General features: G+C 67.5%; 32 protein-coding genes, 2 pseudogenes and 1 riboswitch. Of the genes and pseudogenes, 23 read left to right on the forward strand and 11 right to left on the reverse strand.

Translation table 11 applies throughout. The features are described from left to right. Positions 1 to 420: 420 nt before the first annotated feature. The 7 genes and pseudogenes from ACFC1X_RS39010 to ACFC1X_RS39040 all read left to right on the forward strand — a co-directional run bounded on the left by ACFC1X_RS39010 (position 421) and on the right by ACFC1X_RS39040 (position 8,773). Positions 421 to 3,270, forward strand: a complete 2,850-nt coding sequence (locus ACFC1X_RS39010) for a glycosyl hydrolase (RefSeq protein WP_376363922.1) — start codon at positions 421 to 423, stop codon at positions 3,268 to 3,270. Positions 3,271 to 3,522: 252 nt separating this feature from the next. Further along, entirely contained in the window at positions 3,523 to 4,140 is a 618-nt protein-coding gene (locus ACFC1X_RS39015) for a TetR/AcrR family transcriptional regulator (RefSeq protein WP_376363924.1), read from the forward strand. Between the two features lie 114 nt (positions 4,141 to 4,254). Next, positions 4,255 to 5,484, forward strand: coding sequence for a cytochrome P450 (locus ACFC1X_RS39020; protein ID WP_376363927.1), 1,230 nt, complete (start codon positions 4,255 to 4,257; stop codon positions 5,482 to 5,484). 44 nt (positions 5,485 to 5,528) lie between these two features. Beyond that, entirely contained in the window at positions 5,529 to 5,723 is a 195-nt protein-coding gene (locus ACFC1X_RS39025; protein WP_376363930.1) for a ferredoxin, read from the forward strand. 11 nt (positions 5,724 to 5,734) lie between these two features. Next, positions 5,735 to 6,958, forward strand: coding sequence for an NAD(P)/FAD-dependent oxidoreductase (locus tag ACFC1X_RS39030; protein WP_376364009.1), 1,224 nt, complete (start codon positions 5,735 to 5,737; stop codon positions 6,956 to 6,958). Next, positions 6,933 to 7,357 (forward strand): annotated as a pseudogene (locus tag ACFC1X_RS39035) (transposase); the annotation flags it as partial. The gene ACFC1X_RS39030 and the pseudogene ACFC1X_RS39035, both read left to right, overlap by 26 nt. 189 nt (positions 7,358 to 7,546) lie before the next feature. Then, positions 7,547 to 8,773 (forward strand): cytochrome P450, encoded by a 1,227-nt coding sequence (locus tag ACFC1X_RS39040; protein ID WP_376363933.1) that lies wholly within the window; start codon positions 7,547 to 7,549, stop codon positions 8,771 to 8,773. A gap of 52 nt (positions 8,774 to 8,825) precedes the next feature. Here the strand turns inward: ACFC1X_RS39040 and ACFC1X_RS39045 are convergent, their stop codons facing one another. The 5 genes from ACFC1X_RS39045 to ACFC1X_RS39065 all read right to left on the reverse strand — a co-directional run bounded on the left by ACFC1X_RS39045 (position 8,826) and on the right by ACFC1X_RS39065 (position 13,288). Continuing rightward, entirely contained in the window at positions 8,826 to 10,088 is a 1,263-nt protein-coding gene (locus ACFC1X_RS39045) for a cytochrome P450 (protein WP_376363936.1), read from the reverse strand. Continuing rightward, positions 10,085 to 10,702, reverse strand: coding sequence for an ATP/GTP-binding protein (locus ACFC1X_RS39050; protein WP_376363939.1), 618 nt, complete (start codon positions 10,700 to 10,702; stop codon positions 10,085 to 10,087). Before ACFC1X_RS39050 ends, ACFC1X_RS39045 begins: the two co-directional genes overlap by 4 nt. After that, entirely contained in the window at positions 10,683 to 11,039 is a 357-nt protein-coding gene (locus tag ACFC1X_RS39055; RefSeq protein WP_376304566.1) for a DUF742 domain-containing protein, read from the reverse strand. The genes ACFC1X_RS39050 and ACFC1X_RS39055 overlap by 20 nt, the downstream gene beginning before the upstream one ends. Next, complete coding sequence (locus tag ACFC1X_RS39060) at positions 11,036 to 11,500, reverse strand: roadblock/LC7 domain-containing protein (RefSeq protein WP_376363942.1); 465 nt, start codon at positions 11,498 to 11,500, stop codon at positions 11,036 to 11,038. The genes ACFC1X_RS39055 and ACFC1X_RS39060 overlap by 4 nt, the downstream gene beginning before the upstream one ends. A 78-nt stretch (positions 11,501 to 11,578) precedes the next feature. After that, entirely contained in the window at positions 11,579 to 13,288 is a 1,710-nt protein-coding gene (locus ACFC1X_RS39065) for a sensor histidine kinase (protein WP_376363945.1), read from the reverse strand. Between the two features lie 534 nt (positions 13,289 to 13,822). Between ACFC1X_RS39065 and ACFC1X_RS39070 the strand changes: the two genes are divergently transcribed. The 3 genes from ACFC1X_RS39070 (at position 13,823) to ACFC1X_RS39080 (ending at position 15,882) form a co-directional block, all read left to right on the forward strand. After that, positions 13,823 to 14,764 carry an NADP-dependent oxidoreductase gene (locus ACFC1X_RS39070; protein WP_376363948.1) on the forward strand — a complete coding sequence of 314 codons (942 nt, stop codon included), beginning with the start codon at positions 13,823 to 13,825 and terminating at the stop codon, positions 14,762 to 14,764. 338 nt (positions 14,765 to 15,102) lie between these two features. After that, a complete protein-coding gene (locus ACFC1X_RS39075; protein ID WP_376363951.1) occupies positions 15,103 to 15,483 on the forward strand; it encodes a VOC family protein in 381 nt (126 codons plus the stop codon). A gap of 45 nt (positions 15,484 to 15,528) precedes the next feature. Continuing rightward, the gene (locus tag ACFC1X_RS39080; RefSeq protein WP_376363954.1) at positions 15,529 to 15,882 is read left to right on the forward strand and encodes a VOC family protein; all 354 of its coding nucleotides are present in this window, start codon (positions 15,529 to 15,531) and stop codon (positions 15,880 to 15,882) included. On the opposite strand, the gene ACFC1X_RS39085 is transcribed toward ACFC1X_RS39080, so the two are convergent. Both ACFC1X_RS39085 and ACFC1X_RS39090 read right to left on the reverse strand, forming a co-directional pair. Next, positions 15,858 to 16,061, reverse strand: a complete 204-nt coding sequence (locus ACFC1X_RS39085) for a DUF2316 family protein (protein ID WP_376363957.1) — start codon at positions 16,059 to 16,061, stop codon at positions 15,858 to 15,860. The two genes, ACFC1X_RS39080 and ACFC1X_RS39085, sit on opposite strands and share 25 nt — an antisense overlap. Positions 16,062 to 16,103: 42 nt before the next feature. Then, complete coding sequence (locus tag ACFC1X_RS39090) at positions 16,104 to 17,045, reverse strand: aldo/keto reductase (protein WP_376363960.1); 942 nt, start codon at positions 17,043 to 17,045, stop codon at positions 16,104 to 16,106. A gap of 84 nt (positions 17,046 to 17,129) precedes the next feature. Between ACFC1X_RS39090 and ACFC1X_RS39095 the strand changes: the two genes are divergently transcribed. Further along, entirely contained in the window at positions 17,130 to 17,738 is a 609-nt protein-coding gene (locus ACFC1X_RS39095; RefSeq protein ID WP_376363963.1) for a TetR/AcrR family transcriptional regulator, read from the forward strand. Between the two features lie 995 nt (positions 17,739 to 18,733). Then, a riboswitch (cobalamin riboswitch) is annotated at positions 18,734 to 18,942 on the reverse strand. 230 nt (positions 18,943 to 19,172) lie between these two features. Here ACFC1X_RS39095 and ACFC1X_RS39100 read toward each other — a convergent pair. Both ACFC1X_RS39100 and ACFC1X_RS39105 read right to left on the reverse strand, forming a co-directional pair. After that, positions 19,173 to 20,315, reverse strand: a complete 1,143-nt coding sequence (locus tag ACFC1X_RS39100) for a glycoside hydrolase family 76 protein (RefSeq protein WP_376363966.1) — start codon at positions 20,313 to 20,315, stop codon at positions 19,173 to 19,175. A 39-nt stretch (positions 20,316 to 20,354) separates the two neighbouring features. Further along, entirely contained in the window at positions 20,355 to 24,935 is a 4,581-nt protein-coding gene (locus ACFC1X_RS39105; protein ID WP_376363969.1) for a glycoside hydrolase family 2 TIM barrel-domain containing protein, read from the reverse strand. Between the two features lie 306 nt (positions 24,936 to 25,241). Here ACFC1X_RS39105 and ACFC1X_RS39110 point away from each other — a divergent pair, with 306 nt between their 5' ends. Together ACFC1X_RS39110 and ACFC1X_RS39115 are read left to right on the forward strand one after the other, a co-directional pair. After that, on the forward strand, positions 25,242 to 26,348 hold the full coding sequence (locus ACFC1X_RS39110) for a ricin-type beta-trefoil lectin domain protein (protein WP_376363972.1): 1,107 nt from the start codon (positions 25,242 to 25,244) through the stop codon (positions 26,346 to 26,348). A gap of 311 nt (positions 26,349 to 26,659) precedes the next feature. Then, positions 26,660 to 29,341: a glycoside hydrolase family 97 catalytic domain-containing protein gene (locus tag ACFC1X_RS39115; RefSeq protein WP_376363974.1), complete on the forward strand. Its 2,682-nt coding sequence runs from the start codon at positions 26,660 to 26,662 to the stop codon at positions 29,339 to 29,341. Positions 29,342 to 29,566: 225 nt separating this feature from the next. Here ACFC1X_RS39115 and ACFC1X_RS39120 read toward each other — a convergent pair whose 3' ends face one another. Next, positions 29,567 to 30,022, reverse strand: a complete 456-nt coding sequence (locus ACFC1X_RS39120; protein WP_376363977.1) for a MarR family winged helix-turn-helix transcriptional regulator — start codon at positions 30,020 to 30,022, stop codon at positions 29,567 to 29,569. 161 nt (positions 30,023 to 30,183) lie between these two features. On the opposite strand from ACFC1X_RS39120, the gene ACFC1X_RS39125 reads away from it, so the two are divergent. The 8 genes and pseudogenes from ACFC1X_RS39125 to ACFC1X_RS39160 all read left to right on the forward strand — a co-directional run bounded on the left by ACFC1X_RS39125 (position 30,184) and on the right by ACFC1X_RS39160 (position 38,120). Continuing rightward, positions 30,184 to 31,800: an FAD-dependent oxidoreductase gene (locus ACFC1X_RS39125; protein ID WP_376363980.1), complete on the forward strand. Its 1,617-nt coding sequence runs from the start codon at positions 30,184 to 30,186 to the stop codon at positions 31,798 to 31,800. Beyond that, on the forward strand, positions 31,797 to 32,702 hold the full coding sequence (locus tag ACFC1X_RS39130; RefSeq protein WP_376363983.1) for a cyclase family protein: 906 nt from the start codon (positions 31,797 to 31,799) through the stop codon (positions 32,700 to 32,702). Before ACFC1X_RS39125 ends, ACFC1X_RS39130 begins: the two co-directional genes overlap by 4 nt. A 67-nt stretch (positions 32,703 to 32,769) precedes the next feature. Continuing rightward, the gene (locus tag ACFC1X_RS39135; RefSeq protein ID WP_376363985.1) at positions 32,770 to 32,922 is read left to right on the forward strand and encodes a hypothetical protein; all 153 of its coding nucleotides are present in this window, start codon (positions 32,770 to 32,772) and stop codon (positions 32,920 to 32,922) included. A 179-nt stretch (positions 32,923 to 33,101) separates the two neighbouring features. Then, positions 33,102 to 33,326, forward strand: coding sequence for a hypothetical protein (locus tag ACFC1X_RS39140; RefSeq protein WP_376363988.1), 225 nt, complete (start codon positions 33,102 to 33,104; stop codon positions 33,324 to 33,326). Then, positions 33,323 to 34,214 (forward strand): annotated as a pseudogene (locus ACFC1X_RS39145) (IS5 family transposase). The gene ACFC1X_RS39140 and the pseudogene ACFC1X_RS39145 overlap by 4 nt, the downstream one beginning before the upstream one ends. A gap of 164 nt (positions 34,215 to 34,378) precedes the next feature. Further along, positions 34,379 to 34,831 carry an iron chaperone gene (locus ACFC1X_RS39150; RefSeq protein ID WP_376363991.1) on the forward strand — a complete coding sequence of 151 codons (453 nt, stop codon included), beginning with the start codon at positions 34,379 to 34,381 and terminating at the stop codon, positions 34,829 to 34,831. 839 nt (positions 34,832 to 35,670) lie between these two features. After that, the gene (locus tag ACFC1X_RS39155) at positions 35,671 to 36,132 is read left to right on the forward strand and encodes a YncE family protein (RefSeq protein ID WP_376363994.1); all 462 of its coding nucleotides are present in this window, start codon (positions 35,671 to 35,673) and stop codon (positions 36,130 to 36,132) included. 392 nt (positions 36,133 to 36,524) lie between these two features. Next, a complete protein-coding gene (locus ACFC1X_RS39160) occupies positions 36,525 to 38,120 on the forward strand; it encodes an FAD-dependent monooxygenase (protein WP_376363997.1) in 1,596 nt (531 codons plus the stop codon). A gap of 625 nt (positions 38,121 to 38,745) precedes the next feature. Here ACFC1X_RS39160 and ACFC1X_RS39165 read toward each other — a convergent pair. Next, complete coding sequence (locus tag ACFC1X_RS39165) at positions 38,746 to 39,846, reverse strand: hypothetical protein (RefSeq protein WP_376364000.1); 1,101 nt, start codon at positions 39,844 to 39,846, stop codon at positions 38,746 to 38,748. Between the two features lie 277 nt (positions 39,847 to 40,123). Here ACFC1X_RS39165 and ACFC1X_RS39170 point away from each other — a divergent pair, with 277 nt between their 5' ends. Both ACFC1X_RS39170 and ACFC1X_RS39175 read left to right on the forward strand, forming a co-directional pair. Further along, positions 40,124 to 40,720 carry a TetR/AcrR family transcriptional regulator gene (locus tag ACFC1X_RS39170; protein ID WP_376364003.1) on the forward strand — a complete coding sequence of 199 codons (597 nt, stop codon included), beginning with the start codon at positions 40,124 to 40,126 and terminating at the stop codon, positions 40,718 to 40,720. A gap of 87 nt (positions 40,721 to 40,807) precedes the next feature. Beyond that, positions 40,808 to 41,692, forward strand: coding sequence for an IS701 family transposase (locus tag ACFC1X_RS39175; RefSeq protein WP_376364006.1), 885 nt, complete (start codon positions 40,808 to 40,810; stop codon positions 41,690 to 41,692). The last annotated feature ends 39 nt before the right edge of the window (positions 41,693 to 41,731 follow it).

Below are 41,731 nucleotides of genomic sequence, written 5' to 3' on the forward strand. Positions count from 1 at the left end.
GGACCTCGACAATCCTCATTCTTGCTGGTCAGAGGCACTTTCTGCTTTCCTGCCCGTCTGCCGGACAGCCCGCTTGATGAAAGCGCGAGGCTAGCTCCTCTGTCTACCCAAGATGTAACTCGTGGGGGTCTTGGACTATTCAATGTCAGCAGATTTAGCGTGTCAGTCAAGGTATAAATTAAGGCTGTCCTAAAACTGATCACCACGTCGTGTTTCGTAAGGGAATTTCTCACCACAGTTAACGCAATGAGTTGGATCGATCCTGGTTGTCCGGTCCAGGGTGGTAGTTGGGTGTTGCGTCCGATGTGGGCATTTCGCGGGGCAGCGACAGCCGCCGCTGAAAGCGATCATGGCGGCGCTCTGATGTCACTCGTGCAACAGCTATTGACGCTTGTTTGTGAGAGTTTTACTTTCCTTCACATGAGAGCGCTCTCACGTCGTCGCTTACGTCAAGACTTTGACGTTTCCTCCTCGCCCGACTCCCGCTCACGATCCGCCCCCCACAGCAGGCCGGCTGCCGCCTTGGTGCTGGTCACCGCCTTGGCCGCCGTCAGTCTCGGTCCCGCCGCGACTCCGGCGGCGGCAGCCACCGTGCCGGTGGGTGCGGGCAGTTACTCCGACACCCGTCCCGCCGGTACCTCCGGGCCAACCACCAACACGGGCGCTCCGGTGACCCCCAAGGTCACTCCGGGCGCCAAGGGCAAACCGGTCCCGACCAACGACTGGTGGTCGTCCCTGGCCTTCCAGAGGTACGGCGACAATCCCTACTCCACCCCGATGTACGGGCATCCGCTCACCTACCAGGCAACCGCCGGCGGGCTGGAGATCGGCTACCCCACCACCCCCGCGGTGGTCGGTGAGGGGCGCCAGTACGAGTACGCGCACAAGCGCGATCTCACCCTCGGCCTGACCGGCCTGAACTCCCCGGACACGAAGGCCGACGCCTGGTCCGACTGGACCGTCACGCCCTACTGGTCCGACGGTACCCGCACCCTGCGCACCACTATCGGCCACGGTCTTCCCTTCGTGTACGCCAAGGGCGCCGGCGGCAACGCCCAGATCACCACCGCCTCCACGCCGAGCGTCTTCGCCGACCAGGGCAACGTCCTTGGCATCACGGTCGGCGGCCACCACTACGCCCTCTTCGCCCCCAGCGGCAGCGACTGGAATCTCTCGGGTTCCACGGTCACGGCAGCTCTTGGCGCCAAGGACTATTTCTCGCTGGCCGTCCTGCCGTCGGCCGACGCGCTGGCCACGTACAAGAAGTACGCGTACAGCTTCGTCACCGGCTCCAAGGCGAGCTGGTCCTACTCGGCCGGCTCGGTGAAGACGGGCTACAGCCTCACCACCCAGGCGCAGGAGGGGAGTGAGACCGGCACCATCCAGGCGCTCTACCGTCACCAGTGGCTGCACACGACGGATCCCCTGACCCCCTACACGTATGTGTCGTCGCGCGGCAGCATGAAGGTGCGCGAAGGGGCGACGTTCACGACCACTCAGAAGTCGGCGCCCGTCCTGCCTGTCCTCCCGAAGTCCTCGGGCGTCGACCGTGCGCGCCTGAAGACCCACCTCGACGAAGTGGCGAACGCGGCCGACCCGTTCTCCGGGGCGACCGACACGTACTGGACGGGCAAGGCGCTCGGCAGACTCGCCCAGCTCGTTCCCGTCGCCGACCAGATCGGGGAGACCGCCACTCGCGACAAGCTCCTCGGCCTGCTCAAGGGCCGGCTTCAGGAGTGGTTCACCGCCGGTGGTGCGAGCGAGTTCTCCTACGACAGGGACTGGAAGACCCTGACCGGCTATCCGGCGTCGTACGGCAGCGACACGGAACTCAACGACCACCACTTCCACTACAGCTACTACGTCTACGCGGCCGCGATCATCGCCCAGTACGATCGGGCCTGGGCAGCCGACGCGGCGTGGGGCGGCATGGTGAAGACCCTCATCAAGGACGCGGCCAATCCCGCCCGCGACGACACGGCCTTCCCGTTCCTCCGCGGTTTCGACGTCTACGCGGGCCACAGCTGGGCCTCCGGCCACCAGGGCTTCGCCGCGGGCAACAACCAGGAATCATCGTCCGAGTCGACGAACCTCAGCGCAGCCCTGGTGCTCTGGGGATCGGCCACGGAGAACACCGAACTTCGCGACTTGGGCGCCTACTTGCTCACCACCGAATCGGAGGCGATCGCCCAGTACTGGTTCGACGCAGATGAACAGGTGTTCCCCTCCGGTTTCGGTCATGACACCGCCGGGATGGTGTGGGGGAGCGGAGCGGCGTACGCGACGTGGTGGACGGCGAACCCCGAGGAGATCCACGGCATCAACGTCCTTCCTGTCACCGGGGGCTCACTCCACCTGTCCGGCCACAAGGCCGCCATCCGGCGCAACCTCGCCGAACTGGTGCGGGAGAACGGAGGCCCAGCCGTCGAGTGGCGCGACATCCTCTGGGAATTCGAGTCGCTCGCCGACCCGGCTGCGGCCAAGGCCAAGTGGGATGCGGGCCAAGCCGGTTATACCCCTGAGCAGGGGGAGTCCAAGGCGCACACCTATCACTGGATCGGCACCCTGGACACGCTCGGCGCCCCCGACACCACGGTGACGGGCGACATCCCCACATCGGCGGTCTTCAGCAAGGGGACGGTACACACCTACGCGGCGCACAACTTCGGCGCTTCCCCGCGCACCGTCACGTTCTCCGACGGCGCGACCCTCACGGTCCCGGCCCGTTCCACGGCGACCGGCACCGGAACGGGCGGCGGTCCGGATCCTGATCCCGATCCGGATCCGCCCACGGGGAACGTCTTCCAGCTACGCACCGGCGGCGCACTCACCACGGCGACCGGGGCGACGCCCGGCAGCGACACCCTCGCGTCGGCGGGCGGCACGAACCGCGACGGCACGCCGTACCAGCCGCTGGTCTACGAGGCGAAGAAGATCAACGGTACTCTCGCGCCGGGCTCGTCCACGGCCTTCCGCATCCAGGTGGACGCGGGGACCGCGGTCGGCCTGGGCCAGCAGGCGAGGGTCAGCTACGACCTCACGGGTGACGGCACCTTCGAAAGGACCGAGACCTATCGGTACTTCGCCACTGATCCCGTGACCGGTTGGGAGACGTACAGCGAGAGCAGCGGCCTCAAGTCGGAGACGGGCTCACTGGGGAACCTGAAGGGTGGGACGGTCCGCCTGGAGGTCTGGCCGGCGATCGGCAACGCCCCGGCAAAGCTCCGGACCGGGACGGCCGATTCGACACTGACGATCCCGTTCGGCTAGTACCCGGCACATGACGTCGGCGGGCCGTCCACACGCGAACGACGGACCGGTACCCCGCCGGCGGTGAGGACATGGACGCACCGCTTGGGCGTTTGACCCTCCACCTGACTGACGCTCCGGCTGTCATCGGGTTGAGTCGTCGACCGCCTGAGCGGTGTTGCCGTGCCCGGCGACGACCGATGGGTAGCGGGGCGCGGCGTAAATCCGGCCATCTCCGATAATGCACGAGGGGAGACCGGAAGGAGTCGGAAAGTGGCCGATACGTTCAAGCGCCGTACGCCGAGCCAGTGGGGTGAGGGGCACGCCCTCAAGGAGGAGATCCTGGCGGCTGCCGCGCGGATGCTGGCGGAGGCGGGCCGCGAGGAAGGGTTGTCGCTTCGGTCCGTCGCCCGAGAGGTCGGAATCTCGGCGCCCAGCATCTACCTGCACTTCGAGGACCGCTCGTCCCTGGTGGCTGCCGTGACGCAGCGGGAGTACGAAGGGATGGTCGACGACTTGCGCCGAGCCTGGGCCGAGGCGGAGGGCGAGGGTCCGCGAGAGGCACTGCGTGCGATGGCTCAGCGCTACTGCTCCTTCGCGTTGGAAAATGCCCGCCGGTACCGGCTGATGTTCGCCGTCGAGTGGGCCGCCGTACCTCGAGGAGAGGCGCCGAGGCATCCGGTGACGCTCGTGCTCCGGGCTTGGCAGGACGCCCTCGCATCATGCCGCGAAGCGGGATACGCGCAGGTCGATGACGAAGAGGACGCGATCCTGCTCTGGTCCTCGCTGCACGGGATGGCGGCCCTCGCCATGGCGCTGCCCTTCGAACGTGAGGCCGACGGCCTCACCGCCAGGGTGGACACTCTGGTCGACCGCATCGTGACCGAATAGCACCGTCGGGACGGCCCTACTGATTGACGTGTCGATCACTCCGCTTACCATGGCAACGCAATCAACTAACGGTGTTAGGTGATTCGCGGAAGCTCACATTCCCAGGAGGCAGCCATGACGGACACCAGCACGCGAACGCCGACGGACCTGCCCGAGTACCCGATGTCGCGGGCGTCGGCCTGCCCCTTCGACCCGCCTCCCGCCCTGCAGACCCAGCAAGCCGACAGGCCCGTCTCGCGGGTGCGCATCTGGGACGGCAGCAACCCGTGGCTGATCACCCGGCACGACCATGTAAGGGCCCTGCTCGGCGACCCGCGCATCAGCGCCGACCCCCAAAACGCCGGTTATCCGCACGGCAACGAGGGCCGCAAGCGCGCTTCCAGGACGCGTCAGGGGTTCCCCACGATGGACGGCCCCGAGCACGCCCGGATGCGCCGGATGGTGACCGCGCCCTTCGCCGTCAAGAAGGTCGAGGCGATGCGGCCGGCGGTACAGAAGATCGTCGACGCTCGCATCGACGGCATGCTCGCCGGGCCCAAGCCGGCAGACCTGGTGGGGGAGTTCGCGCTGCCGGTGACCAGCCTGGTCATCTGCGAACTGCTGGGTGTGCCCTATGACGATCACGGCTTCTTCCAGCGCCACAGCAATACCATCGTGCGCCGGACTTCGACGCCGGAAGAACTGCAGGCCTCGACCAGCGCGCTCAGCGACTATCTCGAGAAACTGGTGAAGGCCAAGCTCGCCGAGCCGAAGGACGACCTGCTCTCCACCCTCGCGACCGAGCGGGTCAGCACAGGCGAGATGACTGAGCATGATGCCGCGATGACGGGTGTGCTGTTGCTGATCGCGGGCCACGAGACCAGCGCGAACATGATTGCGCTGGGCACTCTGGCACTGCTGCACCACCCTGACCAGCTTGCCCTTCTGCGGGAAACCGAGGACCCCAAGGTCGTGGCGAGCGCGGTGGAGGAAATGCTGCGCTACCTGAGCATCGTGCATACCGGGCGACGTCGCGCCGCTGTGGCGGACATCGAGATCGACGGCCAGGTCATCCGTGCCGGCGACGGTGTCATCATCGCCACGGATATCGCCAACCGGGACCCGGACGTCTTCCCCGACTCCGGTCGGCTCGACGTCACCCGAGACGCCCGCCGCCACGTGGCCTTCGGCTTCGGCGTGCACCAATGCCTGGGACAGCCCCTGGCCCGCGTCGAACTCCAGACCGTCTACAGCACGCTGTACTCCCGCATCCCCACCCTGGCGCTGGCCTGCGGCATCGACGAGCTGGAGTTCAAGCACGACAGCTTCATCTACGGGGTCTACGAACTGCCCGTCACCTGGTGACCTCCTCATCCCTCTCCTTTCCGCACACAGAAGTGAGTCCCCCCATGCGCGTAGAAGTCGACCAGCCCAAATGTGTCGCCTCCGGCCAGTGCGTCCTGCTGGCGCCGGACGTCTTCGATCAGGATGACGACGGCATCGTCGAACTGCTCAATGCCGAACCCCGCGACGAACTCCACTCAGACGTGAGGGAGTCGGCCGCCATCTGCCCGGCCGCGGCCATCCGTGTGGTGGAGAGGTGACCACCCCGGCAATGCGCCGCGTCGCCATCGTGGGCGCCTCGGTGGCAGGTCTGACGGCTGCCGAGACACTGCGCCGGGAAGGGTTCGACGGCTCGATCGCTCTCGTAGGCCAGGAATCGCACCTGCCCTACGACCGGCCGCCGTTGTCCAAGCAGGTCCTGGCGGGGGAGTGGCCCACCGAGCGGCTGACGTTGCGTCCGATCGCAGTCCTCGAGAGGCTTGACCTCGACCTGCGCCTGGGTGTCGCCGCGGCAGCTCTGTCCCTTACTGATCGCACGGTCACCCTGGCCAACGGTGACCGCATCGGATACGACGGGCTGATCATCGCCACCGGCGTACGACCTCGGCGACTGCCCCAGTGCGGTACTCCCGGCGTGCACGTCCTGCGCGACCTGGAGGACACCCTCAACCTGCGCGACCGGCTCACGCCCGGCAGCCGTCTGGTGGTGATCGGAGCCGGCTTCCTGGGCGCGGAAACAGCCTCCTCCGCCCGGGCTCTCGGCCTCTCGGTGACCCTCGTCGAACCGGCTCCCGTCCCACTGGCTCACGCCGTCGGCCAGCACGTCGGCAACCATCTGGCCCAGCTGCACCGCGACCACGGGGTGGACCTGCGCCTGCGCAGTGCCGTCGTCGGCATCGACACGGCCGCCGGACGAGCCACCGGAGTCCACCTGACAGACGGTACACGGATCCCCGCCGACGAAATCCTTGTCGCCGTCGGCTCCGAACCCAACACCGAATGGCTCGCAGGCAGCGGACTACGCCTGAATGACGGCGTGGTGTGCGACGCCTACACGGCCGCAGCGCCGTGCGTGTACGCGGCCGGCGACGTGGCCCGATGGCACAACCCCCTCTTCGGCACGTCGATGCGCATCGAGCACCGCACCAACGCCGCCGAGCAGGCCATGGCCGCGGCCCGCAACCTGCTGCGCCCCGAACAGGCCCGGCCCTTCGCCCCTGTTCCCTATTTCTGGTCCGACCAGCACGGGATGAAGATCCAGGCCTTTGGTCACCTCCGCGGCCACGAAGAGGCACGGGTGGTTGAGGGAGACCCGGCACACGGCTCCTTCCTGGTCGCCTATCGCACAGGCCGGAAGATCGTGGGCGCGCTGTCCGTGGGGCTGCCGTCCAAGACCCTACGGCCCTGGCGCGCCGCCATCGCAGCCCGCGCCGGCTGGGAATGTGAGACGTTGGGTTCAGCTCCCGATCATGGAAGATGCGTCGACGCCCAGTGAGAACGTGCCCGAGTCCGAGACGCCGAGCGCGAGAAGGCTGCGTCGGGGGTCTGCGACCGGTGAGGGCGGGCTGCTGCATCGGCCCGCCCTGGAGGGCGAGATCACCGAACATCGCGGCTATGACCCGTGCGACCCGGCGGGCAGGAACGGCGGCAACTCGCGGAACGGCACACCCTCCAAGACGGTGTGACGGACGTCGGTCCAGTCTGAGATGACCGTGCCCCGCGATCGCGGCGGCTCCTTCGAGCCGAAGATCGTCCAGAAGCGGTCGGCGAGGTGCAGAGACGCCCGCTCGACGCCGTCCATCCAGTGGTCCTCATCGACGCCATCGACGTGAAGACCCGCGGCGGTGCGGTCGCCGACCGGTCGGTCTGTGTGGCCATGGCCGTCACTACCCAGTGCGTCGGGTGGTCACGCGCGGTCACCTCCGCATCGCACCTGTGCCGAACGTCGCCCAGGCCGGTGAGCACTGATTTTCGGACAAGGGCGGCATCGTGAGCGATTGAGTCACCAGCAGACTGTCACATCCGTGCTGCGATCAACTAAATTTTGGTCTTGACCAGTTGGAACGCACGAGGAGTGATCCGCATGTCCACCGCCCAGCAGGTGCCCGACATCCTCTCACCCGAGTTCGCGGTTGACCCCTATCCGGCGTACCAGGTGATGCGTGAGGACGCACCCCTGATCTGGCACGAGGCGACGCAGAGCTACATCGTCTCCCGGTATGAGGACGTTGAGTACGTCTTCAAGGACAGGGCCGGCGAGTTCACCACCGACAACTACGACTGGCAGCTGGAGCCGGTGCACGGGAAGACGATCCTCCAGCTGAGTGGCAGGGAACACGCGGTGCGGCGCGCCCTGGTGGCGCCGGCCTTCCGCGGCAGCGACCTTCAGGAGAAGTTCCTGCCCGTCATCGAACGCAACTCACGTGAACTGATCGACACCTTCCGGCACTCGGGCTACGCCGACCTGGTGGCCGACTACGCCACGCACTTCCCGGTCAACGTGATCGCGGACATGCTCGGCCTCGACAAGGCCGATCATGCCCGCTTCCACGGCTGGTACACGAGCGTCATAGCCTTTCTGGGCAACCTCTCGGGCGACGCCGACGTGACGGCCGCGGGGGAGCGGACTCGGGTCGAGTTCGCCGAGTACATGCTGCCGATCATCCGTGAACGCCGCGAGCATCCGGGGGACGACCTTTTGTCCGCGCTGTGCGCGGCCGAGGTCGACGGAGTCCGGATGAGTGACGAGGACGTGAAGGCGTTCTGCAGCCTGCTGCTCGCCGCGGGTGGTGAGACCACCGACAAGGCAATAGCCAGCATCTTCGCCAACCTGCTGCGCCACCCCGAGCAGCTTGCCGCTGTCCGCGCGGACCGAGCCCTGATCCCGCGGGCCTTCGCCGAGACCCTGCGCTTCACCCCGCCGGTCCACATGATCATGCGGCAATCCGCCACCGAGGTGACGCTCAGCGGCGGCACCGTGCCGCCCGGGGCCACCGTCACCTGCCTTATTGGGGCCGCGAACCGTGATGGGAGCCGCTATCGCCATCCCGACCGTTTCGACATCCTGCGCGACGATCTGACGACCACGACCGCCTTCTCGGCCGCCGCCGATCATCTCGCCTTCGCCCTCGGCCGCCACTTCTGCGTCGGCGCGCTGCTGGCCAAGGCCGAGGTCGAGATTGGCGTCAGTCAGCTCCTCGACGCCATGCCCGATATGCGTCTCGACGACGGCTTCGACACGGCCGAGCAGGGCGTCTTCACCCGCGGGCCGCAAGCCCTCCCGGTGCGCTTCACCCCCGTGACCGCGTAACTCGTGCTGTGATCGCCCTGACGGGCCCCGCCTGGGGCCCATCACATTCGCTCTACATCACCACCGGAGTGAACTGCACCGGCAGCGACGTCAAACCTCGCATCCAGAGCGACGGACGCCAGACCAGTTCCTCCGGCTCCACCGAGAGGACCAGATCCGGCAAGCGCTCCAGCAGGGTCTCGACGGCGGTGCGCGCCATCACGTCCGCCAGCAGCGGTGCGGGATAGGGGCACCGGTGCTCGCCGTTGCTGAAGGACAGGTGCGCGGAGTTTCCCGAACCGACGTGGTCGTATGGCCAGATCTGCGGATCCGTGTTGGCCGCCGCAAACCCGAGTACCAGGCAGTCACCGGCCCGGATCAGCCGACCACCGAGCTGAGTGTCCCGCACCGCCCAGCGCCCGATGAAGTTCTGCGTGGGAGTGTCCAGCCACAGCACCTCGTTGAGCGCGTCGCCCACACTGAGCCGGCCTCCCGACACGTTCACGGCGAACCGCTCGTCCGTCAGCAGCAGGCGCAGGGTGTTGCAGATCCAGTTGGACGTCGGCTGCTGCGCCGCCGCGATCACTGAGATGAGGTCCTGGACGATCTCCTCGTCCGTCAGGTCCGCGGAGTTCAGTAGCATGCGCGACGTGACGTCCGGGCCCGGCCGCTGCCGCTTGTCCGCCACCAGCTGCCGCAGCCGCTCACCCACGCGCGTGTACGCCGCCACCGGGTCGTCGCCCTCCGCCGCGTCCAGCGACATGCGGAGATCATCGACAAGCTGCTGGGTGTCGGAGCCCGACGTGGGCATCCCGCAGATCTGAACCACCGCTCGCATCGCGAGTGCGTGTGCGTAGTCCCTGACCAGCTCCGCCTGGCCGCTGCCGGCGAACGACGAGATCAACTGATCGGCGATGTGCTGGCACTCCTGGGACAGCTCGAACTGGTCGACACCCTCCAGTGCGTCTGTGATCACCCCGGCTCGACGGCGGTGCTCGTCGCCCTCGGTGAACAGCACCGAAGGCTGGTATCCGACGAACGGCAGCAAGGGCCAGTCCGCTGGAATGGCCCCCCACTGATTCCAGCGCCGGGAGTCCCGGGCGAACAACTCGTCGTGACTGGTCACGTAGCTGACTTCGGCATAGCCGAGGATCAGCCAGGCCGGGATGTCCCCGTCGAGCAGTACGGGCGCGACCGGGCCGCGTTCACGGCGCAACTCCCGGTACAGCTGCGACGGAGTCTGCTGGTACTCGAGTCCCGACAGGCTCACGGCGTCGTGCTGAACGGGGCAGCCCGGGGCAGTCGGGTGGGTGGGGGAAGAACCGATGTCGGTCACGGGTTGGCCTCCTGGGCCATGGCCAGTTGGTAGACATGATTGACGAGCGTGATCAGTACGTCTTTGCCCGACTGCCGTACTCGGGCGTCGCAGTCCACCATCGGCACGTGTGCGGGCAGTGCGAGTGCCATACGTATCTCATCCAACGAATGCCGGGCGGTGTCGTCGTCGAATCGGTTCACGGCCACCACGAAAGGTGTGCGGTGGTGTTCGAGGCGGTCGATGGCGTACCAGGAATCGTCCATGCGGCGGGTGTCCACGAGCACCACCGCCCCGAGCGTTCCCGAGAAGAGCCGATCCCACAGGAACCAGAATCTCTGCTGGCCCGGCGCCCCGAACAGGTACAGCACCATGCGCTCGGACAGGCTGATCCGCCCGAAGTCGAAGGCGACCGTGGTGGTGGTCTTCGCCGACCCCCCTTCGAGCTGGTCGACGCCGGCGCCGGCCTGTGTCATCACTTCCTCGGTGTTCAGCGGCCGGATCTCGCTCACCGAGCGCACCAAGGTCGTCTTGCCGACACCGAAGCCGCCCACCACGACGATCTTCAAGCCAGTGTCGGCCGCGTCAGCCAGAGGCGTGCGGTGGGCAGGCAGCTCAGAGGTTGCGGAGTCCATGGAGCACCTCCTGAAGTAGGGCGGTATCGGGGAGAGCGGCACGCGAACGCGTCGGGCGCGGATGGCGAGCGGTGATCCGGCCAGTGTCGAGCAGGTCACCGAGCAGAATCCGTACCACGGTGATCGGCAGCCTCAGTTCCGAAGCGATCTCGACCACGGCAGTGGGGTGCCGGCACAGATCCAGGATCCTGGCGTGCTCCGACTGCATCCCCGCCGTCGACTGGGACTCGCTGACGATGAGCGTCACCAGGTCGAAGGTGTCGTCGGCGGTGCTGCGTCCCCGCGTGACGGTGAAGAGCCGGTCGGGGTCACCGATGTCCACCGGCTTGCGGCTCACGGCGCGCCCGTACCCGTAACCTGTGCGGACTCTCGGGGCGCGGCGCGCAGATGCTCCCCGATCTGCTCGACCATCTCCGTCATCTGGTGACCCACGACGCCTGGATCGGCTTCCTCCGCGGCGAGCACGGCCAGGTGCGCCCCCTCCCCGGCCTCCACGATGAACAGCAGGCCGCCGTGGAATTCGGTCATGGAGTGCCGTACGCCACCGGATCCGTCGCCGAACTCCACCGATGCGCCCTGGGCGAGTGCCTGGATGCCTGAGCAGATCGCCGCAAGCTGATCGGCCTGGTCGAGTGTCAGGTGCTCGGTCCAGCACAGTTTCAGGCCGTCCCGGGACAGGACCAGGGCGTGGCGGGTTCCGGGGGTGCGCTCCAGAAGGTTCTGCAGGAGCCAGACGAGGCTGTTGTCTGTGGTCTGCATCATGGGTGATGGGACGTTGGTGCCGGACTGGCCGGTCACCTGCCCCTTCCTCCAATCTCGCTAAGTCGGGCGGAAGATGGCCGCAAGGGCCTGCGCCGCTGAGGAATGACGTGGTGGCTACGGTCCGACAGAAGGATCGGATTCGGGATTGGACTCGGGCTCGGGCCCGGCTCCCGTGTTCTCGGCGCCGGTTCGGCGGCCACGGTGGAAGGCGCCGAACCGGGAACCCGCGTCTCGCCTCGGACGGTTCTCGTTCGCACCGTCGGTGACTGCTTCGGACCGGCGTTGATCGCGCTCCCGCTCCGCCTCCGCCATCGTGCGGCCGGGGGCCCGGACGGGAAGGCCGTTCGGAGTCGAAGTCGAAGTGGTCACGCTGGGACGCCGTTCCGGCTCCGGTGACTCGGTGCGCGTCGAGCGCTGCGTGGGCAGAGTTGGCTGGCGCGGGGCCGGGGCCGGCGGGCTGCGGTAGGCCTGGTGCGGTGCAGGATCGCGCTGCTGGGCAAGTATCTGTGGAGGCAGCAGAACGACGACACCGGTGCCACCGCGCGACGAGGGACGGTAGTTGACGCTGATGCCGTACTTCTGCGCGAGACCACCGACGACGGCGAGGCCGAGTCGGGTGCCCTGCAGCGAAGCGAGGTCGCTCAACTGGCCGGATACCGCTTCCTCTGCCCGGCGCATCGCCGCGTCCGCCATACGCAGACCGCTGTCCTCGATCGTGACGACGATGCCGGCGCTGCGCTCCTCCACGTAGACCTGTACCTCGTCGATGGGCGGCGAGAAGTTCGCGGCGTTGTCCATCAGTTCGGCGAGCAGGTGCATGACGCCCTCGGCTGCGAAACCTGAAACCGCGGCCGTGGTGGAGGAGTTCAGGCGAACTCGTTGATATGCGGCGATCCGGCCCACGGCGCCACGCAGGATGCTCTCCATGATGATGGGCTTGTTCCAGGCACGGCTGGACCGGCCACCCATGAGCAACGCCAGCCTGTCGGTCATCAGCCCCAGTTGTGAGGTGCTGTGGTCGAGCTTCAGCAGGTCACCGAAGACCTCCTCGCCGTGTCGGTCCTGCATCTCGCGCAGATCGGCGAGCATGCTGACGGCCTTGGCCTGGACGCGGCTGAGTGCCTTGGCGGACGCGGCCTGTGCGGCGGACGCCCGCCGCTCGCTGCGGGCGAGTTCCCGGACGAAGGACTCGGCCGGCAGGCGAACGACGGGAAGCCGCGGGAGCTCGATCTCCGCGAACACCGTGTCTGCGGAACGGCCCTCCCGAAGGCGTGCGATCGCGTGGGGCAGTGTCTCCTGGGTGAGCTGTTCCAGCTCGATCACCACCCGCTCGAGCTCATGGGCGACGTGAGCGCGCTCGTCGTTGAGCCTCGCTGCGTGCTTGACGCCTTCCTCGATCGAGGCGGCGAAGGTGTCGACGAGACGCCGCAGTTGTGGGTCGGCCGGTGGTGGCGAACTGGTCAGCGCGTCGGCGACGGTTGTGCCGTCCCACAACAGCTTGGCCACCGTGGGCAGCGTCACGTTGAGGGCATGAGCGGTCTCCGCGGACTGCTGCGCCGCCTGCGTCCTGACGCGTCCGGCCTCGGCCTCGTGTTGGGCGGTCGCACTGCGGGCTTGCCGTACCAGTCTGTTGCTGACGAGGAAGGCTACCGCCACACACGCCCAGGCGGAGACCGTCACCGTCAGGGTCCAGGCCTGAGCGTTGGCCGGTCCCAGGGCAGCTGCGGCGCCGGCGGCGACTGCGCTGACCGACAGCACGGCCAATGACATGGCCAACGGCGCTTTGGCGGGGCGCTGCTGGCTGGGAGGTGCAGGCACGGACATTCTGCGGTCCCTCGGTCCATGAGAGTGGAAGAAACAGGCGACCGATGACGGCCGCGGGCCAGGATCGGGGCCACAAGAGGAGGGTGATCTTCCGACCCGGCACGGGCTCATCCTAGTCACATAGTTGAGGGAAGTGATCTGACAAACTGACGAGTAGCCAGATGCCCCGCATTCGCCGCAATGCCATCACTCGAACGCATGTACGTGATAAGGGCGGGTGTGTGGGCGAGGGGCGCCCACGACGTGCGGCGATGCGTCGGCTTGACGAGCCGGAGGTTGCGTTGGATTGAGGGAGATCGCTTCTTCGGCACTTGTCCACTCATCCGAGTGAGCGATTTTCAGACAGGCGATCGGGTTCGACGACCGCCACGGTCGTCCGGCGCCCTCGCAGGGGCTGGTCAGCGTCCGCCGCCCGCCTGGGTGGCGGGTCACGCGTTCCGCCGCGACGAGAAGGTTGAGCACGCCGCAAACGGGCCGAGCACGACCCGCCGGTGGCAAGGGTCATGTGGATGAGGTGAGATGTCCTGAAAAGCGATGCTCGTCGAGAAGGGCGCAGAGATGAAGGCAGTGCAATTCGATCAGTACGGGGATGAGGACGTGCTGGAGGTCAGGGAGATAGATGCCCCGGTCGCGGCCCCGGGTCAGATCGTCGTACGGGTGAAGGCGGCGTCGATCAATCCGGGGGAGGCCGCGATTCGACAAGGTGTGATGGACTCGGTCTGGCCCGCAATGTTCCCCTCCGGACAGGGCAGCGATTTTGCGGGCACGGTGACGGCGACCGGCACCGGCGCGGACTGGCTCACTCCTGGAGAGCCCGTGCTGGGGTGGACGGACGAACGTGCCAGCCACGCCGAGCTAGTGTGCGTGCCCGCCGAGCAGGTCATTCGCAAGCCGCCTTCGCTCAGCTGGGAGGTGGCCGGATCGATGTTCGTGGCGCCGGTGGCGGGATACGCAAGTGTCATTGCCGTCAATCCCATGCCAGGTGAGACCGTCGTGGTCTCGGCGGCGGCCGGCGGTGTCGGGAGCGTGGCGGTGCAACTCGCACAGAGGGCTGGGGCCACTGTCATCGGTCTGGCGGGTGAGGGCAACCATGCCTGGCTACGTGAGCACGACATCGTCCCAGTTGCATATGGTGAAGGCCAGGAGGATCGCATCCGGGCAGCGGCACCCCAGGGTGTAGACGCTCTGATCGACACTTACGGCGGCGGATACCTCGATCTGGGTGTCGGGCTCGGCGTCGAGCCCCGACGTATGAACTCCGTCATCGACTTTGCGGCCGCTGAACGCCTGGGCGCCCAGACGGTCGGATCCAGCCAGGTCGTCAACGCGGAGGTGCTGGCTCACCTCGCAGAACTAGCTGCTTCCGAGGAGCTCGACATCCCCATCGCGGCTACCTTCCCTCTCGCCGAAGTACGCGCGGCCTACCGGCAGCTCGCCGATCGCCACACCCGAGGCAAGATCGTCCTCCTTCCGTAGCCGTTCTGGCTCGGCCTCAGGGTAGGAGCGCGACAGCGGCCGGCCGGCACCCAGCGAGTAGGCAAAGCAGTGCTGCCAGAAATAGCGTGAGTTGTGAATTGGGTCCGTCACCAACGCACAGTCCACCTCTAGCCTCTCGGTCGTGGGTCTGGCGTGCAAGGGGCTCGTACTCTGCGCAATCCGTGGCTGGTCAACGGATTCATCTGCGCCGAAGTGTGTCCTTGACAGGCGGCAGGACCCGGGACTACGTTCTCTTACCACCCTAAATATACGGGTATTTACACTGGCGGTGGCACCGAGTCCGAATCTGATGCTGGGGCAGAAGAGAAAGGCTGGCAGTGAGCGCGCTGGTAAAGCAACTGATGCATGTGTGCATCACCGTTCCGAACCTCGACCAGGCACTCAACTTCTATCGGGACGTCCTGGGGTTTGAGTCTGTTTTTGAGACTCGGAACGACAAGGCAGACGGTCGGCTTCTGGGATTCGACACGGACGAAGTAAGTATCAGCGTTCACCATGTCCTGGCTGTCGGCGCAGACGCACAAACAGCTACAGCGATCAACCTGGTCGAGCACACTCAACCCGAGACTGTGGTCAATGGCGGCCCATACGTGCAAATGAACCACGTGGGCATCACGCGGCTGGCACTGCTGGTGGACAATGTCGATGAAGCGTTCGCAAGAGCTTTACGGATCCATTCGGAGTGTTCGTCACGATGACCGAACCACTCCCAGACCAGCGCTGAGGAATGGAGAAGAGACTTCGTGGATCGGTACATCAACCGCATTTTTCACGTGTGCATCGTGGTTCCGGACATCGAGAAAGCGCTCGCGTCCTATGAGGGAGTGCTGGGCCTTGAATCCATTGGGAGCCTCCGGAACGAGAAGTCGGAAGGTGCGGTGCTTGGGTTTCCAGGGCAAGAGGTCGAAATCCACGCCAACCACCTGCGTGGCAGGCTCAGTGAAAATGCCACCGTTATCGACCTCATCGAGTTCGTCCACCCAGAGACTTCTGTCGGTGATGGCCCCTATCGACAGATGAATCAAGTGGGTATCACTCGGATGGCCTTGGAAGTCGACGATGCCGATGCCATTTACGAGCGGCTTCGGGGGCGGTAGTAGCGCAGCTGCCACACGTCGACAGGATCACTGGTGGGGTCGACGCTCAGCGCCGAGCGGAGTCGCTGGGGTGTGAAGTGCAGGTCGGCCGCCACTTCGTGGGTGCTCAAGCCGGCCCGGTCGAGGTTGCGTCCGAGTTCGTCATGGGTCCGGTGACGTTCGGTGTCGTTGAGCGTCATGTGCCCTCGCTGAGTTCGGGTTGCTGTGCGGAGGCAGGAGGATCAGCTCAGAGAGATGTCGTCGGCGCGGGAGGGGATTGCGTCGAGTGTGGCGAGAATGGTTTCGTCGAGCCTGAGCGCGCCTGCCGCGACGTTCGCCTTGAGGTGGTCGGCGGTGGCGGTACCGGGGATGAGGAGCACGTTGGGGGCGTGGTGCAGCAGCCAGGCCAGCCCGACCTGGGAGGGGGTGGCGTCCAGGGTGCGTGCCGCCTCCTGCACGGCCGGTTCGTCGCTGACCTTGGGCATGCCGGGAAACGCGCTGCCGAGCGGGAAGTAGGGCACCCAGGCGATGCCCTCGGCGGTGCAGAGCTGGAGCAGGTCCTCGTCGCCGCGTGCCACGAGACTGTAGGCGTTCTGCACACAGGCGATGCCCGCCGGGATCGCCTGGCGCAGCCCCGCCAGGGTCACACTGCTCAGCCCGATCGCGCCGATCTTGCCCTCGTCGCGCAGCGCGGTCATCTCGGCGAGCTGGTCATCGAAGTCGACCGTCGGGTCCGTGTCAAAGGGGATCCTTGGCGCGGCGTCCATGCGACGCAGGTTCACCAGGGGGATCCGGTCCATGCCGAGGCCGGTGAGGTTGGCTTCGACGCTTGCCCGGAGTTCCTTCGGTCGCTGTGCGAGACGCATCGGGAGCGGCCCGCCCGGGTTCGGGTCGGCGCCGACCTTGGTGGCGACCAGGACGTCGTCTTCCGGGCGGAGCGCCTCGCGCAGGAGCCCGTTGACGAAGCCGTTGCCGTAGAACTGCGCGGTGTCGATGTGGTCGATGCCGAGTTCGACCGCCCGGCGCAGGACGGCAAGGGCGGCAGCACGGTCGTCGTGCAAACGCCTCAGCTGCATCGCGCCGTACCCGATCCGGGAGACGGTTCGGCCGGCAAGCAGCCCGGGACCCGCGGGGCGCAGGGCGCCGGTGGCTGTCTTGTCATGGCGGGGAGTGCTGGAAGGCATGGATGTCCCGTCCTCATGCGATGATGGGGAAAGCGGAGGAGCCTCCGCCATATCGACGGTAGCACTACCGGAGGGTCCTCCGCTTTGAGCTCGCCAGACCCGAACGCTTCCCCCGGGGCCGCCGACCGCCCGGTCCGCGCCCACGCCCGGCGAAATCGCGAGAGGCTCGTCGCCGTCGCCCGGGCGGCTTTCGCCGCGTCCACCGACACCGTCCCGCTGGAGGGCATAGCCCGAGAAGCCGGCGTCGGCATCGGCACGCTCTACCGTCACTTCCCCACCCGTGAGGCCCTTGTCGAAGCCGTCTACGGCGCCGAACTCGACGACATCGCCACCAGTGCCACCGATCTGCTCGCTCAGCTCCCGCCGGACGTCGCGCTGCGTGCCTGGATGGACCGCTATGCGGCATTCGTTGCAACCAAACGCGGCATGGTCGACACCCTCCGCGCTGGCTGGGCCTCGGGAAGGATCGCCACACCGGCCACCCGGGAGCGCATCACCGCCGCGATCGCGGCGATCCTCACCAAGGGAGCGGACGCGGGTTCCCTGCGGGCGGACATTGATCCCGAAGACGTTACGGCCATGCTTCTCGGCGTCTTCCTTTCGACCTCGGCCAGCAACATGCCCGAGCGGACCAGTCGACTGCTCGACCTCGTCGTCGACGCACTGCGCCCGAAAAGCGAAGCGGTTCAGTGAGGTCAGGTCAGACCGTGAGCGGCTGGATCGAGCTCTAATGTCGGCACGCACGGACGTATTCGGGAAGTCCTATGACGTCCTGGACGGCTCGTGAGCCGCGTCGCGGCGGGCGTCAGGAACCCCCTCGACGATCAACGGCATCCGCACAGTGGGCAGGTTGGGCGGGTTGAACAGATCCGGGCCGCTGCGCACCGGCAGGGAAGTGCTTCGGATAGCGGTCAACCGCTGTGCTCGAAACATTGCCTGTGCGGTCCAGGGGGTCGGGAGCAAGGCCGAGGAAGTGGTCGTGGAGTGTGTCCCACGCGTTGAGCCGGGTGAGGTCGGGGGGCGTTGAGGATCTCCTGGCGGTCGGTGAGAAGCGGGTTGGGCACCAGGAGGGTCATCATCTGCTCATCGCGGCCGAGTTCGGGGCCGGAGGCGGTGCACAGGTGGAAGTGCCACGCGCCGAAGTCAACATTGGCGTAGCCGTCGTTCACGGTGATCGCGGTGGGGGCGCCCCGGGCGCCGACCTCCCAGGCGGCGCCTTCGATGGTGTGTCTGAAGTGGATGTGCTGCCGGTGGTCGGTGAAGACGGTGGTGATCAGGTAGGGGAAGCTGGTTCGGCGCCTCCGCCCCCGGGGTGAAGTGCACCCGGGAATGACGGTCCACCGGAAAGGACACCACGGCGATGTCCGGGTCGGACTCCGCCCGCAGCGGGCCCCTGTACAGCTCGCTCGCCCAGAATGGCGTGGCAGACGCCGGACGCGGTGCGGTCCTGGTGCTGCCGCGTCTCGCCCGCCTCCCTGGCGGGCGTCAACACCGTCCCGTCCGGTCCGTCGAGGAGCAGGCCGACCGGCATCCGGCACGGATGACGGGAGCTCGCTTGGGCACGGACATTTCCTCCTCCTGGTCCCGAGCCCCGAATGAGGACCGGGAAGGAGGCGGGGCGCCGTGTACGCCGTACAGCCGTCCGTACCGCCAACCCAGTCCTCGAGGTCACCGTGCACACCGCGCACGCCAGGTGCGGGCGCAGTGGCAGGTCTTCGGACTCGTGGGCAAGCTCACCGGAGATCCGGCGGGCACCTACTCGCAGTCGCTTCCCTGGACCCACCAGACAAGGTCCTAGAGTGCTGTTGGGGGCATTCGTTCCCACTCGCCGCTGCGGGACAGTCCCGGATGCCCATCGGGTTCCCTCTTGCGCCGCGCCGCCCGATGTCCGGTCGGACAGGAGGCACGAACCGACTGCACTTAAGCGTAGGGCGGCTCGCGCCCCTGCGGCAGGGGACACATCGCCAGTTGTCCGAATGTGATGGGTCACGGGCGCGCACGGCGTTGTGGCTGCCACAACGCCCCGCCACGGTCCCATGGTTGCTGGCTACGCAAACTCGCTGACCGTGATGCCGAGTTACCACGTCGTGGGGCGGGATTGCCCAGGATCCCGCCCCACGAACGCCGTCACGGCCGCGTGGCCGGCGTGACTGCCTGCATGATCACAGCGCCGATGGCTTCGACCGCCCGGGTGTCGTCGCGCGGTGTCTGTGCGTCCCAGCGGTTCCAGGTCAGGTTCAGGTCGGTGCGCCGGGCGTTCCACGCCGTATCCGCGTTCCGCTTCATGAAGTCGTAGTACTGACTCCACAGATTGTTCTCGCGAACGAATTCGCCCATTCCCCGGGCGAACTCGGACTGCCACGTCCCCTCCCGTTGTCCGTTCGTCATGATCCCGCTGACGGTGCGGTCCCGGATGACCCAGTCGACGGTCCGCTTGGCGTCGTTGAACATGGTCTGCAAGCGGGTGTTGCGGTACAGGGCTTGGGCCGCGCTGACGAAGGCGCCGGCCGAGTACACCGTCTGGCCGCTCGCGACACTTCCGTCGGCCCGCATGTTCTCGTGCACGCCGCCGGTCGAGCGGTCCAGCAGCTTCGCCCACACCCAGTCGTAGACCGCCCGTGCCTTGTCCAGATATCCACGGTCGCCGTTCGACTCGTAGATCAGGCAGCCGAGGATGGTCGCCGGGCTGTTGCTGAGCGCGCTCTTCTCGCGCTTCTCGATACTCCACCAGATGCCGCCACCGAGGGCGCTGTCCCACCCCCGGTCGTAGACCCGGTTGAAGGCGTACTGCGCCTGGTCGAGGTAGGTGCGGTTGCCGGTGATGCGGTAGCCGCGCACGAAGGCCAGTCCGGCCCACAGTAAGTCGTCGTTGTACTCGTTCCAGTTCCAGTCATACAGCCCGCCCGAGCCCTGGTTCTGCTCGAGGAACGTGTCGAGCAGGCGGCCGGTCAGGTCACGGGTTTCCGCGCGTGGGACGCTGTCGTGCACGTCCTGCACCGCCTGGATGTCCAGCGCCTGACGCCAGAAGTAGTCCTTCCACGTCTTGTTGAGGGACTCCTTGTAGTACCGCTGGTTTCCGTTGGAGATGAGGAAGGCGCTGTTCAGCGCGGCGAAAGCCGCGTCCATATTGGCGGTCCCCGCTGCCATGGAGGCGGGTGCCTGTCCCGGAGAAGGCTTCCTTGTCACCGCGGAACTCTGCGTGGCCGTCCCGCCGACCGCGGCGACCGCGCCCACGGCCGCCGCGGTGAGAAGCGTCCTACGATTGATCATGTTCGTCTCTCCTTTGTGGGGGTGCGGCTGCTCACCGCATCACGTGCGGCAGTGCACGGTCGCCTCGGCCCAGTCCGCGTGGTCGAGGGAGTTGCCGTCGCCGGCGTCCGTGACCCGAAGGGTCAGCCGTTCGGCGCCGCTGACGTCCGCGTCCACGGCGACGGCGTCGAGATCGTTGGTGATCTTCGGGCTCGTGTACAGGGTCTTTCCGTCGGCGAGGACCTGGAAGAGGACGCTGCCGCTCGTTCCGGTCTCGTCGTCCAGGCCGACGTCGGCAGTGAACCGTGTGCACTTACCGCCCAGGTAGGCCTCGACGGTGGAGTCCGCGTGGACCCCCAGGCCCTTCGGGTAGATGACACCGCCGATGGTGAGGGGGCCGCCGTCACCGGTCCCCGCCTCGCCGTTGCTGAGGTTCCGCTCGACGGGACCCCAGCCGTTGTCGGCGGTGATCAGCTCCAGTGCGGACAACTGGGTGGTGCCGGTGGGCGCCGGCGGGGTGCCCAGCAGTTCGAGAACGGCGCGGCCGTCGGCCCGCGCACCGCCCGTGGAAGTGGCGGTCACCGTGGCAACGGTCCGGTGCCGGCCGTTCGGGCTCTCCTTGCCGCGCGTCAGCTCGATCCCCATCGTCTTCTCCCCGTCGGCGGGCAGGTCGCCGATGCGCGAGGTGGCCGGATCGGCACTCCAGCCGGTGACCGGATCGACGTTCACCACGGCGTCCTTCAGCGGACGGTCGCAGGGATTGCGGACCTTCAGGGTCGCCTCGGTCGTCTCCTCCGGTGCCACCGAGGTGTCGGTGGCCGCAAGCTTCGCTTCGGGAGCGCAGACGACGGGCCCCCGGGGCGTGCCGTCACGCGCCTCCGTCCGGGTGAGCGGGCGCAGCCGCAGCCGGTGGACGTACTCCTGCGCCGGACGGACCTGGTACTCGGGCAGCACCGTGTGGAACGTCTCGCTCACGCCGCTCACCGCGTGGTCCAGATGTAGCGTGTTGCCCTTCGCGGCGCGCTGGAGTGCGAACGGGTAGGCGGCGCGGTCGATGTCCGGGTACGGGGTCACCCCGGCGGAGAACATCGAGGAGTCCCCCGAGACCAGCAGCCCGCCGCTGCCGTCGGTCAGCGACGCCCATCGGACCTCCTCGTGGTTGCCGTAGTCCTGCGGGCGCGTGTAGCCGGAGAACTGCTTGCCCACATCGGTGGAGTAGACCCCCGCCGGGGCGCCGTCCTCACGGTCGTTGTAGTTCTCCTCGGGGCCTCGCCCGTACCAGCTGAAGCGGTCGTAGCGGTCCGGGACCTGGAGTGAGAGGCCGATCCGGGGCAGGTAGGGCACCGTGCGAGCCCTGCCCCGAGCCTCCACGCGGTGGTCGATGGTCAGTTCGCCGCTTCCGGTGACCGTGTAGCGCAGCCGCTGGACGAAGGAGGAGTCCTTCACGCCCGGAGCCGCCACGGTGCTGTCCACGGTGAGCACCACCGCGCCGTCCTTCTCGGCGACGTCCACCTTCCCGGGTTCGGTCCGCAGCCGGTCGAATCCCGCCTCCCGCCACGGTCGGTCCTCCGAGTTGTACTCATTGCTCAGCGGAGCCCGCCAGGCGTCCAGTTCGGGTCCGCGGCTCAGCAGGTCACGGCCGTCCGACTTCATGGAGAGCAGATCGCCGCTGCGCCGGGCGAAGGTGTAGGAGAAGCCGTCCCCGGAGGCGGTGAGGCGGTCTCCCGACGCGCCCGCCCGTACCTTGCCCGGCTTCTCGGCGCGGACCACCCCAGCCAGTTGGCGGCCACCCACGTCGAATTGCTCCACAGCGACGGTGTGTCCTGCGGGTACCGACGAGGTCTTCTTCGTCTGCACGGCCCTAACCGTCAGCTGCCGGTCGGCGTCCTTGGGATTGCCCGGGGCCCGGGGCAGCCGTATCGCGGCTTCCTGCCCCGGTTCGAGAGAGAGTGGCCGGGTGCCCCTGGCGAGGGTGCGCGCTCCCTCGGTGAGCGTCCATCGCAGGGTCAGGTCGTCGGTTCCCAGGAAGGAACGCTCGTTGAGCACGGTCACACTGTCCGTCACGATGCCGCCGTCCTCGTCCCTGGTCTGCGAGATACGCAGCGGCGCGTGTACGGCGGCCAGCGCGCGCGTCTCGGGCTGGAGAGTGCGGTCGGTGCTGACCAGGCCGTCGACACCGCCCGGACCTGAGCCGTACGACGCGTACTCCCCCTTTCGTGCGAGGGTCTCGAAGTCCAGCGCCAGAACGGCCTCCCCGGCGGGGTCGGCGTCGAGCTGCGACGGGGCCAGCGCCTTGTGGTAGACGCGGACCTGGTCGATGACGCCGTGCGCCATGCGCGTGCTGATGTTCTCCTGGCCGGTCTCGGAATTGCGGCCGACGTTGACCGGCTGCGCCGAGTAGGCAACGGTGCCCTCCCACTCGGTCTTGGCCGACTCCTCGCCGTCGATCAGGAGTTTCAGCTCCTTGCCGTCGAAGGTGCCCGCGACGCGGTGCCAGAAGCCGTACCAGTCGGCCGGGACCTTGGCGGACGCGGTGTGCCGTCGCCCGTCGTCACCCTGGACGGCGAACTCCAGCGTTTCCTTGTCACGCATCCGCAGGGCGTACGAGTGATGGCCCTTGGCCGCGATGGTGAAGTCGCCGGTCCAGTCGTCCGGCTTGACCCACGAGTCGACGGTCAGTGCCCTGGAGACCTTGTCCAGTTCCGGGTCGCGGTAGACCTCCACGAAGTCGTCGAGCCCGGAGAGCGCGAGTGCCTTGCCCCGGTGTCCGTCGACGTGCTCCGGCTTGCCGGACAGGTAGGCGAGGATGCCGTTCCCCGAGGAGTCGGGGGTGGCGATCAGCGGCTGGGTGATGTTCTGTTCCGCCCAGTCCCAGATGAACCCTCCCTGGGCTTCGGGATACTTGCGCATCACGTCCCAGAACTCACGGAAGTTACCCAGGGAGTTTCCCTGAGCATGGGCATACTCACCCATGACGATGGGCTTGCGGGTGGTCTTCGCCTCCTCCTCCAGACTTGCCGGAGAGGGGTATCGTGGGCCCCATATGTCGGCGAACGGGGCGTCGCCGTCCGGGGTGTTGCTCTGGTGGTAGAGGGGACGGCCTGGGTCGTTCTTCTTCAGGAAGTCCGCCATCGTGTAGTGGGCCTTGCCGAGGCCGGCCTCATTGCCGGTGTCCCACATCAGGACACTGGGATGGTTCTTGTCTCGTTCGTACATCGCCACGGCCCGGTCCTGGAACGCCTTCTGCCACTCCGGCTTGTCGGCCAGACAGTTGTCGGGGCAGCTGTCGTGGTGATGGGTCTCGACGTCGATCTCGTCGGCGATCCACAGGCCCTCACGGTCGGCCCGCTCGTACAGATACGGGTCGGAGGGGTAGTGCGAGGTGCGTACGGCGTTGATGTTGAGCCGCTTCATCAAGGACACGTCGGAGGCGGTGCGTCCCCGGGTGGAGTAGCGGCCGGTCTCCGGGTCCGTCTCCGCGCGGTTGACCCCCTTGATCAGGATGCGCTTGCCGTTGACCAGGAGCTTCTTGTCCTTGACCTCGATCTCCCGGAAGCCGACCGGCTGGCTGGTGGTGTGCATGATCTTGCCGGTGGCGTCGGCCAGCCGCACTACGAGGGTGTAGAGGTTCGGTGCCTCGTCGCTCCACTTGGCGGGATCGGTCACTTCGGCCTGGAGAGTGGCCGTGGCGGTGGTTCCCCCCGGGGAATCCGGCTCGGCGGACACACGGGTGATCGCGCGGCCTTGTTGGTCATAGAGGGTGCCGGTGACCGTCGCCTTCCCGATCCGTGAGGCAGAGGTGGTGACATCGATGTCAGCGGTCAGCTTCGCGTCGCGGTAGGCATCGTCGAGATCGGTGCGGACCGTGATGTCGCTGATGCGCGTGGCCGGAGTCGAGTACAGGCCGACGGAACGGAAGATGCCGGCGAACCGCCACCGATCGACGTCCTCCAGGTGGGAGCCCGAGCCCCAGCGGTGCACCTGGACGGCGATGGTGTTCCTGCCGGCGTGCAGATAGCGCGAGATGTCGTATTCGGCGGGCGTGTAGCCGCCCTGGTCGTAGCCGACGTAGTGACCGTTGACCCACGTCAGGTAGCCGCTGGTCACCCCTTCGAACCGCAGGAAGGTCTCCCGCTCCCGCCAGCTGTCCGGCAGTTGGAAGGTGCGCACATAGGCGCCGGTCGGATTGACGTCGTGCGGGACCTTGGGCGGGTTGTCCGGGTACATCTCGGTGGGGATGTTGCGGAAGACGGGATGGTCGAGGCCGTCCGTCTGCCACGTGTGCGGGACGCTGACGCTGCGCCAGCCCTCGCCGCCGGTGTCGTAGCCCTCCGCGAAGAAGTTCTCGGGAACCTCGTCCGGACGGTCGGACATGTGGATCTCCCAGTCGCCGTCCAGCGACATGGTGAACGCGCTCGTCCCACCGGCCTCGCGGGCCTCGGTGACGGTGGTGTACGGCGTCAGATCGGCGTGCGGCGGTTCCTGGCCGTAGCCGGTCGCCTCGGGGTCCTCCAGCAACGAGTAGACGTCCGTGAGTGGGGGCGCCGCCGGAGTGTCCGCCGCTGCCGGGGCCAGTGGGGCACTCAAGGCCACCGCGACCGCCAGTGCGGCGAGTCTGCGCAGTGATCGGAGGTACGGCATCTGTGCTCACCTTCCAGTGCATGCGGCGTGCTCGGCCAGCTGTCTGTCCACGAATTGAACGCGGAACTGCACAGGAAATGCTCAGTACACAACTTTGCTGAACATAACTCACCATCACGGCAGTCGCATAGATGTCGAATGACTCTTCGTCAGCTTTATTGACGTGACCATGTGAAGTGGCTAGCTTCACGGAGCGCTCTCCTTGGGTTCCTGGTTCGACCATCTCGCCGCGCCGCCTCCGACTACGTTGTCCGCATGCGCGGTCGTCGGAGCGGTGTCATTCGACCTCACTGTGAGGAATGGCCGATGAAGAGGCTCGTCGCAACCCTTTCCACCGCGTTGGCGACCGCCACCTGCCTGTTCTGGGGCGGCACGCTGTCCGCTTCGGCGGCTGAGCAGGAGCCCGCGGCGTCCGCCCTGCGCCTCATGCCGCTCGGCGACTCGATCACCGACGGCATGGGGAGCAACACCGGCAACGGCTACCGAGGTCCGCTCTGGGACCAGTTGAGTGCCAGGGGCTACGCACTGGACTTCGTGGGAACGTCCCGAGCGGGCTCCATGTCTGACCCCGACAACGAAGGCCACTCCGGCTGGCGGATCGACCAGATCGCCTCGATCGCGGACTCCTCGCTCTCCCGCTACCGGCCCAACGTCGTGACCCTGATGATCGGCACCAACGACCTGGGCCAGAACCACCAGGTCCCCACCGCGGCCGACCGGCTCGACGCGCTCATCGCCCAGGTGGTGGCGGGCGCCCCGGACGCGACCGTGCTGGTCGCTTCGCTGACCGTCTCCACGAACTCCACGATCGAGGCACACAGGGGTGCGTTCAACCAGCGGATTCCTGGGATGGTCCAGGCGAAGCAGGCGGCGGGCAAGCACGTGCGCTACGTCGACATGGGCGGCCTGAACACGGGTGACCTGGCCGACGGCCTGCATCCCAACGACGCGGGCTACCGGAAGATGGCCGCCGCCTTCCACGACGGCATCCTGGCCGCCGAAGCCGCCGGCTGGATCGGCGAACCCGGCCCCATCGGCGGGCAGATGAGATCGGCGTTCGCCGGCAAGTGCATGGACGTCAACGGCGGCAGGCCGGAGAACGGCACCGCCGTTCAACTGTGGACCTGCAACAACACCGAGGCGCAGCGGTGGACCGCGTCGGCGGACGGCACGCTGCGGGCGCTGGGCAAGTGCCTGGACGTCAAGGGCGCGGGCACGACAGGCGGCACCGAGACGGTGCTCTGGGACTGCAACGGCGGCGGCAACCAGGTCTGGCAGACCTACGACGGCGGCTACCGCAACCCCGCGTCCGGACGGTGCCTCGACGCCTCTGCGGGCTCCAGCGCCGACGGCACCCCCCTCGTGCTGTGGGACTGCCACGGCGGCCCCAACCAGAAGTGGAAGCTCGTGTGATCGGTAGGGCACGCGCAGGAGTTCCGACGCGACACGCTGGGTGCGCCGTCTCGGCATCGTGCTTGTTGACCGGTTCGGGGGTGCCAAGCTCCTTGATCCGGTCGACGCCTCGGTCAATCCAGTGGAGGCCGCACGTCAACACTCCCGGGGGGTTGACGTGGTAGCGGCGGGGTGGGCGGACAGTCGGTCGGTGGCGCCTACGCGTGTACGTCCTGAAACGCCGACAGTACAAGTACCGCCACGGCCACCGCCCTGATGAAGGCGGGGAGCGGGGCTGACGACCATGCCAGGCAGGTTGAGCGGAGGTTTCCGTGCTCATAGGGTCACCCGGATCACACAGCAGATTTCTGACTTGGCTTGCCGTCGTACTGAGCGCCGCGCTCGGAGTCGGCGCTCTCACAGTGCCGACCAGCGCCGCTGAACGGAAGATCGAAAACTGGACCGTCACTCAGCCTAGTGGAAGCAAGAATGACATTCTCGCAGCGAACATACGGTTAGACGCTTCCCGAGGCGCGCTGTCTTTGAGCGTCAGCAGTGGTGAGACGGCCGTGCTGGAGAGCGCGCCACTGGGCATTGTCACAACCGCCACAGATCTGAGCTCAGGCCTGCGTCTGCGTGGTCAGCGGACCCAGGAGGTCACCGAGCAGTACGAGACCACGACCGGCAAGGAGCGCCGGCGCAGCACACGAATGACACAGACGCGCTTCTCCTTCGAGGGCGAGAACGGCGCACGGCTCGAGCTGCTTGTCCGGGTCTCCGACGACGGTGTCGCCTACCGCTACGTGCTGCCGGAGCAGGGCGACGTGACGGTGCTCAGGGAGGCTTCCGCGTTCCAGCTGCCCGCGGCCTCGCCCGCCTGGCTGAAGCCCTACACCCTCAATTATGAGCGTCTCCACACCGAGACGACCGCCGCGGCAGCGCCCGCCGGCGACTTCGGCTATCCCTCACTCTTCCAAGTAGGCGAGCGCTATGTGCTGCTGACCGAGTCGGACGTAGATGGGCGGTACGCCGGCAGCCGTCTGGTCCATCAGGCTGGAACCGGCCGGTACACGGTGGAGCTTGCCGATGAGCGGATCACCTCGCCGGGCCCGCTGGTCACCCCCTGGCGTACGGCAATCATCGGCGACCTCGCCGCCGTCACCGAGTCCACGCTCGTCGACGACCTGGCCCCGGCGTCGCGTATCGAGGACACCTCCTGGATACGGCCCGGCAAGGTCGCGTGGTCCTGGCTGGCCGGGTTCGGAGCGGCACAGCGCAGTCTGGAGACCCAGCAGCGGTTCGTCGACTACAGCGCGGCGCACGGCTGGGAGTACACGCTGGTCGACGACGGCTGGAAGGCCACCGACTGGATGCCAGAGCTGATCGCCTACGCGCAACAGCGCGGAGTGAAGGTGCTGTTGTGGATGCACTGGCGCGATCTGGACACTGCGGCCGAGCGCGAGGTGATCCTCCCGAAGGTGAAGGGGTGGGGCGCGGCCGGGTTGAAGATCGACTTCATGGATTCCGACTCGCAGGCCCGTTTCCGCTGGTACGACGACATGCTCGAGGCCACTGCGCAGCAGAAACTGCTCGTCAACTTCCACGGCTCGACCATCCCGCACGGCATCCAGCGCACCTGGCCGCACGTGATGACGATGGAGGCGGTGTATGGCGCCGAGCAGGGCAGTGTCCCCATCCGAGACGTCGCCACCCTGCCGTTCACCCGGAACGTCGTGGGGTCCATGGACTACACGCCGATGGGCTTCCAGTTCGGCACGCGCAACACGTCTGAGGCCGCCGAACTCGCGCTCTCCGTTGTCTACGAGTCGGGCTTCCAGAACTTCGCCGGTTCGGTGAAGGCCTACCGCGACCGCCCGCAGTTGGAGCGTTTCCTCGATCAGGTACCGACCGTCTGGGACGAGTCACGGTTGCTGTCCGGCCACCCGGGCGACGGAGCGACCTTCGCACGGCGGCATGGCGACCGCTGGTTCCTCGGCAGCGTCACGGCGGGGGCGGCGGCGACACAGCGGGTGCCCCTGGACTTCCTCGATGGGGGACACTGGCGGGTGGATGTCGTACGCGACGGACATGCCGGGCTGGTCCGGGAATCGCAAGTGGTCGACCGTCACGACACGCTGTCGGTGCCGACCGAGCAGAACGGCGGATTCGCCGCGTTGGTCTGCCGTAGCAAGCCCGGCCGCACCACATGCGATCGTCCCGTGGATCGAATGCCGCTGACGACACTGACAGTCGAGCCGCGAGAAATCCTGGCCGAGCAAGGAGCGAGCTTTCAGGTCGACGGCCGGTTCCTCGTCGAGGAGTTCGGTCCCGCCAATGACGTCACCCTCACCGCGACCGGGCCGAAGGGCTGGACTCTCGAGGGCTCAGGCGCCGAAGCCGGGCAACTGCCGACGGGCAAGGCCCTTGATGCCCGCTGGACGGTTCGTGTGCCTACGGATGCCGCGTACGGCTACAGCGACGTGGCGGTCACCGTGGGCTACCGCGTTCCGGGCGGGAGCGCTGCCCTGCGTATACAGAGGACGGTGCGGGTCTTCGTCTCACCACCCGGGGTCGACTTTGTGAGCGACCTGCCGTTCGCCGCCGAACGCAACGGCTGGGGGCCGGTGGAGCGTGACATGTCCAACGGCGAGAACAGGGCCGGTGACGGGGGTCCACTGCGCATCCGCGGCACCGCGTACGACAAAGGTCTCGGCATGCACGCTGACGGCGAGGTCTCCGTCGATATCGGGGGCGCCTACGACCGGTTCACCAGCGAAGTGGGCATTGATGACATGGTCGCTGGCGAAGGCAGCGTCGTCTTCGAAGTGATCGGCGACGGGCGGGTACTGGCTACCACTGGGGTGCTGACGCCCTCGGACGACGCCTACCTGATCGATGTCGACATCCTGGGTGTCCAGCGGCTCACGCTGCGGGCGACGGATGGAGGCGACGGCGTCAGCTTCGACCACGCTGACTGGGGTGACGCCCAGCTGCGGCTGGCGGCACGTGGCTGAGGGCTGTCCTGCCTTCCAGACGCGGTAGGGAGCCTCACCACGAGACCCTCCGTGAGGCAGCGCTCCGGGCAGAGTAGTGACCGTTGCCTGTGGGCGGGACAGACGCCGAACGTGCCTTCACGACCTCTTACGGACGTGCGCCACGAGCGCAAAGGTCGGTCAGGGGTTCTTCAACGAAGATGGCGCGCGAGTCGGTCTCGGCCCCGGACCGCCAGTGCTTCGTCCTCATGACACGTCAGGCCGTTGTCCGGACTTGCTATTGGAGGTCGGGCTCCAGAGTCGGGCAAGGGTTTGTCGGACCTGTTCGAGTTCGCCGGGATCGAGGCGCTGGGCGAGTTCGTCCTCGAGTGTGGCCAGCTGGGTGACCGCTCGACGGCGCCGCTGTTCCCCGTCGGGGGTGAGGACGATGAGCCGGTCGCGGCCGGAGGTGGGGTCGGGGGCGGTGGTGAGGATGCCGGCCGTGGTGAGCTCGCGGACCACGGTGTGGACGTGCTGGCGGCTGACGCCCATGGCGTGGGCGATCTCGGCGGGTCGGCTGCCCTCGGGCTGCAGGAAGGAGAGGACGATCGCTGCGGCGCCGCTGATACGCGGCTCGTCATTGGCGGCGGCGGTGTCGTTGAGGCGCTCGTTGAACCACCGGACCCCTTCGCGCAGCACCATGATCAACAGCGGCTGCGCCACTGGCACCGGCGAGTCCTTCCGTCTGTGGCGGGAGAGCGAGGTGGCCTTCGGGGCTTCGGTCGTGGGGAGCCGCTCTGGATGGGGTCGGTCGTGAGTGGACATTGAACCTCCTGGCGCCCTATCGTAACCGTCAACTGAATTGACGGTTTGAGGAGGCGTCCATGGTCGACGTATTGGTGGTGGGCGCCGGCCCGGTGGGGCTGATGACCGCTCTGGAGTTGACCCGTCGAGGGGTGACCGTGCGGCTGATCGATGCCGCCGACGGCCCCGCGACGACCAGCCGGGCCGCGGCGATCCACGCTCGCAGCCAGGAGGTCCTCGATCAGGTCGGGCTCTACGAGACCTTCGCGGCACGCGCGGTCCAGGGCCACGGGATCGCCCTCTGGTCCGAGGGGACCGAGCTGGCCCGCATGGACGCACGCTTTACTGATGAGGCCACCCGATTCGAGGGAGTGTGGTTCATCGACCAGGCCATCACCGAAGGGCTGCTGCGCGAGGCCCTCGCCGCGCGCGGTGTGACCCCCGAATGGGGAGTGCGCCTCACCGGGCTCGCCGAGCAGGCGGACGCGGTGAGCGCGGACCTGCAGCATACCGACGGCACCGCGGAGCAGAGCCGGACTCCCTGGCTGGTCGGAGCCGACGGCGGTCACAGCGTGGTCCGCAAACAACTCGGGGTGCGCCTGGCCGGCGAGTCCAGTGAGACCTGGCTGATCGCCGACGCCGAGATCGAGACCGCCCAGCCGCTGAGCCACGACAGGATCCGGTGGATCCGCGCCGGCGGCGAAACCGTGATGCTCTTCCCGCTGGTGGGAGAGCGCCGGTGGCGCCTGCTCGACACCGTCGAGGTGTCCTACGATGGCGACCCCGACGCCATCGCCAAGCGCTTCGCCGACAAGCTCACCCGCGGCTTGGGGTACCGGGTCACCGTCGACACCCCCTCATGGGTATCGGTATTCACCATCCAGCAGCGCGCGGCACCGACCATGCAGTCCCACCCCGGCGATTGCCGGCCCTCGCGGTGCTTCCTGGTCGGCGACGCCGCCCATGTGCATTCCCCGGCCTCCGGGCAGGGCCTGAACACCGGGCTGCAAGACGCGGTCAACCTGGCCTGGAAGCTCGCCGACGCTGCCCGTGAGCAGGTCCAGGCCCCGGCCGCAGAGGCGCTTCTGGCCAGCTACAGCGCCGAACGGGTTCCGGTCGGGCAGGCGCTGCTCTCCAGCACCCGGACCGCCACCATGCTCGTCGAGCTGCGCAACACCACCGTCGACCGGCATCTTCCGGCGGTCTTCGAGAGCCTGCAGGCCCTGCCGCCGCTTTTCCACGCACTGGGCCAGAGCTTCCTCGGAGGCATGTCCGGACTCGGAATCGCCTACCCGACCAGCCCCCTGACAGTGCACGACAACGACACCACCCGTCCCGGGCCCCGCCCCGGGCAGCGGCTCGCCCAAGTCCGCCACGACGACGCCACCGATCCCAGCTGGCAGCTCGTGCTGGCCGCTCTTCGGGACCCCGACTGGACCCTGCTCGCCGCGGTCACCGACCCTGCCAGCGCACAACTGCATCACGGGCTGGGCGCGACGTGGCCGGCCCCGACGCTCTGCCCGGTCGACGGCCTGGCCGCCGACCAGCTCGGCCTGCGCACCGGGCCCCCCGACACCACACCGTCCGGCGACTCCACGACGACCCGATGGCTGCTGGTCCGGCCCGACGGCTACGTCGCCGCCCGTGGGTCCAACCGAGTCGACCTCGACCGGGCACTGGCCCAGATCACGCGATGACCGCCCCCGAGCCGAGGCCCTCCTCGCCCGTACCGTCGAACTGGGGCCGCTGGGGCAGCGACGACGAGCGCGGCACCCTCAACCACATCACCGGCGAGGTCCGCGCGCGGGCCGTCGGCCAGGCACAACTGGGACAGGTCGTATCCCTGGCCCGGCCGGCGATCCCCACCCCACTGACCAGCGGCCCCGTCGCGCCACTGCCCGCGCTCGCGCCCGCCGCGATCAGTCAAGCCATGACCTTCACCGGCAGCCCCTCCGGCGCCCTGACCGACCTGCTCATCATCAACACCCACCACCCCGCACTGACCCACCTCGACGCCCTGGGCCACATCCCCCAGCAGGGCCAGGTCTATCCCGGACACGACCTGAGCACCGTCGCGACCAGCCACGGACTCAAGCACAGCTCCACCACTGCGTTCGCCGGCGGCATCCTCACCCGCGGGGTACTGCTCGACCTCGCCCCCGAGGGCGGGCTGCCCCCCGGACATCCGATCACCGCCGCCGATCTCGACCACGCCGCCGAGCGCGCCGAGATCGCTGTCGCACCCGGAGACGGGCTCGTCGTGCGCGGAGGCTGGTCCGCCGCGGAGAACCTCGGGCACCGGCCAACCCCCGGCATGACCCTCGACGCCATCAGATGGCTGGACCACCACCGAATCAGCCTCTACCTCGGCGACGTCGGCGACGCCCACCCCCCGGTCGAGCCCGACCCCGCCTGGCCCCTGCCGCTCCACCAGGTCGGACTCGCCCGCCTCGGCCTGCCCCTGGTCGACAACGCCGCCGTCGACGACCTCGCCCACACCTGCCGCACCCTGAACCGGACAAGCTTCCTGCTCGTCCTCGCCCCACCAGCCATCCACGGAGCCACCGGCGTTCCCGTCACCCCGCTGGCCGTCTTCTGATGTCAGCAAGGACCCTGCGGGCAGGGAGCGGGTCGAGGTCGCCGGTAGAGGTGCGGCCTCGGGGAGCATGGCGGCCGCGATGGTCCAGTTCTGCGCCGCCAACGGCATCGCCGCCGACATCGCAGTGCTCGCGTCGCCCCACGCGACCACGGCACTCGACCGCCTCCGGAAGAAGGACGTGCGCTACCGCATCGGACAGGCCGTATCTGACCTGAACTGAGAAGGACCAGCCGGGTAGGGGCAGGTGACTCGCCAAGACGTTTCTCGTGTCGCAGCCGCTCCACGCCGCGTTCCTGGTCACCGGAGGTCAGGACCGGTTGCGGTTTCGCGGAGTTCAAGTCGCTGTTCGCCGTGGAGTCCTGAGGAACGGCCTAGGGTCTGTCGTTTGGATCACTTCCGTTGGCCGAGGTCATCGTTGATGATGTCCAGGTGACTAACCGCATCAGCGCTCTGATCTCGGCCTTCGGTGTTCTTGCCAGCGTGATGCTGCTCGTTTTTGGCGCTCGTGAGTACCGCTCTGGGGCCTCCGTTCTCTGGCTCGTGGCTGGAGCCGTGATCTTCCTCAGCGCTTCGTACACGCTCGTGCGGGACGCGCGGCGGCTCCGCACTGGGCCGACCACCTGACAGCGGCGCCGTTCCAACCAGCCCCGCCAGTCGTTGTTCCTCGTGTGCCGTTGACTGACGCGCAGTGGGCGCGAATCGAGCCGTTACTCCCAGATCGGACACCACGGCGGGGTGGCCGATGGCGGGACCACCGAGAAGTGATCGACGCGATCGCCTGGAAGTCCCAGACGGGATCGCAGTGGATCCACCTCCCGGAGAAGTACGGCAACTGGCGAGGTGTCTACAACCGGCTGAGGATGTGGGCCATCGACGGCACGTGGGAACAGGTGTTCACCACGCTGGTCGCACAGGCTGACGCCGACGACGATCTCAACTGGGCCGTCTCGGTGGACTCCACCATCGTGCGCGCACACCAACACGCGGCTGGGGCCCGCAAAAAGGGGCCCCAACCAGCGAACCGGCAGACCACGCCATCGGCCGGTCCCGCGGCGGACTGACCACAAAGATTCACCTGGCCTCCGATGCCCACTGCCGGCCACTGGTCTTCGTGCTCACCGCCGGACAGGCCGGTGACGCCCCGCCTTCGCTCACGTCATGGCCCGCCTTCGCGTTCCTCGACGGCGAGGCCGGCCCCGCACCAGGCCGGACATTGTCCTGGCCGATAAGGCGTACTCCTCCCGCGCGATCCGCGAGCACCTGCGCAAGCGCGGTATCCGGACGGTCATCCCCGTCCCGGCCGATCAACGCGGTCACCGACTGCGGCGCGGCAGCCGGGGCGGCAGGCCACCCGCATTCGGCCGCGAGGCATACAAGCAGCGCAACACCGTCGAACGCTGCATCAACCGCTTGAAACAGTGGCGAGGTATCGCCACCCGCTATGAGAAGACCGCGACCATCTACCTGGCCGGACTCCACATCGCGGGCATCTTCCTCTGGTCAGCGCGGTGATCCAAACGAAACTGCCTAGGTGGACGGGTACGGGATCGGTTTGAGTGTCTCTTGAGCGAGTGTCAAGGGGACTGGGTGTGTGAGGTGTTGTACTGGAAGGCATGACCGTGCTCGTCGAGGCGTATCGGGTCCGGCGAGCGTGACCCACGGGCTACGGAGGAATCATGAGCAGCGCGAAGAAGAGCACGTACGAGGGGTTCACAGCCGAGGAAAAGGCCGCGATGAAGGACCACGCCAAGGAGCAGAAGGCGGCGGCACGGCGCGGTTCGAGCGCGGACAAGGCGGCTTTGGCGGAGAAGGATGTGCTGGCGAAGATCGCCGAGATGCAGGACTCGGACCGGGTGATGGCCGAGCGTGTTCACGCGGTGGTCCTGGCAAGCGTCCCGGAGCTCGCCCCGAAGCTGTGGTATGGGATGCCCGCCTACGCGCTGGACGGCAAGCTGATCTGTTTCTTCCAGAGCGCGGCGAAGTTCAAGGCGCGCTATGCGACGCTCGGCTTCAGTGACAACGCGAAACTGGACGAGGGCAGTATGTGGGCGGCCGGGTTCGCTCTGGCCGAGGTGACGTCCGAGGTGGAGGAGCGGATTGCGGCTCTGGTGAAGCAGGCTGCGAGCTGACGGTCCTCCGCCGGACCGCTGGGCGAGTTGCTTTCCTGGCGCGTCGGGTGGCTGAGTGGAGCCGTCGCGGAATCGTCCGTGCGGCGACTTCTGAGGACCTTGCGCACGTTTGCGCAAGGCCCTGCAGTCAGTCCGGACGGGCGCACCTACGCCAACGCATGCCGCGGGAGACCCTGTCCCTGATGGCGTTCAGTCCCGACAGGACCGCGTTCGCATACGGCGTCAGCGCGCACTTGGCCTGACCCCACCCAGGTCCGCCCGGGGCAGCAGGTTCGTTCGCGGCCGGGAGGGGCAGTGGTGCTCCGCAAGACGGACGACGACCACCAAGAGACTGAGGTGAAGGACTATGGCGACGCGTCGCGCGGTGATCATGGCAGCCGGTGCCGGGACTCTGGCGTCCGGCGTGACGACGTCTGTCTCCGGTGCACCCAGGGCCGCCGGGAGCGACGTGTTGGTAGTCGTGGAGAAGAGTGGCCACGCGGTCGGCTTCTACGAGACGACGTCGGGCCGGCGTCTTCAGAGGGTGAAACTGCCCGACTACCCCCAGGAGTTGGTGGTCGACTCCCGCAGGCGGTTCGCGTACGTCGGACACTACGGAGTGCCCGCACGATCGACACCCGGCCGTTCAATCGCGTCCACGGCATGGGTATCGACGACCGGGACCGGCTCTACGCGCTGAGCGAGGAGAAGGCGACGCTGGTCGGCTTCGAAGCACCGTCGACCGACCAGGCGCCGTCGAGGGCCGTTCCCGCACACGGGGCGAAAACCACCTGTTCACCCTCAGTAGGGGAGGCGAACGAGCCTATGCCACAGGCCTCTTGTCCCACACGGTCAACCTCGTGCGCCCGCACGACGCCTCCGCGCCACCCCTCGTGGTGACGCCCGGCCAGCTGCCCGAGAGCAGTTGCCTGAGTCGGGACACGAAGACGCTGTTCGTCGGAGCCCGTCGGAGTTCCTCCCTGGTTGCCGTCGACGCGCGCACCATGAAGGTTCAGCGAAGCCGGAGGATGGGCGGTGATCCGCTGCGGGTGTACGCGGTCGATGAGGACCGACTACTGGTGACGGACATCGTCGTTAACACCTTCACCCTGTACAGCACGGCACTGCGTCCGATCCGCATGCTGCAACTCGACAGCATCCCGGCTGCCGCCTCCTTCCACCCCAGTCGGGCCGCTGGCCTCGTTTCCCAACTGGCCACCAACAGCGTTGCCGTGGTCGATATGGAGCGTTTCGCCTTGGTGGGCGGCTTCGACACCGGGCTGGAACCGGACTCGTCGATACTGCTGCCGACGGCGCAGTAACAGAATCCGAACGGTTGCCACTCCGGACATCAGAGGGCGACGATCTATCCCGGTCAGGCTGTACCCCATCCTCAAGGAGGTCCTTTCGGCCTTCGAGTTGGTGGCGGATACCGCGTGTTGCAGTTGTTGGAGGGCGGAGCACTGGCACGGGCGGCAGGCTCGAGATGTAGGCCAGGGTTGCTACATCTTCATGATGCGGGCGTCTTGTAAAGAACCGCCGATTCGGTATATTTTCTGGTCGCGTCCGTCGGTCTCGTGGGGGTTTGTGGGGCGATTGTCTGTTCGCCGCGCAGCGGAGAGCGTGGAGTGTGGGTTCATGTCGCCGGGCCGGAGGCTGGGGCGTCGATCCGGCCTCGACGTATTGCCTGAGAGGCCAAGGGGGAGGTCCTGCGGTGGAAAGTCGTCTGCGCGCTCAGGTCGTGATCGTTGGTGGCGGGCCGGTCGGCATGCTGATGGCGGCCGAGCTCGGTGGCCGGGGGGTCCGCACCGTCGTGCTGGAGGCCCGGGCCTCGGTCTGTGATCGGCCCAAGGCGAGGGTGCTGCACGCAAGGGCTCTGCAGGGCCTGGCCAGGCGGGGGTACTTGACGGAGCTTGTGCCGCGCGGGATTTCGGGCACTGCCGAAGTCGGAGTGCCCTTCCGCTTCGGTGGGGTAGCCGGGCTGACGATCACGGCTTCGGCCTCGGAGCCGGGGCCCGTTCTGAAACGGCCTCAGGCCGACCTGGAGCGGCTGTTCGAGCAGCGGGCGCGCGCGGTGGGGGTGCGGGTGTTGCGTGAGCACCGTGTCACGCAGGTGTTCCAGGACCTGAACGGTGTGCGGGTCCTGGCGGAGGGGCCGCTCGGGTCTGTCGAGTGCACTGCTCTGTACCTCGTGGGGGCGGACGGGGGGCGTGGTGTGGTGCGTGAGCTGGCGGGCTTTGCGGCGCGTACCTACGAGGCCACGGCGTCCGGGCTGTCCGGACTGGTCAGGCTGGAGGACGCGGACGATCCGGGCCTGGGGTGGCACCACACTCCGCGTGGCTGGATCGTCGCGCACGACATCCCTGGGGAGGGCACCCACATCAGGACTCTCGACTGCTCAGACGCTCATGCCGGGCGTGGTGTGCCGCCTACGGGTGCGGAGTTGCGCAGGGAGGTGGCGCGGATCGCGGGCCGGGAGGTGGGGTTCGGGGAGGTGCGCTGGCTGAGCCGGTTCAGTGATTTCTCGCGGCTCGCGGAGTGTTTTGGGCGCGGGCGGGTTTTTCTTGCGGGGGACGCGGCGCATCTGCATTTCCCGGTGGGGGCGCAGGGGCTGAGTCTGGGTGTACAGGATGCGCTGAATCTGGGGTGGAAGCTGGCGCTGGCGGTGCGAGGGTGTGCGGGGGTGGGGCTGCTGGACACTTATGACCAGGAGCGTCGTCCGGCGGCTGAGCGGGTGATCGAGGTGACGCTGGCGCAGTTGGCGCTGATGCGTGCGCGGCCGGAGGCTGAGGCGTTGCGGTCGGTGTTCGCGGGAGTAGTGGCTGCGGGGGGTGGGGGGAGCCGGTATCTGAGTGATCTGATCAGCGGTCAGGATGTGGTGCTTCCGCCTGTTGCGGGGGGTGGCGGGGTACCGGAGCGCAGGTTTCTTCCCAATGTGGCGCTGCGTACGGCGCAGGGGCCGTCGGATGTGGTGGCTCTGCTGCGTGGGGGCGGGTGGCTGCTGCTGCTTTTTGGTGAGCGGGGCGCTGCGTATGGGCGCCGGGCGGGGGCGTGGGCGGATGTGGTGCGGCTGGTGCGTGCGGAGCCGGTGGATGAGGTGGCGTGTGATGCCGTACTGGTGCGGCCGGACGGGTATGTGGCGTGGGCGGTCGGAGCCGCTTCCCGGTCCGGGCCAAGGGGCGCCTGTAGTGCCGAGGGCGAGGGTGCCCGGCTGGAGGGCGTGTTGGTGCGGTATCTCGGGCGCGGGCCGGGCGGGCCGTTTGGGTCGACGGGGCAGTCGGCCGCCGGGGGCGTGGGGGCGGGCGTCTGAGGGTGTGGGGGTGGGTTACGTGGTGGTGGTTTGGGTAATTTAGTGGTAGTCAGTAACGGTTTGGGACATCGACTGGATGCTGGCGAAGGTGCCGACCATGACGTCGGCGGTGATGGTCGGGTCGACGTGGGGAGGGGTTCGCCTTGGGTGCGGGCTGCTTCGAGGCGGTGGCGGAGATGTGGCTCCAGCGGAGGAAGAGGCCGTTGCGGTCGAGGCCTTGGGGTGTTGGTCCATGCTGAGGCGCACGCCGGCGCGGACCATGGGGTCGTGTTGGAGGCGGAAGGCGTGCGGGAGGATTTCGTCGGCGAAGATCGCTGCTGCACGGTTTCGGAACAGCCCCACAGGGCCCGGCAGCCGGGACGATCATCTATGCCGTCAGACGTGTCCTGCCAGTTGGTACCCGACGGAACCTGGATCGTGCACCGGGCCGGACGTTGTGATGACGGAGACAAAGCGCTCGATATGAAGATGCCGGGGAAGTGCTGGATGAGCCCCGTGTTTTGGGTGACTTCGGCGCTGCGGGCCATAATCCCGATTGTCGGTCCGACGCAGGACGTGGCGAAGCTCCAGGTCCGCTCCGATGGACCACTCGTGTCTTCGATCGTGCGGTCGCTGCTTCTGTGGTTCAGGGCAGGGTGCGGTTCATGATTCGTGTGATGCCCCTGTGGACGGCGTCCACCTCTGCGATTCCCTTGGCCCTCTGTTCGTCCACCCAGCTCTCCTGCACTTCGCGGTACTGGGTTGCGGTCTGCCAGCGTTTCACCTCACCGGCTGTGAGCCGCCGCACGTTCGCGCCGGCCTGTCGCAGATGGTCGAGCTGAGTGTCGAAGCTGCGGTCCATTACCGGCCCCAGAGTCCGGTAGGCCCGAGCGGTGCCCCGTTGGATGGCTAGCCTGTCGCTGGGAAGAAGCTCGTCCCAGGCTCCCTTGTTCATGGCGAGTACGTAGACGTGCCCCAGCCACAGGTCCTTCGAGACCAGCACATGAGGGGCTGCCTCGTGCGCGTTCAGCATGTACCCGCTGTCGACATTCACCACGAGGCCGTCCAGCTCGCCCGACTCGAGAGCGTCGAAGATCCCCGGTCCCCAGGGCAAGGTCACCGGTGTCGCACCGGCGTTGGCCAGGAAGTCCTGGTGCCAGAAGCTGGCGGTCCGCCACCTGCCGCCCCGCACGGCGTCCACATCGGGCAGGGGCGCGGTGCCGTAGAACGCCAGCGGATAGCCAGTCCCGAAGAACAACGGAACGGTGTTGCTGGTCTCCAACTCGGACGTGAGAGCCGGGACATCCGCGTAGGCGCGGCGGAAGAAGTCCACCTGCCTGCTGCCGGCCGGGCCCACGGGGAAGCCCTTGAAGATCTGCTGGAGCGGCAGTTGCTCGGGCGCATATTCCGGCACGACCGTCGCTAGGTCCGTGACGACACCGTCGCCGACCGCACGCAGGGCGTCGTAGGAGATGGCGAGCTCACTGCTCCAGTGAGCTTCGATCTTCAGGCGGCCTTTCGACTCCTTCTCGATGGCCGGGAAGACAACGTCGTTGAGGAACCGGGTGCGCATGCCTCCCAGTGGTTCGTGGTCGCTAAACCTGAGAGTTCGTGGTGCGGTGCCCCTCGTCTTTGCCTGAGCTACTGCGCCAGGCAGCAACACGGCGGACGTGACGGCAGACGCCGACGCCAGGAACAGTCGTCGGCCCACGCCACCGCTGGGCGGCCTCTCGCCGTTGTTCGTCATGGGTGCCCCTCCCTCTCTCCGCATGCTGTCGTTGACGGCCTTCCAGATACTCGGCGACCCAGAGCGTACCTGAATGATCCTTCAGGTGCGCATAAAGACCGCGAAGCGTGGACGATGATGGTGCGGCGAGGCAGCGTGCCTTCTCCGGCGCGGCCGCCGCGATGACGACAGAAGGCCGAAGTGCGAGGGTGTGTGCATGGCTAAGGGGACTGAACCGTCCGTTCCGCAGAGTCTGAGGCGACGCAAGAAGCCCGTCCAGACGCGGTCGGGGGCGACCGTGGAGGCGATCTTCGAAGCGACGGTCCAAGTGTTGCTCACCGAGGGGCCCAACCGGCTGACCACCACCCGCGTGACCGAGCGCGCCGGGGTCTCGGTGGGCACGCTGTACCAGTACTTCCCGAACAAGCACGCCCTTCTCTTCGCGATCGTGGAGCGTCATTTCGACGAACTGGCAGGTGGGTACGAGGATTTGGCCGACACTGTCGCGCGACTCGAAGCAGATGGCCCAGGGCGGCCGATCGCGGACCTGGCCGCAAGCCTCGCCGACGCCTACGTTTCCGCGAAGCTGACCCGGCCAGACAAGACGCGGGCGCTGTACCCGGTCATGGGAGTCATCGAGCCAAGCGATCTGATCATCAACCTGCGTGAACGGCTGCGAGGTGCGTCGGCCCGGGTGCTGGCACACGCCTGTGACGCGTCGTACGAGGATGTCGACGCGGTCGTCTTCACCCTTCTCTCAGCCGTGTCCGGCCTCGTCCGCGCGACCTTCGAACTCCCGTCCGCAGGGGAGGAGGCCCTGGCTCGGCTGCGCGACGAGGCGGTCATGTTGGCCAGTTCCTACCTCACGGCTGCCGCGAACCAGGCTTCCACCTAGTAATGCTTCGTTACGCTGAGCGATATTGGCTGGTGGTGGGCAGTCTCCCGGGGTGAAGTTGGGGGAAGTCAACGGCTCCGGGGCGCGTTGGCGGAGTTCGTTGCCGATGTGTTCGGGTCGTTGCCGCGGCGGGATCAGCGGCGGTGGGGCGAGTGCTATCTGCGGGGCCTGATGCTGGACGGGCGGCGCAAGTCGGTCCAGCCGATGGCCGAGCGGCTGGCGACCGGCAACATGCAGGCCCTGCAGCAGTTCGTGAGCCAGTCGCCGGATCCGCTGCCGGTCAGACGGCGGATCGCCGAGCGGCTCGCCGAGGTGATCACGCCCGAGGTGTGGGTGGTCGACGACGTGTCGTTCCCCAAGTGCGGCAGAGCGCCGGTCGGCGTTGCACGCCAGTACTGCGGAGCCGTCGGCAAAACGGCGAACTGCCAGGTCGCGGTCAGCGTCCACGCCGCCATCGACACCGCGTCATGCCCGTCCAACTGTCAGTTGTATCTGCCGCGCGAGTGGACGGACGAGCCGGACCGATGCCGCAGGGTGGGAGTCCCCGACGAAGTCGTCCACCAGGAGAAATGGCGTCTCGCGCTCGGACTGCTCGACACGCTCACCGACTGGCAGTTGAAGACGCCGGTCGTGGTCGCCGATGCGGGCTACGGCGTCAGCACCCCCTTCCGGATCGGTCTTCAGGAGCGAGGGCTGTCCTATGTTCTCGCCCTGATCGGGAAGGAAGTCGCCCACCCAGAGGATGCCGGGCCGCACCAGCCCGCTTACGGCGAGCTCGGTCCGCCGACGCTGCCTCGCTACCGGACCCCGCCGCGAGCCATCTCCGCCCTCGCGGTCGAGGCCGGTGCCGGCCGGTTCACCGAGGTGACCTGGCGCCAGGGCAGCAAGGGCGCGATGACCTCACGGTTTGCGGTGCTTAGAGGTTGTTGTCTTTCCGAGTCTGACGACTCCGTTTTCGCTGGTCAGGGATAGGTGCGGTGTCGGTGTGGGAGTGATGGTCCGTCGTTTCGT

It is taken from the genome of Streptomyces sp. NPDC056128 (assembly GCF_042263835.1).
In the GTDB taxonomy this organism is placed as follows: domain Bacteria; phylum Actinomycetota; class Actinomycetes; order Streptomycetales; family Streptomycetaceae; genus Streptomyces.

Bases quoted from the DNA above. Each gene is read 5' to 3' on its own strand.
- ACFC1X_RS39090 (WP_376363960.1), bottom strand. From the start codon at position 17,045: ATGCCTTCCAGCACTCCCCGCCATGACAAGACAGCCACCGGCGCCCTG.
- ACFC1X_RS39135 (WP_376363985.1), top strand. From the start codon at position 32,770: ATGGCGGCCGCGATGGTCCAGTTCTGCGCCGCCAACGGCATCGCCGCC.
- ACFC1X_RS39125 (WP_376363980.1), top strand. From the start codon at position 30,184: ATGGTCGACGTATTGGTGGTGGGCGCCGGCCCGGTGGGGCTGATGACC.
- ACFC1X_RS39065 (WP_376363945.1), bottom strand. From the start codon at position 13,288: ATGTCCGTGCCTGCACCTCCCAGCCAGCAGCGCCCCGCCAAAGCGCCG.
- ACFC1X_RS39110 (WP_376363972.1), top strand. From the start codon at position 25,242: ATGAAGAGGCTCGTCGCAACCCTTTCCACCGCGTTGGCGACCGCCACC.
- ACFC1X_RS39085 (WP_376363957.1), bottom strand. From the start codon at position 16,061: ATGACGCTCAACGACACCGAACGTCACCGGACCCATGACGAACTCGGA.
- ACFC1X_RS39025 (WP_376363930.1), top strand. From the start codon at position 5,529: ATGCGCGTAGAAGTCGACCAGCCCAAATGTGTCGCCTCCGGCCAGTGC.
- ACFC1X_RS39050 (WP_376363939.1), bottom strand. From the start codon at position 10,702: ATGGACTCCGCAACCTCTGAGCTGCCTGCCCACCGCACGCCTCTGGCT.
- ACFC1X_RS39070 (WP_376363948.1), top strand. From the start codon at position 13,823: ATGCTCGTCGAGAAGGGCGCAGAGATGAAGGCAGTGCAATTCGATCAG.
- ACFC1X_RS39010 (WP_376363922.1), top strand. From the start codon at position 421: ATGAGAGCGCTCTCACGTCGTCGCTTACGTCAAGACTTTGACGTTTCC.
- ACFC1X_RS39040 (WP_376363933.1), top strand. From the start codon at position 7,547: ATGTCCACCGCCCAGCAGGTGCCCGACATCCTCTCACCCGAGTTCGCG.
- ACFC1X_RS39100 (WP_376363966.1), bottom strand. From the start codon at position 20,315: ATGATCAATCGTAGGACGCTTCTCACCGCGGCGGCCGTGGGCGCGGTC.
- ACFC1X_RS39105 (WP_376363969.1), bottom strand. From the start codon at position 24,935: ATGCCGTACCTCCGATCACTGCGCAGACTCGCCGCACTGGCGGTCGCG.
- ACFC1X_RS39130 (WP_376363983.1), top strand. From the start codon at position 31,797: ATGACCGCCCCCGAGCCGAGGCCCTCCTCGCCCGTACCGTCGAACTGG.
- ACFC1X_RS39030 (WP_376364009.1), top strand. From the start codon at position 5,735: ATGCGCCGCGTCGCCATCGTGGGCGCCTCGGTGGCAGGTCTGACGGCT.
- ACFC1X_RS39150 (WP_376363991.1), top strand. From the start codon at position 34,379: ATGAGCAGCGCGAAGAAGAGCACGTACGAGGGGTTCACAGCCGAGGAA.
- ACFC1X_RS39165 (WP_376364000.1), bottom strand. From the start codon at position 39,846: ATGACGAACAACGGCGAGAGGCCGCCCAGCGGTGGCGTGGGCCGACGA.
- ACFC1X_RS39020 (WP_376363927.1), top strand. From the start codon at position 4,255: ATGACGGACACCAGCACGCGAACGCCGACGGACCTGCCCGAGTACCCG.